49 protein-coding genes, 2 pseudogenes and 1 other annotated feature (2 of these 52 cut by a window edge) are annotated in these 57,671 nt (G+C 34.6%); of the genes and pseudogenes, 12 read left to right on the top strand and 39 right to left on the bottom strand.

What is annotated here, in order from left to right; all coding sequences use genetic code 11:
• The 7 genes and pseudogenes from SO785_RS01520 to SO785_RS01490 all read right to left on the bottom strand — a co-directional run.
• Window positions 1-820 (bottom strand): annotated as a pseudogene (locus tag SO785_RS01520) (ABC transporter permease) (it extends 144 nt beyond the left edge of the window).
• Between the two features lies 1 nt (window position 821).
• Window positions 822-2,299 (bottom strand): annotated as a pseudogene (locus tag SO785_RS01515) (sugar ABC transporter ATP-binding protein).
• Between the two features lie 15 nt (window positions 2,300-2,314).
• Window positions 2,315-2,710 carry a D-ribose pyranase gene (gene rbsD, locus SO785_RS01510; RefSeq protein WP_011254480.1) on the bottom strand — a complete coding sequence of 132 codons (396 nt, stop codon included), beginning with the start codon at window positions 2,708-2,710 and terminating at the stop codon, window positions 2,315-2,317.
• Between the two features lies 1 nt (window position 2,711).
• Window positions 2,712-3,638: a ribokinase gene (rbsK, locus tag SO785_RS01505; protein WP_003548221.1), complete on the bottom strand. Its 927-nt coding sequence runs from the start codon at window positions 3,636-3,638 to the stop codon at window positions 2,712-2,714.
• Window positions 3,639-3,875: 237 nt separating this feature from the next.
• A complete protein-coding gene (locus tag SO785_RS01500; RefSeq protein ID WP_011254481.1) occupies window positions 3,876-5,321 on the bottom strand; it encodes an L-fucose/L-arabinose isomerase family protein in 1,446 nt (481 codons plus the stop codon).
• Between the two features lie 196 nt (window positions 5,322-5,517).
• Window positions 5,518-6,675: an RNA-guided endonuclease InsQ/TnpB family protein gene (locus tag SO785_RS01495; RefSeq protein WP_107789234.1), complete on the bottom strand. Its 1,158-nt coding sequence runs from the start codon at window positions 6,673-6,675 to the stop codon at window positions 5,518-5,520.
• Window positions 6,676-6,946: 271 nt separating this feature from the next.
• A complete protein-coding gene (locus tag SO785_RS01490; protein ID WP_003548226.1) occupies window positions 6,947-7,960 on the bottom strand; it encodes a substrate-binding domain-containing protein in 1,014 nt (337 codons plus the stop codon).
• A 129-nt stretch (window positions 7,961-8,089) separates the two neighbouring features.
• Here SO785_RS01490 and SO785_RS01485 point away from each other — a divergent pair, with 129 nt between their 5' ends.
• From SO785_RS01485 to SO785_RS01470, 4 genes are read left to right on the top strand one after another with little or no spacing between them, the layout of a single operon-like run.
• On the top strand, window positions 8,090-8,923 hold the full coding sequence (locus SO785_RS01485) for a transketolase (RefSeq protein WP_003548228.1): 834 nt from the start codon (window positions 8,090-8,092) through the stop codon (window positions 8,921-8,923).
• Window positions 8,916-9,857: a transketolase family protein gene (locus tag SO785_RS01480; protein ID WP_003548230.1), complete on the top strand. Its 942-nt coding sequence runs from the start codon at window positions 8,916-8,918 to the stop codon at window positions 9,855-9,857. Before SO785_RS01485 ends, SO785_RS01480 begins: the two co-directional genes overlap by 8 nt.
• A 14-nt stretch (window positions 9,858-9,871) precedes the next feature.
• On the top strand, window positions 9,872-11,323 hold the full coding sequence (locus tag SO785_RS01475; RefSeq protein ID WP_003548232.1) for an FGGY-family carbohydrate kinase: 1,452 nt from the start codon (window positions 9,872-9,874) through the stop codon (window positions 11,321-11,323).
• 30 nt (window positions 11,324-11,353) lie between these two features.
• The gene (locus SO785_RS01470; protein ID WP_021874130.1) at window positions 11,354-12,562 is read left to right on the top strand and encodes an acetate/propionate family kinase; all 1,209 of its coding nucleotides are present in this window, start codon (window positions 11,354-11,356) and stop codon (window positions 12,560-12,562) included.
• Between the two features lie 58 nt (window positions 12,563-12,620).
• On the opposite strand, the gene SO785_RS01465 is transcribed toward SO785_RS01470, so the two are convergent.
• Window positions 12,621-14,030 (bottom strand): DHA2 family efflux MFS transporter permease subunit, encoded by a 1,410-nt coding sequence (locus SO785_RS01465; protein WP_003548236.1) that lies wholly within the window; start codon window positions 14,028-14,030, stop codon window positions 12,621-12,623.
• Window positions 14,031-14,317: 287 nt separating this feature from the next.
• Between SO785_RS01465 and SO785_RS01460 the strand changes: the two genes are divergently transcribed.
• Window positions 14,318-15,034, top strand: a complete 717-nt coding sequence (locus SO785_RS01460) for a prolipoprotein diacylglyceryl transferase (RefSeq protein WP_230470417.1) — start codon at window positions 14,318-14,320, stop codon at window positions 15,032-15,034.
• Complete coding sequence (locus tag SO785_RS01455) at window positions 15,022-17,997, top strand: LPXTG cell wall anchor domain-containing protein (RefSeq protein WP_003548239.1); 2,976 nt, start codon at window positions 15,022-15,024, stop codon at window positions 17,995-17,997. The genes SO785_RS01460 and SO785_RS01455 overlap by 13 nt, the downstream gene beginning before the upstream one ends.
• Before the next feature lie 101 nt (window positions 17,998-18,098).
• Here SO785_RS01455 and SO785_RS01450 read toward each other — a convergent pair whose 3' ends face one another.
• The gene (locus SO785_RS01450; protein WP_003548241.1) at window positions 18,099-19,109 is read right to left on the bottom strand and encodes an LptM family lipoprotein; all 1,011 of its coding nucleotides are present in this window, start codon (window positions 19,107-19,109) and stop codon (window positions 18,099-18,101) included.
• A 103-nt stretch (window positions 19,110-19,212) separates the two neighbouring features.
• A complete protein-coding gene (locus SO785_RS01445) occupies window positions 19,213-20,118 on the bottom strand; it encodes an ABC transporter (protein ID WP_003548242.1) in 906 nt (301 codons plus the stop codon).
• Window positions 20,119-20,311: 193 nt separating this feature from the next.
• On the opposite strand from SO785_RS01445, the gene SO785_RS01440 reads away from it, so the two are divergent.
• Both SO785_RS01440 and SO785_RS01435 read left to right on the top strand, forming a co-directional pair.
• Entirely contained in the window at window positions 20,312-20,968 is a 657-nt protein-coding gene (locus SO785_RS01440) for an ABC transporter ATP-binding protein (RefSeq protein WP_003548243.1), read from the top strand.
• A complete protein-coding gene (locus tag SO785_RS01435) occupies window positions 20,949-21,713 on the top strand; it encodes an ABC transporter permease (protein ID WP_011254483.1) in 765 nt (254 codons plus the stop codon). The genes SO785_RS01440 and SO785_RS01435 overlap by 20 nt, the downstream gene beginning before the upstream one ends.
• Window positions 21,714-21,765: 52 nt before the next feature.
• Here the strand turns inward: SO785_RS01435 and glnA are convergent, their stop codons facing one another.
• From glnA to SO785_RS01390, 9 genes are all read right to left on the bottom strand, one after another.
• The gene (gene glnA, locus SO785_RS01430; protein WP_003548245.1) at window positions 21,766-23,103 is read right to left on the bottom strand and encodes a type I glutamate--ammonia ligase; all 1,338 of its coding nucleotides are present in this window, start codon (window positions 23,101-23,103) and stop codon (window positions 21,766-21,768) included.
• A 130-nt stretch (window positions 23,104-23,233) separates the two neighbouring features.
• The gene (locus tag SO785_RS01425; protein ID WP_021874132.1) at window positions 23,234-24,490 is read right to left on the bottom strand and encodes a methionine gamma-lyase family protein; all 1,257 of its coding nucleotides are present in this window, start codon (window positions 24,488-24,490) and stop codon (window positions 23,234-23,236) included.
• Window positions 24,483-25,403, bottom strand: a complete 921-nt coding sequence (gene miaA, locus SO785_RS01420; protein ID WP_003548247.1) for a tRNA (adenosine(37)-N6)-dimethylallyltransferase MiaA — start codon at window positions 25,401-25,403, stop codon at window positions 24,483-24,485. The genes SO785_RS01425 and miaA overlap by 8 nt, the downstream gene beginning before the upstream one ends.
• A gap of 71 nt (window positions 25,404-25,474) precedes the next feature.
• Window positions 25,475-25,876: a rhodanese-like domain-containing protein gene (locus SO785_RS01415; RefSeq protein WP_003548248.1), complete on the bottom strand. Its 402-nt coding sequence runs from the start codon at window positions 25,874-25,876 to the stop codon at window positions 25,475-25,477.
• A 58-nt stretch (window positions 25,877-25,934) separates the two neighbouring features.
• Window positions 25,935-26,153 (bottom strand): YqgQ family protein, encoded by a 219-nt coding sequence (locus SO785_RS01410; RefSeq protein ID WP_003548250.1) that lies wholly within the window; start codon window positions 26,151-26,153, stop codon window positions 25,935-25,937.
• On the bottom strand, window positions 26,153-26,833 hold the full coding sequence (locus SO785_RS01405; RefSeq protein ID WP_011254484.1) for a rhomboid family intramembrane serine protease: 681 nt from the start codon (window positions 26,831-26,833) through the stop codon (window positions 26,153-26,155). Before SO785_RS01405 ends, SO785_RS01410 begins: the two co-directional genes overlap by 1 nt.
• A gap of 34 nt (window positions 26,834-26,867) precedes the next feature.
• Entirely contained in the window at window positions 26,868-27,431 is a 564-nt protein-coding gene (locus SO785_RS01400) for a 5-formyltetrahydrofolate cyclo-ligase (RefSeq protein ID WP_003548253.1), read from the bottom strand.
• Between the two features lie 53 nt (window positions 27,432-27,484).
• Window positions 27,485-27,634 carry a 50S ribosomal protein L33 gene (rpmG, locus tag SO785_RS01395; RefSeq protein WP_003548272.1) on the bottom strand — a complete coding sequence of 50 codons (150 nt, stop codon included), beginning with the start codon at window positions 27,632-27,634 and terminating at the stop codon, window positions 27,485-27,487.
• Between the two features lie 76 nt (window positions 27,635-27,710).
• Window positions 27,711-29,819 (bottom strand): peptidoglycan D,D-transpeptidase FtsI family protein, encoded by a 2,109-nt coding sequence (locus SO785_RS01390; protein ID WP_011254485.1) that lies wholly within the window; start codon window positions 29,817-29,819, stop codon window positions 27,711-27,713.
• A gap of 90 nt (window positions 29,820-29,909) precedes the next feature.
• Here SO785_RS01390 and SO785_RS01385 point away from each other — a divergent pair, with 90 nt between their 5' ends.
• Both SO785_RS01385 and SO785_RS01380 read left to right on the top strand, forming a co-directional pair.
• Complete coding sequence (locus SO785_RS01385; protein WP_003548276.1) at window positions 29,910-32,489, top strand: YfhO family protein; 2,580 nt, start codon at window positions 29,910-29,912, stop codon at window positions 32,487-32,489.
• A 115-nt stretch (window positions 32,490-32,604) separates the two neighbouring features.
• On the top strand, window positions 32,605-33,528 hold the full coding sequence (locus tag SO785_RS01380; RefSeq protein WP_003548278.1) for an N-acetylglucosamine kinase: 924 nt from the start codon (window positions 32,605-32,607) through the stop codon (window positions 33,526-33,528).
• Window positions 33,529-33,607: 79 nt separating this feature from the next.
• Here the strand turns inward: SO785_RS01380 and SO785_RS01375 are convergent, their stop codons facing one another.
• The 10 genes from SO785_RS01375 to SO785_RS01330 form a co-directional block, all read right to left on the bottom strand.
• Window positions 33,608-38,491, bottom strand: a complete 4,884-nt coding sequence (locus SO785_RS01375) for a S8 family serine peptidase (protein ID WP_021874133.1) — start codon at window positions 38,489-38,491, stop codon at window positions 33,608-33,610.
• Between the two features lie 462 nt (window positions 38,492-38,953).
• The gene (locus SO785_RS01370; RefSeq protein ID WP_003548282.1) at window positions 38,954-39,280 is read right to left on the bottom strand and encodes a low temperature requirement protein A; all 327 of its coding nucleotides are present in this window, start codon (window positions 39,278-39,280) and stop codon (window positions 38,954-38,956) included.
• 222 nt (window positions 39,281-39,502) lie between these two features.
• Complete coding sequence (locus tag SO785_RS01365) at window positions 39,503-39,640, bottom strand: low temperature requirement A protein (RefSeq protein WP_011254486.1); 138 nt, start codon at window positions 39,638-39,640, stop codon at window positions 39,503-39,505.
• A 20-nt stretch (window positions 39,641-39,660) separates the two neighbouring features.
• Window positions 39,661-40,944, bottom strand: a complete 1,284-nt coding sequence (gene pepT, locus SO785_RS01360) for a peptidase T (protein ID WP_003548288.1) — start codon at window positions 40,942-40,944, stop codon at window positions 39,661-39,663.
• A 114-nt stretch (window positions 40,945-41,058) separates the two neighbouring features.
• Window positions 41,059-41,973 carry an L-lactate dehydrogenase gene (locus SO785_RS01355; protein ID WP_003548290.1) on the bottom strand — a complete coding sequence of 305 codons (915 nt, stop codon included), beginning with the start codon at window positions 41,971-41,973 and terminating at the stop codon, window positions 41,059-41,061.
• Window positions 41,974-42,033: 60 nt separating this feature from the next.
• On the bottom strand, window positions 42,034-42,510 hold the full coding sequence (gene greA, locus SO785_RS01350; protein WP_003548292.1) for a transcription elongation factor GreA: 477 nt from the start codon (window positions 42,508-42,510) through the stop codon (window positions 42,034-42,036).
• Window positions 42,511-42,585: 75 nt separating this feature from the next.
• Window positions 42,586-45,000, bottom strand: coding sequence for a phenylalanine--tRNA ligase subunit beta (gene pheT / locus SO785_RS01345; RefSeq protein ID WP_003548294.1), 2,415 nt, complete (start codon window positions 44,998-45,000; stop codon window positions 42,586-42,588).
• 3 nt (window positions 45,001-45,003) lie between these two features.
• A complete protein-coding gene (gene pheS / locus SO785_RS01340) occupies window positions 45,004-46,053 on the bottom strand; it encodes a phenylalanine--tRNA ligase subunit alpha (protein WP_003548296.1) in 1,050 nt (349 codons plus the stop codon).
• A gap of 38 nt (window positions 46,054-46,091) precedes the next feature.
• Window positions 46,092-46,298: a binding site (T-box leader), on the bottom strand.
• Between the two features lie 37 nt (window positions 46,299-46,335).
• Window positions 46,336-46,686 (bottom strand): winged helix-turn-helix transcriptional regulator, encoded by a 351-nt coding sequence (locus SO785_RS01335; RefSeq protein ID WP_011254487.1) that lies wholly within the window; start codon window positions 46,684-46,686, stop codon window positions 46,336-46,338.
• A 102-nt stretch (window positions 46,687-46,788) separates the two neighbouring features.
• Entirely contained in the window at window positions 46,789-47,556 is a 768-nt protein-coding gene (locus SO785_RS01330) for a TrmH family RNA methyltransferase (RefSeq protein WP_003548298.1), read from the bottom strand.
• A gap of 125 nt (window positions 47,557-47,681) precedes the next feature.
• Here SO785_RS01330 and SO785_RS01325 point away from each other — a divergent pair, with 125 nt between their 5' ends.
• On the top strand, window positions 47,682-47,954 hold the full coding sequence (locus SO785_RS01325; protein WP_003548299.1) for an acylphosphatase: 273 nt from the start codon (window positions 47,682-47,684) through the stop codon (window positions 47,952-47,954).
• Window positions 47,955-47,995: 41 nt separating this feature from the next.
• Complete coding sequence (gene yidC, locus SO785_RS01320) at window positions 47,996-48,964, top strand: membrane protein insertase YidC (protein ID WP_011254488.1); 969 nt, start codon at window positions 47,996-47,998, stop codon at window positions 48,962-48,964.
• Window positions 48,965-48,999: 35 nt separating this feature from the next.
• Here the strand turns inward: yidC and SO785_RS01315 are convergent, their stop codons facing one another.
• The 10 genes from SO785_RS01315 to SO785_RS01270 form a co-directional block, all read right to left on the bottom strand.
• On the bottom strand, window positions 49,000-50,577 hold the full coding sequence (locus tag SO785_RS01315) for a HAMP domain-containing sensor histidine kinase (RefSeq protein ID WP_011254489.1): 1,578 nt from the start codon (window positions 50,575-50,577) through the stop codon (window positions 49,000-49,002).
• Entirely contained in the window at window positions 50,555-51,271 is a 717-nt protein-coding gene (locus SO785_RS01310; protein ID WP_003548305.1) for a response regulator transcription factor, read from the bottom strand. The genes SO785_RS01315 and SO785_RS01310 overlap by 23 nt, the downstream gene beginning before the upstream one ends.
• Before the next feature lie 163 nt (window positions 51,272-51,434).
• The gene (locus SO785_RS01305) at window positions 51,435-51,983 is read right to left on the bottom strand and encodes a YceD family protein (protein WP_021874135.1); all 549 of its coding nucleotides are present in this window, start codon (window positions 51,981-51,983) and stop codon (window positions 51,435-51,437) included.
• A gap of 1 nt (window position 51,984) precedes the next feature.
• Window positions 51,985-53,136: a nucleotidyltransferase gene (locus tag SO785_RS01300; RefSeq protein ID WP_003548309.1), complete on the bottom strand. Its 1,152-nt coding sequence runs from the start codon at window positions 53,134-53,136 to the stop codon at window positions 51,985-51,987.
• Between the two features lie 6 nt (window positions 53,137-53,142).
• A complete protein-coding gene (rsfS, locus tag SO785_RS01295) occupies window positions 53,143-53,490 on the bottom strand; it encodes a ribosome silencing factor (protein WP_003548311.1) in 348 nt (115 codons plus the stop codon).
• A gap of 14 nt (window positions 53,491-53,504) precedes the next feature.
• The gene (gene yqeK / locus SO785_RS01290; RefSeq protein ID WP_003548313.1) at window positions 53,505-54,104 is read right to left on the bottom strand and encodes a bis(5'-nucleosyl)-tetraphosphatase (symmetrical) YqeK; all 600 of its coding nucleotides are present in this window, start codon (window positions 54,102-54,104) and stop codon (window positions 53,505-53,507) included.
• The gene (locus tag SO785_RS01285) at window positions 54,085-54,741 is read right to left on the bottom strand and encodes a nicotinate-nucleotide adenylyltransferase (RefSeq protein ID WP_003548315.1); all 657 of its coding nucleotides are present in this window, start codon (window positions 54,739-54,741) and stop codon (window positions 54,085-54,087) included. Before SO785_RS01285 ends, yqeK begins: the two co-directional genes overlap by 20 nt.
• Window positions 54,742-54,751: 10 nt before the next feature.
• Entirely contained in the window at window positions 54,752-55,861 is a 1,110-nt protein-coding gene (gene yqeH, locus SO785_RS01280) for a ribosome biogenesis GTPase YqeH (protein WP_003548317.1), read from the bottom strand.
• Window positions 55,854-56,426: a YqeG family HAD IIIA-type phosphatase gene (locus SO785_RS01275; RefSeq protein ID WP_324256102.1), complete on the bottom strand. Its 573-nt coding sequence runs from the start codon at window positions 56,424-56,426 to the stop codon at window positions 55,854-55,856. Before SO785_RS01275 ends, yqeH begins: the two co-directional genes overlap by 8 nt.
• Window positions 56,427-56,569: 143 nt before the next feature.
• Window positions 56,570-57,671, bottom strand: the 3' portion of a protein-coding gene (locus SO785_RS01270; protein WP_021721374.1) for an RNA-guided endonuclease InsQ/TnpB family protein. It continues 56 nt past the right edge of the window; 1,102 of the gene's 1,158 nt are visible here — the last part of the coding sequence; its start codon lies beyond the right edge, outside the window; its stop codon occupies window positions 56,570-56,572.

The following is a 57,671-nucleotide window of genomic DNA, read 5'->3' as shown; positions in this document are numbered from 1 at the left end:
TGTGCCTGACATTCTACCTTTACCACCCATTAGACTAGCACCACCAATAACTGTTGAGGCAATGGCATCCATTTCATATGACATACCCGCATCTGGTTGTGCTGATCCTAATCTTGAAGTTAAAATAAAACCGGCAAGAGCTGCTAATAATCCTGAAATAGTATAAATTATAATTAAAAGTTTTTTAGTTTTTACACCCGCAACAAAAGCAGCTTTCTCATTACCACCAAGAGCAAATATTTTACGACCAAATGCAGTTTTATGAAGTAAAATATAACAAATTATAAAAGCGATTAACGTAATAATGACTGGAAACGGAATTCCAAATAAGTAACCTTGCCCAATAAATTGAAAGAAGAAACTTGTATTCATTTTTCCCCCAGTAACTGGGTTACCACCTGTAAATACATAAGTAGCGCCTCTCCAAATAGTCATCGTAGCTAATGTAGCAATAAATGGCGTTACTCTACCCCAAGTAATAAACAAACCGTTTATGGCACCTAGAACAGCACCAAGCATTAAACCTATAAAACCAGCTAACCATGCAGGAGTACCATTTAAAATCATCATGGCTATAATTGCACCAGTAAAAGCTAGAATTGAGCCTACAGATAAATCGATACCAGCCGTTAAAATTACAAACGTCATACCAAACGCAATTAAAGCATTAACCGAAGCTTGACGTAATAAGTTTAATAAATTATTGGGGGGCAATAAATTGTGGATTTAAAGCTGTAATAATTATTACTAAAACTATTAAAGCTATTAATGCCATGTACTTAGTAAAATCAAATTTTCTCTTTGTTTTCACTTTATTCATTTTACTTTCCTCCCGTAGCTAGTTTCATTACTTGCTCCTGAGTGGCACCTTTTGCATCAACAACTCCCATCTGTTTTCCTTCATATAGAACTTCAATCCTGTCACTCATACTTAACACTTCAGGCAAATCACTTGAAACCATAATAATTGCTACATGTCTGTCAGTTAATTGATTCATCAATTCATAAATTTCTTTTTTAGCACCAACATCTACACCTCGAGTTGGTTCATCCAAAATTAAAACTTTTGATCCGCTTCCTACCCATTTAGCTAAAACAACTTTTTGTTGATTACCTCCTGATAAACTTCTTGCAGAAACATCTGCACTTTGTGCTTTTACAGTTAAACGTTTCATCAGCATCTCAGCAAATTTATCTTCTGCTTTTTGATCAATAATTCCATGTTTTCTAAAACCATCAATACTTGGTAAAGCAATATTATCTTCTAAAGATTGATCTAATACTAATCCCTCATTTTTTCTATCTTCAGTTAAAAAACCAATACCATGTTTAATAGAATCACTAGGACTATTTAGCTTTACCTCTTTTCCTTCAAGATAAATTTTTCCGCTAGTAAGTTTATCTATTCCAAACAAAGCTCTCATTGTTTCTGTACGACCAGCGCCCATCAAGCCAGAAAATCCAAGAATTTCACCCTCATGAACTTCAAAAGAGATATTATGGAATTTTTCCCCTGACAAATTTTCAGCTTTTAAGGCTACAGGGCCTAATTTTGGTTTTCTTTCTGGATAGTAATCACCTATATCTCTACCAACCATATCATGAACAATTTTATCTTCTTTTACGTCTTTTGTATTATACGTATTGATAGATATACCATCTCGCATAACTGTTACTCGATCACATATTTCCCATAATTCTTCCATTCTATGTGAAATATATATAAATCCTACATTTTGTTTTTTTAATTCACGAATAGTTTTAAACAAAATATCTGTTTCATTTTCAGTCAATGCTGCTGTTGGTTCATCCATAATTATTATTTTTGCATTTGTCATTAAAGATTTAGCAATCTCGATCATTTGTTGTTGTCCCACTGTCAAGTTGCCAATCTTCATATCTACATCTATATCCGAACCTAATTTATCTAAATATGCTTTTGCCTTCTTCTTCATTAATTTTTGATTCATCAAGCCGAATTTATTTTTAATTTCTTTATTTAAAAAAATGTTATCTACAACGCTCATTTCTGGGAAATTATTCATTTCTTGATGAATAAAACTGATACCATGATGTTCAGCGTCCAGTGCATTCGCATATGTTGTTTCTTGTCCGTCAACTTTAATTGAACCAGCATCTTTTTTTAATAGACCTGTTAAAATATTCATTAAAGTTGATTTTCCAGCACCATTTTCTCCCATTAAAGCATGAACTTCTCCTGAATTAACTTTAAAATCCACACCTCTTAATACTTTATTAGTACCAAAATTTTTTTAATATCATTCAATTCAATTTTCATTAGTAGATTCACTTCCTAAAATATAACGCCACTCTCAAGAATTACGTTAGAAAAGGGAGTTTCTTCTCCAGTTCTAATAAAAGCTTTTGCTTCGCTTAAATTTTTCTTTAATTGAGTATGAGGAATAAATTTAATTTCAACATCCGGTAAAATTCTCTTTATATTTTCTAATTGTTTAGGATTGCTATCCTTTATCTCATCTGCAACATAAATCTTTTGAACTTGTAACTCTTTTAAAACTTCTTTCAAAACACTTATAAAAGATGGCATTCCTGCACTAACAGCCAAATCAATTTTTTCTGTAGTTTTTGGAACCGGTGTGCCAGCATCACCAATTCCTAACCAATCCATATGCCCCATATCAGCAACAACTCTAGAAATATCTGAATTTAAAATTCCAGTTTTTTTCATTTTAGTCACTCATTCTGTATACCTGTTTTATTTTTTCTTTTGTTGGAATAGACGGTTGAGCTCCTATTCCTTGTACTGTAATTGATGAAGCTTGTTGACCATAATCAATTGCTGCAGAAATATTTAACAAATCAGTAGTTAATACAGAAGTCATGGCGCCAATAAATGTATCACCAGCTCCAGTTGTATCTACTGCATTAACTTTATATGCTGAAATAAACCGATTTTCAGTAGGACTTGAATAGTAAACTCCCCTTGAGCCTAAAGTGATAATAGTTACTTTTACTCCTTTTTCTCTGAAATATCTTGCAGTTCGTTGCATTGATTCTTCATCGGTTACATTTATTCCAGTAATAGCTGCACTTTCTGTTTCATTAGGTACAATAATATTTGTAACTTTCAGCAATTTATTATCTATTGTAGTAGCAGGAGCCGGATTTAGAATTGTTGTAACGCCATGTTTTTTTGCAATTGTAAAAGCTGATATTATTGCTGAAATTGGAGTTTCAAATTGAGCAATAATATAATCGGAATTTGCAATTGTATCTTCTGCTTTATTAATCTGGCTACTATCAATTAGCCCATTAGCACCTGCGTAAACTAAAATACTATTTTGCCCGTTTTCATCTAATAAGACGGTAGCTGTCCCCGTTTGGGCTGTATCTTTTATCTGCACATTTGACAAATTAATTTTTTCTTTCTCTAATTCATTCAACATATATTTACCGGCAGCATCATTACCTACAGCACCAATAAAGCTTACCGTTGCACCACTACGCTTTGCCGCCACTGCTTGATTAGCTCCTTTGCCACCTGCAGCAAATGTCTTTTTATTAACATGAATCGTTTCACCTGGTAATGGAATTTTATCTACATGATAAGTGCTATCCAAATTAATACTTCCCAAAATAGATATCTTTGAACTCATAATTTCCTCCTCTCATAAAAATTATGTTTACCTAAATCAAACACTTTTTTTACTAAACGCTTTACATTTCGTATAATACTCGCGTGTGTAATCGCTTTCAATAGATATTAAGTAAATACTTTTATTTTAGTTAGAATTTAGTTATATTTAAATCAAGTATTAAATACAAAAAAGAATGACAAATTCCATCTTCAAAATGCTGAATTTGTCATTCTTTTATTTATAAATATAAAATTTTTAATCATCTAAAATAGTATTCAAATCACCATACCAGTACGCTGCCACCTTATCTTTAATCGGATCATAATAATCTGGTTTTACATTTATATACTTACCAGCTTCAGCCAAGATTGGTACTACATCAGCACGTACACCTGCCATGTGGTGAATGTATGAACCGTAAACGTACTTAGCTTCAAATCTGTTCAAGTCCTTAAATTGGAACCAAGCATAAGTACCTTGTTCATAAGGGCCTTCACAAGTCTTAGCATTACCAATAAGCATTGAATACTTACCATGATCGCCATCAAATCTTACTAAAGTATAAGTTCCGTCCTTAACCTGGAACGCAGCAGAACCAGGATAATCAAATACAAAGTGAGATGGTGGTAAAACTGGACGATTCTTAGCAGTTTGGAACGCAAATGTGCCCAAGTGTTGCAATAATTCACCATTTTCATTTTCTGGGTGGCGGCAGTTTACGTCTGCAAACAAGGCTCTTTCTTCGCCTAAAGTTGCAGCCTCAGCTAAAACCTCTGAAATTGTACCATTAATATCAGTTTCACAGGTTACTGGCATCCCTTCAGTTTGAAGAAGAGCTTCAGAAGCATAAGGTAAAATACCAATTTCACGTTGCAATTCAGTCCAACATTGGATAGTACCACAATTACAGCCGTATTCTTTCATCTTGTCTTGCATAGCAAGTTTTAAAGCCGCAACCTTGGTGAAGTCCCTATCTTCAATTTGAATATCAGCCCATTTTCTATAAACGTCCTTAGTTTCTTCAATACGTGGATCATCTTTCTTAATCAAGTCATTCATGTATGAAGTTAATTCACCCAATGGAATTGGTGATAATTCTATGCCAAACTTTTCAAGCAATTCACCTTCATTAACAATTACTGACCAGAAATCAAATGGACGTGGCCCAATTTGTAAAATACGAGTATTTTTAAATGTCTTGACTACATTACATACTTTAATAAAGTCAATTACACCACGACTAAATGAAGGATCATCAATATCACTATTTTTAATATAAGTAAATGGAACATTGAAATGGCGTAATACCTTACCAATCGCAAATAAACCACATTGAGTATCACGCCGTCTTGAACCATCAGGAGCAGGCGCTTCATCTCTTGGCCCCCAAAGTAACACAGGAACATCAAATTTAGCTGCTAAGCGAGCAACTTCATATTCAGTACCAAAGTTTTCGTTAGCAATAAACAAGCCATCAATCTTTTCTTCTTTAAACTTCTTAGTAATCTTTTCAAGACCTTCGTCATCATAAAGAAGACCATCATCATTTACGTCCTTAATGTCAACGTAGTTAACACCTAATTCGTCTAACTTTTCACGAGTTTTATCTGCAAATTCAATTGCTGCATTAGCTGAGAAAATGTTTCTTCTAGTTGGTGCAAAACCAATTTTAATTTGTTTTAAGTAGTTTTTATCAGCCATCAAAAATAGCCTGCTATATAAAACATGGAAATATGTAGAAGACGAATTTTCTACATATCAGAAAGATATATTTTTCCTTTCTTTGTTTCATTTACTGTCGTCTTCACTAGTATTCTGATATTCCAAATAGGAGTAATCACATTGACCAGCTCTTACAGTTTAAGGGCTTAGCCAGCCCCGTTGTCTTTATTTCTTTTTATCTTGCTAAAGCTAAAAGATTTAAAACCGCATTTTTATCTCGATCGTTCTTGTAGCCACACTCATAACAGATATATTCATTATGTTTGGTACCATGCTTTTTGTTACCTTGCAAAGTGATCTTTTCCTCGCCTTTTTTGACATAACCGCACGCAGCACATCTTTGAGTTGATGGGTATGTTTTATCAGCTAAGATCAATTCTTTGCCATACCAATTACACTTATAAGTTAATATCTGCCTAAATCTACTAAACAGCGATCTCTGCATTCCTTTGGAAGCTACATGGGTCATCATCATTTGCTTTACTGCTAAGTCTTCAATTACAATTTGGTCGTAATTATCTACAAGCTTAGTAGTGAACTGCTGTAAAAGATCATTTTGGATATTAGCTACCTTGCGATAATCTCTTTGCAATTTGGTTCTCACTGCAAAGTAATTATTTGATTTTGTAGCTAACTTACCGTTAACTTCTCTTTTACGAGCTAACATTCTTTGATAATGCTTGATGCGCTTATAAAGCTTTTGCAATTTAGCAGGCAAAACATTGATTTTGCCATCTGTGTAATTAAAGTGACCGACATTGACATCTACTGCTGTCTTTTGATGATTTTTAGCCTTACTTGAAATCTCTTCTTCATAAGGCAAAGCCGCATAATAAGCTCCTTTTTCTTTGAAGATACTTATTACTTTGACTTCATTCATCTTTAGAGCTTCATAGCTTTTTAAATCAAACCAATCTGCTTTTGAAATGCTTCTTGGACGATCAAGGCGAAGCTTGCCATTAACAATCTTAGCCCTATCAGTTTTAAAGCCTTGTCTGGGAGCTTTCTTTGATTTAAAACTAGGTATTCCCCAATCAGGTTGAGCCTTATCAAAGAAATTCTTCCAAGCATTAGCTAAGTCTTTAATCGCTAATTGTAAACATCTAGCAGACAAATCATATTGCCAGTCAGCTTTATTTGCGACTAGTTCATCGCGGACTCTGCGTTCGTTAGGACTGGGATTATCTTTTTTATTTAATGTATGAGCTTCATACATTAATTGCCAAGTTTCTAAGCCTTTATTCCAGCAGTATCGCCGATAGTCACATAAAGCATCAAGATGCTTTTGTATGGTCTTATTAACTTTTAGCTTTACTACTTGTGTTTTAATCATTGCTTCACCTCCCAGAATGCAAACATAAGTTTATCTAAGAAGACGAAGCAAAACAAGTAAATATTGAATCAAAGCTTATTTTCCATGTTTAACTTTCTAAACAAGCTTAATCTTTTGTTTTCATCTATAAATTTCTACATATTTCTATATTTTTATTAACTGTTAACCAGCTCCTAAATCCATTTAAATTAATTGTATTCGCTTACAATTAAAAATATAAACTAAACCTGGAGACCATTCAATCAGATTTTTACTTAATTAAGCTAAACTACTAAAGTGATTCTCTTTCAATCAATTTAGTTGAAATAAAACATTTTTGAGGTAACCAATCAGTATCTGCTACCTTACACTGTAATTGATTAATTGCCTGATCAACAATTTGTGTAATTGGAACATGTATTGTAGTTAATTCTGGTATGACCATTGTGTCTTCAGAAATGTCATCAAAGCCCATTACAGCAATATCCTGTGGCACTTTTATACCTTGTCTTGTTAATGCATTCAATAAACGTAGGGCCATATAGTCATCTTCACAAAAAATTGCTTCAGGCCAATTATTTTTTTGTCTAAATAAAGCTGGTAAACTTCCTCTTAATTCAGTCGGATTTAAACTAAATACATATTCCGGTGGAATCTGTATATTTGCTTCCCTCATTGCCTTTCTAAAACCAGATCGACGTTGTAAAAAATTAGAAATTGCATGATTTGATGCTACATATCCAATCTTTCTATAACCTTTTTTAACAATGAATTTTCCAGCCCTATAAGCTCCTTGAAAATTGTCGATTGAAACAAAATCGGCTTGAATATACTCAAAATAATTATCAACAAAAATCACATTACGCAATTTTCGATTAATTAACTGAACTTGTTTTTGATTTAAATCAGTTGCTAAAACTATAGACGCTTTTGATTGTTGTAAAGCTTCATTATTCAATCCTTCGTGTAAATGATTGATATCTAAATTAACAATCTGCATCTGCCCGCCAGCTCCACTGACATTCTGTGAAAGTTCAGACACCAAAGTATCAAAAAATGGCAAACTGGCATAGCTTCGATTCATCATCCCTGTTCTATCTTGAATAATAATTAAACTAATACTGGCAATTTTTCTAACGCCGCCTTTTTTGTGTTTGCGTAGCGGCTCATAGCCTTGATCTTTAATTACTTTAAAAATCTTCTTTCTCGTTTCATCACTTACACCGGGCTTACCGTTTAAAGCAAATGATACAGCCGCTTTAGAAACACCAGCCATTTTGGCAATATCACTCATTTTTAAGTCCATATAAACCACCTTATCGAATTTACTAATTTAAACTAAACTAAATATTTAATATGACTAAACTAACTATAAACATGATATTCTCATTTTGTAAGCAATTACAAGTTTTTTTATCACAATGAGGTGTTTTTTATGGATATTCTTGATCTTAAAAAGAAAGCCGTTGAACTTAGAAAAAGAACGTGGGAATTAATTTATAACCACAAAAATGGACATACTGGTTCAGACTTATCTTGTACTGATATTTTAGTTGCACTTTACTACAGTGTAATGAATCAAAACAAAGATAACTTTGGACAAAAAGACGTTGATACATATATCCAAAGTAAAGGTCATGCCGTTGAAATTTGGTACGAAGTTTTAGCCGATAAAGGCTATATTGACCGTAATGACTTAGAAAAGAGATATTCAACTTTCAACAGTCCATATATTGGTCACCCAACTACTGATGTTAAAGGAATGGAATTTCATACCGGCTCATTGGGCCATGGTCTTGGTTTAGGTGTTGGCGTTGCCTTAGCAGCTAAAATGTATAATTCACCAAAGCACACTTATGTATTAATGGGTGATGGCGAACAAGCTGAAGGCTCTATCTGGGAAGCAGCTATGTCTGCTGGTAACTACAATTTGGATAACCTAACTGCTATCGTTGACCATAATGACTTACAGATTTCGGGTACAACCGATTCAGTTATGCGCTCTAACCCACTGGGCGACAAATACCGTGCTTTTGGTTGGGACGTTCAAGAAGTTGATGGTAATGATGTTGGTGCTTTAGTTGACGTTTTAACTAAGCCTAACGACACTAATAAGCCAAGAATGATTATTGCTAACACTATAAAAGGTAAAGGCATCACTGTTGCAGAAAACAGAGCTGATTGGCACCACAAGATTCCAACAGAAATTGAATACAAAGAAGGATTACGCGAATTAGACGCACAAATGGAGGCACTTAACAATGACTAATGATGAAAAATTAACTGCAAATGCTGTCATTGCCGATACTTTAGACAAAGCAACTGCTACTGATTCTGATCTATTAGTAGTAACTTGTGATTCTCGCGGTTCTGCTGGTTTAGTTCCATTTACTAACGCTCACCCTGATCGCACAGTTGAAATGGGTATTGCTGAGCAAAATGCTGTTACAGTTGCCGCTGGTTTAGCTCACGAAGGTAAGCATCCCTTTGTTTTCTCTCCTGCTGCATTTTTGGCAATGCGTTCAATTGAACAAGTAAAAGTTGACGTTGCCTTTAACAAGAATAACGTTAAATTAATTGGTATTTCAGGTGGTAACTCTTATACCTGGTTAGGTAATACTCACCATTCTCTTAATGATGTTGCTATAACTCGTGCTATTCCAGATCTTGAAGTCTACCAACCTTGTGATAAATACCAAGTTAAAGCATTATTTAACTACCTATTAAAATCTAACAAACCAGCATATGTTCGTATTGGTAAGCGTAAGCTAGATAATGTTTACCACGAAGACTTTGGGTTTATTCCTGGTAAGGCTACAATTATTAAACCTGGCAAAGACATTTGCTTAATTTCAACTGGTGAGACTTTATACTTCACATTAAAAGCCGCAGAAAAACTTGCAAGTGATGGCATCGATGTCGAAGTTGTAGACCTTGGCTCAATTAAACCAATTGATACAGAAATGATCGGTAAACTTGCTCAAGAATTTGACCAAATTGTCACTATAGAAGAACACGATGTAATCAATGGTATTGGTGCCGCAGTTGCTAGCGAAGTAGCTAAGTATGGACATGCCAAACTTAATAGCCTTGGTTTTCCAGATAAACCTGCTATCCAAGGTACACAAGACGAAGTCTTCCATTATTATGGTCTTGATGCTGAAGGAATTGAAAAATCTGTTAGAAAAATTCTTGCTAAATAAAAGCAGGTGATCTTATGTCTAAAAAATATATACTAGCAATCGATCAGAGCACTCAAGGTACAAAGGCAATACTAGTAGATCAGAATAATCAAATTTTTTGGAAAGCCGCTCTGCCTCATAAACAAATTATTAATAATCAGGGCTGGGTCAGTCATGATCTAGGCGAAATTAAAGAAAATCTCCAAAAATTATTTAAAAAAGTATTAGAACAAGTTTCTCCTGATCAACTTATCGGCTTAGCAATCACTAACCAACGAGAATCGGCAGCTGCTTGGTCTAAAAAGACTGGTGATTCACTCTGTAAGACAATTGTTTGGCAAGATAATCGAGCTGAAAAATTAATCAAAAAAATTTCTTATCCTGAACTTAAAAATGAAGTTAAAGATAAAACTGGATTAGCACTTTCTCCATATTTTACCGGTGCCAAATGGGGATGGATGCTTTTAAATGAGCCTCGAGTAATTCAAGCTCACGAAAATAATGACTTATGCTTGGGGACAATGGACAGCTGGTTAATATATCAACTTACTGACGGAAAATCATTCAAAACCGAGCCATCTAATGCTTGCAGAACTCAATTAATGAATATTCGAACAGGAAATTGGGACAAGAATTTAAGTGAAATATTTGGAGTAGATTTAGAAAGCCTTCCTCAAATTGTAGATTCTAATGGTCATTTTGGAAATACTAACTTATTTGGTCTACTTCCACATCCTATTCCAATTTTAAGTGTTTTAGGCGATTCACAAGCTGCACTTTTTGCTCATGGTTGTTTTAAAGCTGGTGATTTTAAAGTTACATTTGGAACTGGCTCATCAGTAATGCTTAATATAGGTACTTCATTACCAGCTAATATTAATAATAAACTTAATACCTCAATTGCTTGGTCTTTAAATGGCAAACCTTCATATGTACTTGAAGGAAACATAAATTATGCTGGTGCTTGCATTACCTGGCTCAAAGATAATTTACATTTGATCAACACACCTAATGAAACTGCTGATTTAGCGCTCACTGCCAATCCTGAAGACCATACAATTTTAATTCCTGCTTTTGCTGGATTAGGCGCTCCTTATTGGAAACCAGACATGAAAGCCGCCTTTGTAGGTATGACTTCTACTACTAGTAAAAAAGAATTAGTTAGAGCAACTTTAAATTCATTAGTTTATCAAATTGCTGATATTCTTTCTGAGTTTAAGCAACTTTATCCAAAAGTAAATAATGAAATTCATACCGATGGTGGTATGATTCACAACAAATACTTAATGCAATATTTAAGTAACATTACTCAAAGAATAGTAAAAGTTGCAGATATTTCTGAGTTAAGTGCCGTAGGTAGTGCGATGAATGCTATGAATCATACAACAGGTATTCAATCATCGAAAGCTTACAATACACGAATGAATTCAAATATCGCGCAAAAATACCGACAAGAATGGAGTCATTGGATTAATATTTTATCTTAATCTAACTTACAAGAATAACGAGATGATGTTATGAAAAAGATTTTAGTAATTAATGCCGGTAGTTCATCTTTTAAATTTAAAGTATTTTCCTTCCCTCAAGAAGATGTTATTGCCGAAGGAATGGCAGATCGTGTTGGTTTAGCTGATTCTACATTTGAATTAAAATTGGCTGACAAAACTGCTCATTCTGAGAAAGTTGAGATTCCTGATCAAACTACAGCCGTCAAGATTTTACTGACCAATTTAAAAAAATATCATGTAATTAATGAATCCAATGAAATAATCGGTATTGGTCATCGAATCGTTGCTGGTGGTGAAACGTTTAAAGACTCAACATTAATTAATCAAAAGAATTTACAACAAATTTATGACTTAAAAGAATATGCTCCACTACATAATGTACCTGAAGCTGATGTCATTAAGGCTTTTCTCCAGCTTTTACCTAACGTTCCTGAAGTAGCCGTCTTTGATACTGCTTTTCACCAGACACTTGATCCGGTACATTATTTGTATTCTCTTCCTTATAAATACTATGAAAAATATAAAGCAAGAAAATATGGTGCTCACGGAACCTCAGTTCGTTTCGTAATTCAAAAAGCTGCACAACTATTAGACAAGCCTCTAGATCAATTAAAATTAATCGTTTGTCACCTCGGTTCAGGTGCATCGATTACTGCAGTTAAGGATAGTAAATCATTTGATACTTCAATGGGTTTTAGCCCACTTGCGGGAATAACGATGAGTACCAGATCCGGCGATGTCGACCCTTCCTTATTAGCTTATATTATGGAAAAAGAAAACCTTGATAGAAACCAGATGATTGATATTTTAAACAATAATTCTGGCTTACTCGGCATATCCGGAATTTCACCAGATATGCGTGATTTAAGAGACGACATGGCTCGCTTAAGTGGAGATAAAAAGAAAAGAGCTGATTTAGCAAGAAACATCTTTATTAATCGTATTTGTCGCTATATAGGTGCCTACATTATTGAATTAGGTGGTGTAGATGGTATCATCTTTACCGCTGGCGTTGGTGAACATGATGCTGGTGTCAGAGCTCAAGTCATGAATACACTTAAATTCATGGGTGTAGTAGCAGATCTAGAAAAAAATAAAATTAATCAAGCTGGCCTAATTACCTGTCCCGATTCTAAAATCGCAGTTATGCTCATCCCTACCAATGAAGAACTAATGATAGAACGAGATGTAGTAAGAGTGGCCCACCTCAAAAAATGATCCAATAACAAAAAAGAGAAGGTTTAATAAACCTTCTCTTTTTTGTTATATCTACGATCTATTCTTTTCCATCATCTGTAACAAATAATGAAATTATCATACCAATAATCGCTAAAGCACAAGTGAAATACATGCCATAGTGTACACCATTGGTAAACTTAAAAGCAGCTGATCCATTAACAGCGTTTCTACCTAAAGTTAAGAAACTAGTAGCAAGAGCTGTCGCTAACGCACCAACAATTTGTTGCATCGTATTCAAAATTGCGGAACCATCTGCTGACTCAAGACCTTTAAGTGAATTCAAAGCCGAAGTTTGTGATGGGGACATAGCAAGTGGTGCGCCAATCATTAACACAACGTGAGCTAAGATGACGTACCAACTAGCACTATGAGTAGTCACCAAGCTAAGCATAATCGCACCGATTAACGCAATGGTAAAACCAATTCTAGTTGGCCATTTTGCACCAGAATTATCGTACATTCTACCAGCTAATGCAGAAACAAGTGCATTGATAATGCCACCTGGAAGCATGATAATACCGGTTAGAGCAACCGCAACCAGTAACCCATTCTGCAAGTATTGTGGCAACAAATACATAGCTGACAAAATAATACCAAAATCGATCATTACTAGTACTGCACCTAAAGTAAAGTTTCGATGTTCAAATACTCGCATATTAAGCACAGGTACGGTAAGTTTCAATTGACGTTTTACATAGAAAATCAATGCAATAATACCGCCAATTAAGCAAGCAAGAACTTGAATTGAAAGCCAACCCAATTCACTAGCAAAGCTTGCACCAGCAATTAAACCTGAAAAGGCAATAATTGATAAAATAATTGAAATAAAATCAACTTTTGGCTTAGTAATTTGGCTAACATTTTGCAAAGTAAACAAACCAATTACAAAGGCAATCACTAAAAATACTACAAAAGTAAAGAAGATATCACGCCAGCTGCCAACTGCTAAAATCAAACCAGTAAGAGTTGGCCCGATTGCTGGTGCAAACATAATTACTAAAGCAAGAACACCGTTGACTGTCCCTAATTTGTTAGGTGGAAAAATCAACATTGCAATAGTAAACATTAAAGGCAAGATAATTCCAGTTCCAATCCCCTGAATCATTCTTCCCATTAATACCATTGAAAAATTAATTCCAAAACCTGAAATAAGCGATCCAATAATAAAGGCAGCAAGGCCAAATAAAACTAACTTTTTGGTCGTAAACCACTTAGTAAATAAACTTGAAAGTGGCAGGATTATCCCGATTACGAGCATATAGCCGGTAACCAGCCATTGAATTGAAGACTGACCAACTTGAAGAGCCTTCATCAACTGTGGTAAGGCAATATTAAGTGAAGTTTCACTAAACATTCCTACAAATGATCCTATCATTAATGGCAGAATGGCAAGCCAAGGATGCTTAACATCAATTCTAGCTTTCATTCCCATTTGTGTATTTTCCATTAATTTTCCCCCCTTTTTATTGCAACGTTGATTACTTTACCAGAAAAATTTTTTCTTCGTAAGTAAAAATTTTAAAAAGCAACAGAAAAGCATAGTTATTTAAATATAGTATTTAATTTTTTGTTTCATAAAAGTGACATCGTGTCATATAATATATATTGTAAAACTTTAATACACATTAAATAACCCATTTTTACGGAGGGCTACAAGATGTTTAGAGACAAAAAACACAATTTGCTATTAGAAAACTAACAACAGGTACTGGGATCCTGTTGTTAAGTGTTGGTATGGGGATTAACTTATCCTCAAAAGAAGTATCTGCTTCAGAAATTGATCCAGCTCAAACTACTGAGACTGTTCAAACTGAAGCTGCGACAGAATTAACCGCGGAACAAGAACCAGCTGTTGAATTCTCTGCCCCAGTTCAAGAAACTGAAGGTACCTCTACAGTTGAATCAACACCTAATGTTAAGGAAGAGACTGTTACAGAGATACCAGCAGAAACTGTTACTGGCAACACTAATAATGAAAATAACGGCAGTGTAAACACAGGAACTCAATCCCCTGCTACTCAACCTGAAGCTGAAAAGCCAGGTCAAGACACTACCGCTACTGACAATACTAATAATGAAAATAAAGATGCTGTAAATACAGAAACTCAAAAACCAGAGACTACTACTCCTGCTACCCAGCCTGAAACTGATAAAGCAGAAGAAGGTGAAAAAACTCCAGCTAAAAACGAAACTGACTCTTCATCAGAAAAAGAAGAATCCAAAGCTGATTCAGATAAAAAAGATGAAGTAGAAAAAAATGAAAATGAGTTAAATAAAGGAAACATAAAAGATGACGCCATTAACATTGATGGTTCTATCCTTCCTGACGCAGCTAAGCCTGATAAAGATAATATTAATGAGACTTTATCAATTCAATTCTTTCTGATCCGGATAAACTTGCAGAATTTGAAGGAAAAGCTAATTGGACAGATGCTATATTGCAAGGAATAATTAAGTGGATAGAAGATAATAGACTTTCATGGGATCACATTAGTGATCAAGAAAAATACCCTGGATGGGAAGATGTTTTTGATGAAAGTTTAAAAATCGACAGAGTTGATCCTTTTGATCATAAAAATCCCCAATGGCAAGCAACTGCAAACAAAGAAATTACTATTACCCAAACAGTAAATAACGGTTCACAGCAATCCACACAACAAATCAAAGTTAACTACGATGTAGTCATATATATTGCGATTGATCCTAATATGAGCGGATGGGATGCACTTTTTGGTAATTATAAATTTATAATTAGCGATGTAAAAGTCAGCAACATTAATAAAGTAGACCCTGATACTAATACTCCGAAAGATGATTTTGATGCAGTAAATATTCCTACTGCTCCAGAAGGCTTTGAAAACAGAGTCACAGGCACAATTGAAGGACCCAAATTTGATGATTACAATATAAACAATAATATCAGCCTTGAAGACAAAGTAATTAAAACTAATTTAGATAGTATCTTCAATACCATCCTACAAAAAGGTACAGATGTAACCTTTAAATACGATATTGAACAAATTGCCGTTAAAAAACCAACTTGGGTTGATGTCATTGATGGTGATGACAAAAAGGAGTGGAATGATCTCTTCCAAAATGTTGATTTCACTAAAGACCAAGATAAAGATAATATCTGGACCGGTACAGTAACTTTAAATAAAGATATCATTCAAACCATTAATGGATTAGATCAAGAAAACAAGCAAACAATCCACCTTACAAAAGATGTCACTATTACTATTCAACGTGATGGTAATACTAATAACTTCAAAATTTTGACAGTAAATCAATCTAATTGGACACCAAATGATTCTCTTGAATCTACAGATATCTCTAAGCCAGGCTACAATCACAATGTGTCTGCTTCTATTACTGGTACCAGTAGTGACAACTTTACACATAAAGTTGAAAATGGTCATCTTTCAACGAATCTTGATTTTAGTAAATTAGAAAATAACAATAATCAAATTACTATCAACTACAAAGTGTCTTATTCTCCTAACTTTGGCGATATTGCCTTACCTCCAAACATGGACCTAGATGACTTGAAGCCAGATAAAGATAATGAAAATATTTTTACTGGCACTATTACCACTGATAAAGTAATCAATCAAACTGTTAACGGCAAACCTGCTAATGATATTACTTTCTCACAAACTGTTTCAGTTACAGTTACCTGGGACAAGGAAAATGCTCAATGGGTAGTCTCAGAACCTAAGGTTGAGATTAATGGTTATACTCCAATCGACATTAATAAGCCTGGTTACTCCATCGACAAGGTTGAAGCTGATATTATTGGTGAATCAGACTTTAAGGTTGAGGATGGTAAACTTGTAGTTAATGACAAGGCTTTGGCTAACCTTCAAAACGGCCAAACCATCAACTACACCGTGACTTACTCTCCTGTATTTGGCGATATCATCTTACCTCCAGGCATCGACAAAGATGACTTGGTTGAAAATCCTGATGGTTCTTGGACTGCTAACACCACTATTAATAAAGTCATTACTCAGAATATCGCTAACGCTAATGGCAACATTAACCAGATTACCCTATCACAAGCAGCTACAGTTACACTTACCTTAAAAGACGGGAAATGGACTGTAGACATTAAGGGCTTCGGTGATGTTACTGTTAAGGATGACAATCCTATTAACGTTAATAGACCTGGATACAAGCATGACGTATCTGCTTCTATCGATGGCACTAAGTTTGATGGATTCAAGATCGATGACGATGGTAATATCGTAATTAATGCCAGTGCTTGGGACATTCTTAAAGATGGCGACACTATCAGTTACATCGTTAACTACACTCCTATTAAGCCTCAACCAGATACAGTAACTCCTCCTAACAAGGATGACGACAACATTTGGTCAGATGATGTTACAGATAAGGAAAAAGACGACATCATCGATAAGATCGAAGACGGGGCCCTTACTTGGACAGATAATGGAGATGGCACTTGGTCTGCAACTGTTGACTTTAACAAGCAACTCTCACAATCCATTTCTGGTAATATGATCAATGGTTTACCAAACATCACAGTAGACGTTACTAAGAAAGTTACATTAACTGCTGAACTTAAAGGTGATAAATTCCATATTACTAGCGTTACATCAGGTAAATGGACTAGCGACAGTAACTTAGGACAGAAATTACCTGAATCTGACAACAAATATGACATTTCTGCCACTGTTAATGGTAATGATCATGCTGGATTAAAAGCAGAAGTTGAAAATACAAACACAATTCCAGGTCTTGATTCTGACTTGATTCAAAGTATTATTAACAACCATGAATATGGCTCACTTCTCCAATTAAGCTATGTCATTAACGCTAACCCCGGTTCTGCTGATCCCGACAAGCCAGCTGAACCTGACACTCCTAATGTCGATCCTGACATGGGTGTAGATCCAGAAAATCCATCTAATCCTGATGATAACAATGGCTCAGGTGACTCAAATAACTCAGGCAATAATCCTGGCTCAAGTGATTCAACCGAAAATACTACACCTAAGCCTGAAGAAGGACCAGAAGTTAAACCAGTTACAACTCCAACTGAATTCACCCCTCCGCTTTCTGAAGATATAGAAGATGATGATAAAAAAGCAAATCCAGATTCAGATTCTGCTCAATCTGAAAGTAACAAGGATAATAAAGGCAAAACTGTCACTGGTAGCAAAGCTACAGGCAAGAAGGCAACTATTATTTCACTTTCAGAATCAATAACTGCTTCTCAAAACAGTAGTGCTAACTCACAAAATAGCTTAGCTACAACTGATAACGAGATAGCATTACCACAAACTGGTGAAAATAAGGATAACCTTTCTATGATGGGTATTATTATGGCTGGACTTGCTGGTGCACTCACTACTTTAGGCACAGCTATCAAGAAAAAGAAGAAGAACTAATTTTGATGATAAGCATCTCAATAGCGAGATGCTTATTTTTGTACAAAAAAACTTTCGAAAGTTAATAACTCCGAAAGTTTTTATTATATTCAGTTTTTCAATTAATACTTCAAATCGCTAAATTGTTTATTGGTATTTTGCTTAGCCAAGTCTTTGCTCTTCCAGTAAACTGCATTAGTAGTACCCTTTGAGTTAGCTGAAACGATGACTTCTTGACCATTTTCAGTATGACGAGCTAAGTAAGTGCTACCTTGTCCTGGTTCTTGACCCATATTAGTAAAGCTGTAGAACTTAATACCATTAATAGTAGTTTGCTTCATGTAGCCTGACAATGAATCTGAATCAGCTTTATCAGTATTTTCCTTCTTAACATTCATGCTAAAGCCCGCTTCATCATTGATCTTATCACCTGAAACAGTCAAAGTATCAATATTACCATTGCCTGTATCAGCGGTGTACCACGTACCTTGAAGTTCTGATGGAATTACGCTTTCTGATGATGAAGCTTGATTACTATCTTCGTTGCCTTCAAGTTTAACATCTAATTGCGCATTCTTAGCTAAATCTTGAACAGTTTTAACATCGTTATTATCGTTAATGTATTTAACTATTTCGCTCAAAGTTGTAGTACCTAGGTTACGTTGTTTAATAAAGATTGTAACTTCCTTACCTGCACCGTCACCTTTTAACATATAACGAGCATTACTGCTTTTACCAGTACCACTAACTTCATAGACATAACCATTATTATCAGAAGAAATGCCTGTTGCACTCTTAGTTCTAAATGCTACGCCCAAGTTGTTGCTTTTAGCAGCATTCATAGCAATTTCCCATGAATCACCATACTTTTGTGCAGCATAAACAGTGATTGCACTGGCAGTAGTCTTATAATCCATATTTTCTGCAGAAAGTTTAGTAGAACCATTGTTATTACTATTTTGGTTATTATTTTTTGAACCAGATTCTGAAGAACTCGAAGTATTTGAATTGTTTTTAGAAACTTTACTTGTTTTTGATTGTTGAGGTTGACTATTTCCTTGTGAAGTTTGACTACATCCTGCTAAAGTCAAAGCAGCGGAAATGGCAACCAATACAGTTAATTTACGTTTCAAAAGAATTCCTCTTTCTATTTTAAATCTATCTCTATGCCCTAATAATATTATAAAAAACGATGTTGTCCAAACCTTTACAATATTATTATCTAAAATTTACAACTTACTTTAAACTCTTAAACTTTGCAGTAACATTTTCTTGAGCAATTTTTTTACTCTTCCAATATGAACCTGTATAGCTACCGGTATCAACACTATATGTAGCTATCGCATCATTCTTTCCTTTTTTCTGCATTGAATATAATATACCAAAATCTTGAGCATTTATTTCTTGAACATGATAACAATCAACGCCGTTAATATTTTCTATTCTAGCACGTGACCAATCCTTTGTTTGTACAAAATAATCAGTTACTAAGCCACCACTAGCAATACTATGAATTTCCTTACCAGCAACTGTATGAGCTGTAATAACCAACTTCTTGCCTCTTCTGTTATACCATGTTCCAATTAAATTTTTAGGTACATTGACTAGCCCATTATCACCCTTGATTCCATATTTATCAGAAGTAATTGCAGCTGCATATTTTGTTTTCTTAGCTAAAGACTTTACGTTTTGCACTTTCTTTTCTTTATTCAAAAAAGAAATAATTTCATCTAAGCTGGTACTTCCAACTCTCTTTTGACGCGAATAAAAATACACAGTTTGTTTATTAAAAGTATAGAAAGTAGCATTTTCTTTGCCATTACCACTAACTTCGTAGATGTAGCCTTTTCCTTTGGTAAAATGCTTAAAACCAACTCTACTCTTTAAGCTTACATATAACTTGTTTTTATCCGCCTTTTGATAAACTTCCTGCCAACGACCTTTATATTTAATAGCTGCATAAGTCGTTAATGCGCTCGCTTGTTCAGGATTAGTTAATTCTTTTACTCTTAACTTGGGTGAAGTCTTCTTCTGAGTTTGCTTAACTTGTTTATTATTTTCAGTACCAGAATTATTGCTACATGCTGTTATTCCCACTGTAGCGGTTATTAAACAAATCATTGCGAATATTTTTCTACTCAATTCAAAAACTCCAAATCTCAGTGTAAATACAAAAATATCCCTAAAAGCAATCTTAGGGATACTATTTACCGTTGTTTTTTATCATTATAAAGCATTTTAAGCGATTTTGCAGTGTTTAATTGATTTAAATTTGGTAAAGATTACTAAAAAAGTTTTTATAAAGAAGTATAGTTAAAAAGAATAGAAAGAAGTTATGCCAATGTTATTAGAACTAAAAAATATTAGATTAACTATTGATGACAAAAATATCATCAAGAATTTAACTTTAAAAATTAAAGAAAATGATTATTTGACCATTACAGGTCCATCAGGCAGTGGTAAAAGTACTATTTTAAAACTTATCACTGATTTAATCAGTCCAACTTCAGGAAACATTTATTTTAGGGATAAAAACATCAATGAATATTCTCCAGAAAAATACCGTAAACAAGTATCTTATTGTTTTCAGCAGCCTGTATTATTCGGTAAAACAGTAAAAGATAATTTAGAATTTCCTTTTATTGTTAGAAACAGGCCATTCAATCAAGAAAAAGTAATTGTTGCCTTAAAAAAAGTACTGCTTGATGAAGATTATCTCAAGAAAAATGTCGATCAACTTTCAGGTGGTGAAAAACAGCGTGTGGCCTTAATCCGTAATGTACTATTTAAACCTAAAGTTTTATTACTAGATGAAATTACCACGGGACTTGACGAAAATAGTAAAAATATTGTTCATGATTTTATTAACAATATTTATCAGCAAGGAACTACGATTATCCAAGTTACACATGATAATGAAGAATTACGTTCTGCTCATCATACTATTGTAATTTCTAAAGGAGTTTTTACAGATGAAAAGTTTAGCCGTTAGTAATTGGTCACTTCTGTTAGCCTTCAGTTTAGTGCTAATTTCAGTTGGTATTTCTTGTAAAGAAAAATTAGGATTAACTAAAGACGTTCTCTATAGCGTAGTTCGGGCAATTATTCAATTAGTCATTGTTGGATATGCATTGAAGTATATTTTCCACGTTGATAATGCTATTTTTACTATTGCAATCACCATTTTAATCATTTTTAATGCATCATGGAACGCTAATAAGCGTGATCCTAATCCTGATCGTAAGTTTATGCAATCATTCATTGCTTTACTTGTCGGGACATATGTGACTCTTGGTGTCCTATTGCTCTCTAAAACCATTCAGCTTAAACCAATGCAAATTATTCCAATTACAGGGATGATTGCTGGAAATGAAATGGTCGCAATTGGTTTGTGTTACAAGAGTATTCATGATAGTTTTCAAGATCAACGACAACAAGTATTAGAAAAATTAGCTTTAGGTGCCACACCCAAACTAGCTAGTATGACAATTTTAAGAAGAGGTATTAAAACTGCGATGCAGCCAACGATTGATTCTGCTAAAACTGTTGGTCTAGTTAACCTGCCCGGTATGATGTCTGGCTTAATCTTTGCCGGTGTTGATCCAGTTTATGCAATCAAATATCAGATCATGGTTACTTTCATGCTTTTATCTGCTACAGGCCTGGGTGCTGTTATTGCAGGATATTTGGCCTATAAGAATTATTTCAATGATCGTGCACAGTTAAAGAGATACTAAAAAAGAGCTTGAGAAAATTCTCAAACTCTTTATTTATTATCTATGCTTAGAATTACCAGTTCATGTAACGTTGACGTTCCCAATCTGAAACTGATTGTGAATACTTAGACCATTCCAATTCCTTGGATTCAATAAAGCTGCGAGTTAAGTGATCACCTAATGCACTCTTAATTAAATCATCTTCCTTAAATGCCTTAACTGCGTTGTGAAGAGTAGTTGGTAATGGCTTAATACCCTTCTTTGCTCTTTCTTCTTCAGTCATTTCAAAGATGTTTTCTTCAACTGGCTTCATTGGCATCTTTTGTTCCTTAATACCGTTTAAACCAGCAGTTAAACATGCAGCAAGTAATAAGTATGGGTTAGCAGTTGGATCAGCTGAACGCATTTCCAAACGAGTGTTAATTTCACCAGCACTTGGAATACGAACAAGTGGTGAACGGTTCTTAGCAGCCCAAGCAATGTAACAAGGTGCTTCGTAACCTGGAATTAAACGCTTGTATGAGTTAACAGTTGGGTTACCAATTGCAGTAATTGCACGAGCATGTTCCAAAATACCATTCAAGAAATAAAGAGCAGTATCTGAAAGGTGGAATTCACCATCTTTGTCGTAGAATACGTTCTTCTTACCCTTAAAGAGTGACATGTTGTTGTGCATCCCGTTACCAGCTTGACCTTCAAGAGGCTTAGCCATAAATGTAGCAAACAAACCGTGTTTTCTAGCAATGGTGCGAGCAACCATCTTAAAGGTTTGGCATCTATCAGCAGTTGCTAAAGCATTGTCGAATCTAAAGTCAATTTCTTGTTGACCATCACCTACTTCGTGGTGAGCAGCTTCAACTTCAAAGCCCATATCTTCCAAAGTTTCAACAATTTCACGACGGCAGCGTGCACCTTCATCATCTGAAGTCATATCAAAGTATGAAGCGTGATCTGGAACTTCAGTAGTCCAGTTACCATTATCATCTAACTTGAAGAGGTGGAATTCCATTTCAAAACCAATGTCAAATGCATCAAAGCCTGCATTTTCCATTTCACCAATAACTCGTTTCAAGTTATTTCTTGGATCACCTGCAAAAGCTTTACCATCAGTTGTGTGAACTGAACAAATCAAACGACCGATCTTGCCGCCGTGTTCATCACCCCATGGTAATACTGACCAAGTTGAAAAGTCTGGATATAGAACCATGTCACTTTCTTCAAGACGAACAAATCCATCAATTGATGATCCGTCAAAGCGAATGTCGTTGGTCAATACTTTATCTAATTGACTAGTTGGTACTTCAACTGCCTTTTCAGTACCGTTAATATCAGTGAAGCATAAACGTAAAAATCTAACGTTCTTATCTTCAACTTCTGTTTTAATTTCTTCTGCAGTGTATTGTTTACTCATAGTATTTATCCACCTATAAAAACAAAAAATATAAAATTGGTCTGGTCCTACGATTAATTTTTATCTCCTAGAACTGTCTAATACAATAGCAGACCAATTAGAAAAAGTCAAATTGGTCTGCTGACTTTTATCAAACTTTACTTTTTGTTAAAAATGTATCGCGAACCGAATTAATAATTGCTACCTTATCATGCGCATAAGTTAAACCACCTTGCATATACACTGCATAAGGCGGTCTAATCGGACCATCTGCTGAAAATTCAATCGTTGACCCTGATACAAAATTACCAGCGGCCATAATGATCTTATCCTCATAACCTTCCATGTGAACTGCTTCAGGAGTTACAAATGAATCGATAGGTGAGTTCTTCTGTACTTCTTGAACAAATTTGACCATCTTTTCAGGATCATTAAAGATAATTGTTTCAATAATGTCACTACGTTTTTCATCCCACGCCGGAGTTACATTTAGTCCCATTTTTTCAAATAATGCGGCTGCAAAAATCATTCCTTTTTCAGCCATGCCAGTTACATTTGGCGCTAAGAAAAATCCTTCATATAGATCGTGTAAATGTCCAATTGTAGCCCCTTCATCGGTACAACCAGGAGCGGTTAATTGCAATTTAGCATTTTCAACTAAGTCTTTTTTACCGACAATATATCCACCGGTCTTAGCTAGACCACCTCCAGCATTTTTAATCAAAGACCCTGCCATTAAATCTGCACCATATTCAGTTGGTTCATATTTTTCCGCAAACTCGCCGTAACAATTATCGATAAATATAATGCTATTTGGGCTAACCTTTTTTACAAAACTTATCATTTCTTTGATTTGTTCAACCGTAAAAGTTTTTCTAGTTGAATAACCACGAGACCGTTGAATAGCAACCATCTTAGGCTGATCACGCTTAAGGATCTTTTCAGCTACATCATAATCGATTAAATTTTCATCACTTAATGGAACATATGAGAACTTAACGCCTTTTTCAGCTAAAGTACCTCGCTTATCATCAGTCAGCCCGATCACTTTTTGTAAAGTATCATAAGGCATCCCCGTCAAATAAGTTAAGGTATCACCATATTTCAAATTTCCACTTAAAGCAGTAAAAAGCGTATGCGTCCCTGATACAAATTGCGGACGAACTAGCGCATCTTCTGTATCAAAAACTTGCGCATAAACTTTATCCAGCTTGTCGCGGCCAATATCGTCATCGCCATAACCAGTAGCACCATTTAAGTCAGCTTCTGCTACATTATTATCTTGAAAAGCTTTTAAAACTTTTGCCTGATTATAAACAATTTGATCTTCAATTTCTTCTAACTTAGGAGCGATTTGATGATCAACTTCTTCAACAATGTTTTGTAATTTATCTGGTAAATTATCCATTTTCCCATTCCCTAACTTTATTAATAATCTTTTGTTCACATTCTAAGTCATTCAATGGGTCAAACCATTGAATTGGTAATTGATTTCTAAAATAGGTCAATTGTCTTTTAGCATAACGTCTAGAGGCAGTCTTTAACTGCGTTACACAATCTTCCAAGCTTTTTTCTCCATCAAAATATGGGAAAAATTCCTTATAAGCAATTGCTTGTAAAATTTGATGCTCTTTATCACGGTTATCATAAATAAACTTTGCCTCTTCGAGCATCCCTTTCCCCATCATCTTATCTACACGTAAATTGATCCTACGATAGATCTCTTGGCGATCAGAATTAAGCCCGATAATCAAATAATCATATCTCGGCTTTATCTTTTTTTGTTGTTCTGAGAACTTTTTTCCTGTTCGATCAATTACAGTTAAAGCGCGCATCGTTCTACGTGAATTAGGCACAGGAATTTTAGCCGCAGCCGTAGGATCTTTTTCATTTAAAATCTGCCACAATTTTTCTGCACCATTTTCTTTAAGATAATCTTCCCATTTTTGCGAAGTTCCACGCTCTTCATCATTTCTTTCACCTAATTGCATTTCATTAAGTAAAGCATTCACATAAAAACCGGTGCCACCAACCAAAATTGGTAATTTTCCCTTTTTAGCTACTTCACTAATTGCTTTTTTTGCTTCATCAACAAAGTCCTTAACAGAGTATTCATCAAAAACCGAGCGATTATCAACTAAATAATGCTTAACTTTCGCCTGTTCTTCTTTTGTTGCCTTCGCAGTCCCCACTTCTACTTCTTGATAAACCTGCATAGAATCACCAGAAATGATCTCACCATTTAACTTTTGCGCCAAAGAAATGGCCAAATCAGTTTTTCCAATAGCAGTCGGACCCACAATCGCTAATACTTTTTGCATAAAACCATCTTTTCAATTTTGATACAAAAAAGCACATTTAGGCCAAAAATCCCCAAATGTGTCTTTCTCTATTAATATTTTGACTTCTTAGTTCTACCGTCCCAAGCTTCAAAACCGCCTTTGAGCCAGTGGATAGAAACAAAGCCCTTCTTCTTCAAAAAGCGGGCAGCTCTCAAAGTAATTGTATTTGAGTCTGAATAAAGATATACTGGCAAATCGCTTCTAAGCTCACCATATTGATACTTAAGCATTGTATATGGCAAATTGCGTGCCCCCTCAATATGCTTACGCTTAAAAGGTTCTTTTTCACGCAGATCGATGATTTGTGCCTTACGCATGCCCTTCTTGAATTCTTCATTAGTCAATTCGCCACCCAATGATTTGGCTTGGATCTTATTCCATCCCCAAATACCAATGATGATCAACACAATGATTAATAAAATAATATCTAAGACAATCAAAAAATTCGACATAAACTTTAATCTGCCCTTTCATAAAAACTTACAAATATAATGATACCGCTAAACTAATTTACTTGCTATCCTTTTTCTTCTCTTTTAGTTCTTCAATTCGATGTTCTCTACTTAAGATCAATTTAGCCATCATATAATCATGATGATCAATTAGTCCGGCATGATTAATATTATCAAGTTCAAGGGCCATCAATTCAATATCCCAAATTCTTTTACCGACATGAACTAAAATGCCATATTTTTCTAAAAGCTGTTGTACATCGTATAAAGTTTTCATTAGAAGTTGATAACCATTCCTGTTCTAACAGTCCACACTACATAAACAACCAAAACGGCAGCAGCTAAGACACGCCATTTTGGATTGTAAGTCTTCATGACACGATCTCCTAGAATAATTGCCAGTAAGAATCCAGCAATTAAGCCACCAATATGTCCCCAAATATCAATTCCTGGAACAAAGATATCCAGTGCCAAGTTAATTAAAGCTAAAACCAAAGCTTGTCGACCCAAATAGCTGATCATTGGATTTCGAAAATTACGTAGTCCGATCGCGGTCATTGCACCAAAGAGACCAAACAAAGCGGTAGAAGCACCAGCACTTAAACCTCTATCAGCACTAAAGGCTAAACTCATCAAGTTCCCACCAATTCCGGCTAATAAATATGTCACTAAGAATCTAGTATGTCCCATAATTGGTTCCATATATTGACCCATGTAATAAATAATTACTGCATTAGAAACAAGGTGCATTACCCCAATATGCAGAAATTGTGCTGTAAACAAACGCCACCATTGATGCCCTGCTACTACAGCAAAATTATTCATGGCCCCCATTTTCATCAATACATTGACATTTTCAGATCCGCCAAGAAACATTTCAACTAAAAAGACCACTACTAAAATAATCAAAATCCCTAAAGTCACAAATGATTGTGACAAATTAATTTTTCGATTCATTTACAATCCCCTTAATTTAGTTATTTCAATTATTTTAATAGATTCTATCAGTTGTCACAATCGTTTGAACCGGGACATCTGTTTTTTCTACTAGCCAATCCGAGGTAGCAGTTTGCATTGGAGTATTAACCAAAGAAATCGTTCTAGGATTATATTTTGCTAAAAAACGATCATAGTAGCCGCCACCAAAGCCTATCCTAACATGCGAATCAGTAGCAAAAAGAAGACCGGGAACAATTACTAAATCAAGTTCATTATTCACTTTAGCACTTTTATCAGCAATTTCTTCAACACCAAATTTAGATTTAACTAATTTACTCATATAAGTGTAGTGAAGAAAATCTAAAGTGTGATTTTGATCGGTTCTTGCTTTTGCTAAATAGACTTCTTTTCCTAGATCCCATAAACGAGCGATCAATTCAGAGGTATCTACTTCAAAAGGCATGGAGGCAGTTACACCAATAGTTTGACTATTTTTTATTAGATTAGTCCCCATTAACTTTTCTAATAAAACTGCATCTTCAATTTTCTTTTCTTCAGTAGTAGCAAATTCTTTTAATTTTTTTATTTGTATTTTTCTTATTTCTGATTTTTGCATTTTTCACCTAAAAATAAAAAAGTAGCAGGCACACAACCTGCTACTTCAATTTATTACTTAGTTTCACGGTGAAGTGTTGCGCGTCTTTCAACTGGGCAATACTTCTTCAAAGATAAACGTTCCGGATGCTTACGCTTGTTCTTCTTAGATAAGTAACTTCTATCGCCACATTCGGTGCATTCTAAAATGATGTTATCTGCCATTTTTTTCACCACCTACACTTTTATTCTGACTGTACTAGAATAGCATTTTTCAAGCAATTTGACCAGTATTAATTACTTATTTTGTGGAATGAAGCTTGAAATAATCTTGAACCATTGCTTTAGCAACCTGTAAAGTATATGTACCTTCACCATCAGGATCAAGTCCTGGGAATACAACTGCGATTGCTAATTTTGGATTATTAGATGGAGCATAACCGATGAAAGTTGCATTGATTAATTCAATGTTGTGCTTTCTATTAGGATGTTCTGCATCGTAATAGAAAGTTTGAGCAGTACCGGTCTTACCTGAAATTGAAGGTTTAACATTCTTCAGTGGGTGAGCAGTACCCCAACCGTTAGTACCGTGAACTACACGGTAAAACCCTTGTCTTACAACGTTAAGCTCATCTGGAGTCCATGGAATGGATTGTTGAACATTTGGCTTTTTATTGTAATTAATATAGATCTTTTTACCATCTTTGCTTGTCTTACCTACAGATTGCACAATATATGGCTGCATTCTGTAGCCGCCATTAGCAATAGTTGATACATATTGCGCAAGTTGAATTGGCGTATATGCATCATAGTTACCATAGGCCAAGTCAAGTACAGAACCTGATAAAATATTACCTTTAGAGTTAAATGACTTACCCTGAATACCTGAAACTTCACCTGGTAAGTCAACACCAGTCTTTTGTCCTAACCCAAACATTGCAAAGTTACGACGTAAAATGTCAAATGAATTATTGGGCATATGAATATAAGTCTTAGGCACATACTTAGCACCAACCCAATTCATAGCTAAGTGCATCATGTAAATGTTACTGGAAACTTCCAAAGCGGTTTCTGCATCAAGAGAACTGAAAGTACCTACTGGGTAAACTGATTTCTTAACTGGAGAACCTGGCAAGTAAATTGGCGTATCAGGTAAAGTATTATTTGTTGGTGTAATTACTTTATTAATTAAACCACCCGATACAGTCGCTCCTTTAACAACGGACCCCATAACAAATGATTGGTTAATTACGCCTAACGCATTATCCGTAGTTTTACCAGTATTAGTATTTCTATTAATACCGGCAACAGCGAGAAGCGCACCAGTTTGAGGATTCATTGCTACAGCATACGCACCATTGGAATATCGTGCAGCACCTGCCGCTTCAGCAGAACTATAAACACGCTTTAAAGCAGCTTGAACTTGTTTTTGATACTTGGCATCAATAGTTAACATCAAACTTGCACCAGCTTGACCGTTATAAACAGTCTTGGTTTGTTGAATATTACCATTTGATTTAGTAGTTACCTGACTAGTTGACTTCGTACCTTTTAAAAGCGGTTCATATTCTTCTTCTAGATATGACGTACCAACACGATCATTTCTAGAGTAACCATTTCTTAAATAGTACTGTAAGTTATCGCTAGGCAAACCAGATTTTTCAGTTGAAACTGAACCGATAATACTTTGAATTGATGAACCATTTGGATATGATCTTTGCCAGTCAGTTCCGATACCTACACCTGGAAGTTCTGACAAGTGTTCACCTACTTGAGCAATTTCTCTATCCGTTAAACCTTTATTTTTAATATAAATAGTTGATAAAGTGTAGGCTCCTGAAATCTTATTGAAGATCAAAGCTGCTGTTTTCTGTTTTTCAGTCAGCTTAGGATTCATTTTTTCAACATACGCTAATTCAGCTTGATAAACTTCAGAATTAGTCTTCTTATTGCCGCCAGCATCAACCTTAGCTGATTTAGGCAATAATGATTCTATTTTGGTATTATTCTTTTCATCTGCTAAGTAGTAATCAGCCGTCATTTGCTTTGTCGGCTTTTCATCAGTAATCTTGATATAATTACTCAAAGCGTTCGAAATTTGGTAAATTTGCGCCGTCGTAGTCGATGCACTTTTAGTATAAGTAATCGCATTAGTTGCTTTATTACCTACTAATACTCGTCCCTTGGCGTCATACATTACACCACGAGGCACTTGATTTGATACAACTGTGGAATCAGACTGCTGTACCTCGGCTTTAAAGCGAGAACCATAAACCAGTTGCAAATATGCAAGCTGCCCTATCAGCATCGCAAAAAGTACGAGGATCACACCCAGAATGATTCGCATTCTTATTGGTGTTGAGGACTGTTTATTTGAACCAGTCCCACTGTTTTTTCTAAAATAGTCCACGTAAATCTTCCCTCACTAAAACTGTATGTATTTTAACAAAAACTGAACGTTAATTCTACGATTGAGAATGGAGATTAGAGAAATCTTAAGATGAAGAAATTTTTTATTACGCACAATTTATTAGAGAAAGAAAAAATACTTTATTTAATGAGTTTTATTTTACCGGGATTAATCTTTTTTAGTTACTTTTTTTATACTAAAAATGGTGTTTTAACGGTTGATCTGGGACAACAATATGTTGACTTTCTTGCATTTTTTAGACACAACTTATTTACTCACCCATTTAATTTAATCTACACTTTTTCAAATGGATTAGGTAATTCGATGCTAGCCACAGATGCTTATTATCTACTTAGTCCTTTTAACCTATTATTATTTGTATTTCCGCAACACTTTTTACCAAAAGTAATTTTATTAATCATCACATTAAAAATTGCTACAGCTGGATTGACTAGTTACTATTACTGGAAACAAAAAATTAATGACTTTTACGCTTTAGCTGCCAGCGCAGCCTATGCACTATCAGGTTATGTTGTTTCTAACCACTATAATTTGATGTGGCTTGATTCTGTTTTACTATTACCTTTATTAATTGAAGCAATTGACCGAGTTTTAAACGGTAAGAAAAATCATCTAATCTTGATTACTTTTTTACTATGGTTTACCAATTTTTATACTGCTTTTATGGCACTATTTTTCGGATTGCTATACTTGTTAACTCAGCTTTTCTTCATCAATAAAGATAAACGTGGGGCAATTTTTATAGAATATCTAAAAAGAAGCGTACTTGGTTCATTTTTAGATGCATTCATGTTGCTACCTGTTTTCATTGAAATGCTTCAAGGTAAGGCAACGGCTTCTGCACAATGGTCGCTGAATTTTCAATTTCCACCTTATGAAGAACTAGCTAAGCTTGCTGCAGGTGCCTATAACTTCCATGAAATGCAGGAAGGGATGCCCAGTATTTATATTGCCTTACCATTCGTTTTACTTACTATTCTTTACTTTTTAAGAAAACAAATTACTTGGCAAAGAAAATTAGCTAACGGCCTATTATTAATATTTTTAATCGCATCCCTTTTCTGGACGCCACTAGTTCTACTGTGGCATTTAGGTCAATTCCCCGTCTGGTATCCCGGTCGCTTTAGCTTTGTATTAATTTTCTTTAGTTTAAATTTAGCCATCATCGCTCTAAAACAAACGGAGAAAATTTATCTCTGGCAAATAGGAATCTTAGCTATTTTAGCTATTGGATTAATTATTTTTTGGCTTTTTAATCAAAAAGATTTTGCATTTTTAACTCAAGACGCATTAATCGCTTCAGGTGCATTTCTAGCACTTGCTCTTTTATTTATTTCCTTAATCTATCGTAAGCATAGCTTAGCCGCCCCATTCTTTTACTTAGTTGTAGAACTTGAATTAATCGTCAATTTGGTACTATCACTTGGAAATTTAGCCTATCAAAAAGATGCTGACTATCAAAATTTTGTTCAAAATACGGCCCAAGTTACCCAATATGAAAAACAAATCGACGATAACTTATATCGAACTGAAAAAACTTTTTATCGTTCAGATGATGATCCTTTTAGCTCCAACTACTATGGTATTAGCAATTTCAATTCAATTTCTGATCAAAATGTTTTAAAGTTGCTAGATAACTTCGGCTTTTTAAACAACAGCAATTCTTATACTAACTTTGGTAGTACTCCAATTACTGATGACCTATTTGGAATTAAATATTATATTTTACCTAATGATGATATTACTCCCCTTAAATCTAATAAGCAGATGAAATATGATAATTCTAACCATCGAATCGATGTAGGGGACTACTTAATTCAAAAAAGATTCAATCAACTAATTCTAATGAAAAATCCCGATGCAGCATCACTTTTATTTTTATCGCCAAACAAAACTAAAAAGATTAAATTTGATCCAGCTAACATCACTATTAACCAAAATAAATTTTTTCAAACTGCTACAGGTTCTAAAGCTCAGCTTTTCCATAATGTCATTTGGCCTGATCCTAAAAAAATTAATGTTTCTAGTTGGGACGGCGGTTGGATGCAATATTCTAAAAAGAAACACAACAAAGAAAGTCGCGTCGTCTTCAATTTTAGACCGCAAACCGATGACTCATATTACATTGAATTACCTGGTGAAATTGATGAAAATACGACTAATATGTATGTTAATGGTCAAAGCATCAATCTAGATGTTCGCGACCAAAACACTCGCTTAATTAATCTCGGCAGTAAACAACGGGGACAACGTATTCAAATAGTATTTACTCTAAAAAATAACAATTTAAACCTAACTTCTGCTAGTATTTGGCGTTTGAATGTCCAAAGACTTAATCATGAAATGAATATTTTCAATAAAAAACAGCCAGTTATTAGGCAAACTTCCCCTTTAGTCATTAAATCTAATACTTTCACTATTAATAAAACCATGACGATGAATTCCACTATTCCTAACAACTTCAATTGGTTAGTTCTAGATAATGATAAAATCATAAATAAAAATAAAATTCTATTTATGAATACCTTTTTAAACTTTTCATTGAGTAAAGGAAAGCATAAAATTACCCTTGTTTATATCCCGTGGATATTCTTAGTTGGTATCCTAATTAGCCTCTTAACTATTATAATTTTATTAAGAATTGGATAAAAAGCAGGCATGATAACGCTAACAGCAAAAATAATGCTGGACCAACCACCCAAAAATGTAATAAAATGTATACGTTATCATTCGGATAAATTAATAACAGAAAGAAGATTTGAATATGGCTCTTAAATACCAAATTGGTGTCGATGCAGGTGGTACTCACTCAACTGCAATCGCATATGACGAAAATGGCAAAGAACTTGGTCGTGCCGAAGGCGGTCCAGGTCAAATTAACGCTGACTACGAAGGCGGAATTACTAACATCTCTAATACAATTAATGAATTGTTAGACAAGATTGATGGCGACTGCATGCGCGTACTTGTTGGTATTGCAGGTCTTTCAGTCGTAGGTAACGCTCCAGAAGTTGCAGCAACCATTTCATCACGAATCAACAACTTGCCAACTCGTGCAATTACTGACTCACTTCTTGCACTTTACGCTGGTCTTGAAGGTGACGATGGTGCCTTAGTTATCGCTGGTACTGGTTCTGTTTACAATGGTTTGCAAAATGGTCACTTAATCGCTGTTGGTGGTTACGGTAACATTTTGGGCGACGAAGGTTCAGGTTACGCCATTTCTCGTGCAGCTATGCAATCTGCTCTTCTTAGCTGGGACAAGCGTGAAGAAAATGGTCTTATCGATATGTTCACCAACTTATTCAATGTTGAACACATGGATGAATGTAATGCTAAGTTCTACAAGATGTCTAACCCAGAAGTTGCTGGTATGGCTGTTCACGTTGCTAAACTTGCTGATGCTGGAGATAAGCACGCAGTTGCAGTTATCAAGGAACAAGCTCACTTACTAGCTCGTGACATTATTATTGGTTTGAACCGTTACGAAGATCCAAAGCCAATGAAGATTGCTTTAACTGGTTCTGTTTTAGCTAACAACGAAATGCTTAGAGGTCTTGTAGAAGACGAAGTTAAAGAAGAATATCCTGACGTTATCTTCTCAATCTCAAACGGTGAAAATGCACGTGCAGTAATCTTTGACAAGAGCAAGGATTATCGTTACTTCACTAACCATACAAATTATTAATTCTTTTAATTACAAATATTTTTTCAACGAAAAAGCAATACAAGTTTGGTTAAACTTGTATTGCTTTTTTACTTCTATATTATTTCAAAGCTGTATTAGCTACTTTAATGTATTGATTGATACCAATTTGATAACAATCATATTTGCCTACTTTAGTAATCTTACCACCATGTAAGACATCAACGGCTAATCCCCGCTTAAGTAGAACACGTTTATTATGAACTTTATTTGCTTTTCCGTTTAAATTATAAACATAAGAATTCTTGATCAAAATAAGTCGCTTAAGTTTTTTATTTACTCTCGTTGATGTCACCTTAATGTAGACATTCTTACTTACTTTATAATATTTATGTTTTCTAATATTTACTTCTTTAGGATTGTATAAAACAACGCCCTTCTTCAAAATAATATCTTTACCATGTTTTCTGGCTACTTTACCTTGATAATCAAATGCAAAGATATTTCTTGGCAAAGTAATCGTTAATTCAGTAGATAAAGTTTGCTTATCATTAATGTTAGTTGAATTATCATCCGAAAGAGGTTGAACTTTTCTTGGTACAGTTGGAACAACTTCAATTCCACTGTCACCTGTACCGTTACTTGGGTCTTCAGAGTTAGTGGCATTTGGATCGTAGTTGACCGTTAAAGTTTTGAATACTTTATTACCCACTTGATCAATTAATTCAATATTAAAGATATGTGTAGTTGGCTTTCCATTCTCATCATCAAGATTTACTTCTTGCTCAAAGTCATAGCCTCCATATAAGTTAGGTGTTTTTTGATTTGGGTCACCATACATTCCTGGAATATAATTGAAGCTTGAACCATTAAATTGAGTAAATACATTATCACCATTAATGTATACACTATAGTCATCCAAGTCATCGTTAGCATTACCAGAAATTTTAAATGTTGGATTATTAGTTGTAATTGTTAAGTTGTCAGCACCATTTAATTGATCAACATGCAAAGTTGGCAAAACTGTATCAAGAACAAGAGTAATCGAACCTTTAACCGTATCAATCTTATCTGTTGATGAATCCTTTACCTTATAAATATAAGTAAGTTGTCTTGTAGACGGATCATCCATGTGGAATTTAATTATAAAATTACCATCTTTATCAATTGCAACCCGATTTTCAGGTGCATCTTCATTTGGATTATCTTGTAAAGCAACCAAACTAACTACATCTTTATCTACATGACCTGTAATAGTGAATACTTTAGCAATAGGATCATAATAACCTGCTTTAACTGCTTCTTGTCCAAACGTACTTATATTATTATCATTTACATAATCAAATGAAATATTTGCATTACCATCACTTGGGGCATTGTGGCCTGGATACAGGAATTTACTTGGTCCAAAATCCGACACATCTGCTTGTTCATCAGTAAAATCATCTACGCCTAGCTCATCACGATTACTATAAACATGAGATGAAGCATCTGGTTTGTAATAAACACCAATATAATTTCTATCACTAATGGCAGTCGGATCTGTTACTTGCTTAGCATTATAAGTTGGTCCATCAATTTCAACCCAACCTTGTAAAAGGGCTCGACGATTAATACCCGTTTGAGGATCCGGATTAATTGAAGTATGAATATGGAATGTTGCTACACCATCTTTTACTTCACCAACATATGTTTCACCAGTAAAGTAATCTTTTGCAAAAGCCTTAACATTATTTCCTTTTGGCACTGCTGCTTGAACTATTGCATCATTTGGATCAGCTGCATCAATTGAATAAACTGAAACACCAAATGATCTTTCACTACCATCAATATGCTGCCAAGCAAAATCAGCTTTAGGAGTATAGGTGGTAAATTGTCTTAGCACATTTTGGCCATTTTCATCAGAAGTAAATACTAAATTTTGTTCATCTAAAGAAACCGGTAAAACAAATTCACCATTTGGAGCAACTTGCACTAACTTACCATTAACGTAGAAGTTTTCAGTAGCACTACCACGTAATAAGTAACTATTATTCTTATCACTATAATCTTGAGAATTGGAATTAAATGGTACACCATTAACAGCATTCCAAATAGCAATCTTGTTACCATCACCCACACTTGCTACATCAAGTGTTTTAACAGCAGTATTATCTGCCACATCGCTTAAACAAACACTCACTTTATTATGAGCAGCAGTTAGAGCCTGTTGTTCTAAAGGAGTTAAAGCAAAACTAAAATGTCCTATAGTCTTGTCAGTATTATCAAATGTTGAATTATCATTATCGTTTAATTTAAAACCAAAAACTCGATCATTTATAGTTACAGTAGCATATGAATAATCAGTAAATCCTGCACCTGCATCAGAATATGTTCCAGTAATAGTTTTAGTAGTAACATCATATTCTACATCTTTTAAAATTGGAGCAGTAGTATCAATAATTACTGACGTATCATTGGTTTGAACCTTATGTGGTCCATCATTGTAAAGCGTAGCAACAAAGCGATAAGTATATTGACCATCTGGTGCAACTTCCATTTTACCCGTTTTGTAATTATAAACTTTACCATCCCAATTAAATTTACCAGAATCAACACTAATTAAGGCATCAACGGTACCAGTACCATCTTCGTTATAAGATTTTTGAACACCATGTGCATCTGCTAATACACGAACAACATTTCCTTTAGCATCTAGAATTTCTACCTTTAAATCTTGAAGATTCTGCTTTAAATATACATATGGCATAATTAAGTCGCTCTTATTGTCACCATTAGGAGAAAATGCAACCTTACCGCTTTCATACAGCTTAGCAACTTCTTGCCAATTATAGTTACCTTCAATATTAACTAATTCTTTAAGTGATTCTTCATCAGCAATCCCACGTGGGTAATTGTCTTCATTTGTTAAGCGATTACCTTTAATATCTGGCTTATCTTCGTTAGCTTTCTTGTCAAAGACATCCTCAGATGTCATGTCACCATAGTAGCCTAAATAAGGTACTGACAGAGACAACTTATCCTTAGAATTAGTAAAATTCAAATATCCTTCAACCAATTGATTCTGCTTTAAGCCAGTTAAATTTAAAGTAAATACTATTTTTTTAGTCTCTTTAGGATTTACCGTAATAGTATTGGGACCAGTAACTCGTGCGCCCGCTAATTGAACATCATGGAATAATCCAGTATCAGTATCTCTAACCTCGGTAAAACCACCACCTAAATCATCAAAAGTATAAGTTTCTGTATTATCAGTTAAATTGTGGAAAGTTAGTTCAAAATTAGTCGTTTCTTTAATGTTACGTAAACTAACAGAGCCTGTACCATCATTAGCTAAAATATAAACAGGTGCTTTAGTTGCTGCACCAACATTAATCTGACCAGCACCTTGTCTTCTTGGAGAAACAATAGTTGTGAAGCCTTGTTGAATTTGCGGATCAGCAGTATTCATTAATAGTGCTTTTACAGCTGCTACCAAATCTGCACCTTTTAATTCAGGATTAGTTTGTTGCAATCTTTGTCTAACTAATGCAGCAGCACCGGCAATAAACGGACCTGCCATTGAAGTACCACTCATAGTAGTATAACCGTTGTCATTAGCCAAAGAAATCACATTGCTACCAGGCGCAGAGACATCAGGTTTCAAAGTAAAATCTGGTAATGGTCCCCAAGATGTGAATGTTGCCATATCACTTTTATCACCCAAGCCTGATGTTTCTGCTGCTCCAGTAATGGCACCACGAGCAGCACCGGGATCCGCAACAGTACTAGAGCTGAAAGGTTCATAGTTACCCACATGTGTACCAGCTTCATAATTATCTAAGTCAGTAACATTGCTTGGATTTTGAATTGAAGCAGCATTACCGTTATTAGAAGCTGAGATAGAAACAATTACACCATGATCAATAGCATATTGAACCGCTCTTTGATCTGCAACATTGAGATCAGCAGCTGCAACCCCTCCACCTAAAGACATTTGAATTACGTCTGCTCCTAAATTAGTTGCATCATAGATTTCCTGTGCTAAGTCTAATGAAGTAGCATTGTCGCCAAAGACTTTAAAATGCATTAATTGTGCTTCTGGAGCAACTCCAACCACATATTCTTGATCACCATTTGGTTGACCATCAGCAGCTATAATTCCTGAAACATGTTGACCGTGAGGCTCACCATCAGGCCCTTTCATACTTTGGTTTTCATGATCTACTGCATTGTACACAAAAGGAAACTTAGAATTTATATAAGTACCGTAACCTAATTTTGCGATCAACGCTTCTATTTCAGCTTGAGAAAGCTTAGGATTTTCAGGCATCGTTTGAAAGTCTTTATGACTTGTATCAACACCTGAATCAATAACTGCAACTACAGTATGTTGTCCCTTATAGCCTTGATCCCAAGCATCCTGAACATTTCCCTTAATATGGTCTTGGTTATTAGCTGGAAGCTCAACACCATTAGTATCTTTTTGTCCAGCTTGATCATCGCTTGATTCTTTATATACTGTCGAACTGGCTACTGTAGACGGTACAGTATTATTTGATTGCTGTTCAGTTTGATTAGAATAACCAGTGGTAGAAATTTTTGTAGTTTCAGCTTGAGAACTATTATTTTGTTGATCTGATTGATAATTATCAGGCCATTGATCTGTTAACTTGTTACCAGTCCCTGGTCTTCTTATAGCTTGCTGGCTGCTTGCCCTATTCTCATTTACATTTTGTTGTGTATCAGATGATTGTTGATCTTTATTATTTTGTACAATCGTAGTATTTACTTGTTTATCATTTTGAACAGTAATATCATCAACTTCATCTGCCTTTACAGAATGAGCTGAAAACAACATTGTAGTGCCAGATGCTAATGCAATAATAGCAGCTGTAGCAAAATTTTTTCGCCAAATTTTTAATTTACTATCATTTTCTTTACCAGTTACTAAATTTAAATGGTTCCTAGATTGATTAAGGTAACTGTAGTCTGTAGTTACACTCCCCACTTTTTTATTTCTCATATTATTAACTCCTATTTTCCTTTTTTGATAGTTTTTATGAAATTTATGTTAATATTAATACTACCAGATTAAATTGTCTATATTTTTTAATAATTTTCCTCTTATTTTATAATTATTAATATATAAAAAATACTTCATAACCTTAAAGGTTACAAAGTACTTTCAAACATTAATACGAATATTTTTCAGAAAAAATTGTAAAAATTAAACTCGACTTTTTGCTACGATGAACAAAGTATACGCTGTATTCCACACAAGTAGGATTATCATCATTGCAACACGACTATTACAAAACAATAAAACCAATATAGTTCCTACAATGAATATCAAAATCAATAAAGCAATGTTTCTATTACTAAATTGACACAAATTTTTGCTATAAACTCCATTTATAAATAAAGCCCTTAGTGACTTGATGATGATTGATAATTTTATCAGAAAAAATCACATAACTTGTAAACATCATACAAAATGAAGCAAACAATAATATAGCATAAATAAAGGTGTCTTATTATTAAAATAGTTAGCTAAATTAACGATAGCTTCCCCAAATGCAATAATTATAATCAAGCTAACTCGTTCAACTAAATGTGGAAAATTAACTTTTTTAGCATTAAATTTTTTATATAAAAATATTGGCAATAAGAAACCAAAAATATATCCAGCAATTACGCCGTATATACCATTTGGATAACCAATAATTAACCCAATTAGAGCTAATACCAACTCAATTGTTAGTATTAGAACAAATACTTGCTTATCATTTTTCTCATCTTTTGACGTACCCAACCAATATTACATGATCAAATCAATAAGCATTGCTACCATGGCTAAATTAAAATATCGAAACGTTATACTCCAGTCGGTATTAATATTGTTTGCTAGATAAACTGCCACAAACATATTAAATAGCAAGCCAACTATATCAAAAAAACGATTTTGACTATAGCGATTGAAGTATAAACTCTGATACAGCCATACTTGCATTACTACAATAACTACCAACAAAAATTATAATAAAGTAACTACCGGAATAATTCCATTTACAGGATGATGAATCATTGCTGTAATTTTAGAAATCGTATAAACAAAAACCAAATCGTAAAAAAGTTCAAACATCCCTACCGGTTTAGTAATCATCTTTTTCATTTTTCTTCCTTCTGCTAGTTTTACCAATATTTGATCAATGGTGAATTATTACGTCCATGACGCGTTTGATATAAATGTTCTTTGACAATTTCAGTTAATACTTCCGCTAACTTATCTATTTGCTCAACAGTTGCATATTCATAGCGACCATGATAATTCCCACCACCATTGAATAAATTAGGAGTTGGGATACCTTTTTGCGTGATAAAGTTACCATCTGTTCCACCTCTAAATGTTTGAATGTGAGGCTTAATCCCCAACTTTTTATACGCATCAAGAGCTAGATTAACCACATAAGGCTTGTCTTTAATCACATTATAGATATTTTCATATTGCCGACGCATCTTTAATGAAAAACGTTCGCCATATTTCTGATTAAGTTTTGCAACAATTTCCTCAATTAGTTGCTCTTTAGCGGTAAATTTATCCCAGTCAAAATCCCTAATAATTAAACTAATATCTGCATGATCTACTGAACCTGCGGCATTTAATACCAAAATAAAGCCATCATGATTTTTAGATTTTTCCGGAACTTCATCTTTTGGCAATTGATTCAAAAATTCGTTCATTAGGCTGGTCGCATTCACCATTAAGCCATACGCCTCACCTGGATGAACGACCGTACCGCGAATGTGAATTTGTGCTTCAGTTGCATTAAAAGTCTCATATTCAAAGTCACCTGGTCGTCCATTTTCTAAAGTATAGGCTAATTCGACACCAGGAAAATCTTGGGGATCAAATCTTTGACCACCATATCCAATTTCTTCATCTGGACCAAAGCCAATATAAATATCACCATGCTCAATCTCAGGATGTTCGCTCAAATACTTAAGCATCCCTAAAATCCCAACAATCCCTGCTTTATCATCTGTTCCAAGCAAAGTGTGACCATCAGAAGTAATCAAAGTTTCGCCTTTACAACTAGCCAAGGCAGGGAATTCTTTGGGATCAAGATAAATATTATTCTCTTTATCTAAAGCAATCCTCTTACCATCATAATTGCGATGAATTTGAGGCTTAATATTTTCGGCATTGAAATCAGCCGTATCAATATGTGAGAAAAAGCCAATCGGTGTTACATCGTCTTCAACATTTTTCTTTAAATACCCAATGGCAAAACCATTTTTTTCATTATAATATGCAACAAGACCTATTTCTTTTAGAGCTTTCGCAAGTTCTTTTCCCATCTTAACTTGATTAGGTGATGAGGGAACCTGATCATGATTTTCTTCATAAGATCTAGTATTTTGCTTAACATAATGAATAAAAGTGTCTTCTAAATATTTCAAATCATAAAAAGCCATATAACGGCACCTGCCTTCAAACTTAATTTTATTTTCATTCTACTCTTAGTAAAGAAAAAATGAAAATAAAAAAAGGCAATCCTCAGATCGCCTTTAATTCTTAAGCATCAAGTTTTACTTGTTCTTCAGTTGTTCCAAGTGTTCCTTGATCTTATCAGCTGCTGCTTGAAGCTTTTCACGTTCATTTGAAGTAAGTTTCAATTCAATCACTTGTTCAATTCCATCACGACCAATAATTGCAGGATAGCCAATATAAGTCTTGTATTCTGGATTGTATACTGATACAGGAGCATATAAATGAGCATCAGAAAAGATTGCTTGAATAAGCCTTACAGCACATGTAGCAATTGCGTAACTAGTGTAGCCTTTTCCATTTGCAACCACAAATGAATTCTTGTTTGGTACCTTATTTAACTTTCTTTGTTCATTTTCGCTAAATAATTGAATAGCAATCTTGTTGTTAACACGAACAGTGGACCAAGCGATAAATTGTGATGAACCATGTTCACCCAAAACCCAACCTTCAACATTTTTTGGATCTTGACCTAGCTTTTCACCAATAATTCTTTGCATTCTTGCAGTATCCAAGAAAGTACCAGTACCTAAAACTTGGTTCTTACTTAATCCAGTAGTTTCTTGCAAGATTTGTGCAACAGCATCACATGGATTAGAGATATTAAGAAGTACACCCTTAAAACCAGTGTTCTTAATCTTTTCACCGACTTCTTTTGCATTCTTAGCGTTAAGTTCAAATTCACCAAAACGATCGCCAGTCTTGACACTAGCCGCAATATCACCAAAAGCAGTTACAATAATATCCGCATCTTTTAATTCATGCCAATCTTGCATAGTTACACGAACGTAGTAATTATTTCTTGATAAAGAATCACGTAAGTCATTATATTCAGCAGCAACTTTATCTTCATTTTTATCAATTAAAACTAATTCGTCAGCAATTCCATGAGTAAACAAAGTATATGCTACAGTAGCACCTACATGACCCATTCCGATTATACCTACTTTTCTCATTTTAAAAATCCTTTCTAATAACACAAAAGAGGAGTATCACCCACTCCTCTTTTTTATTTATTAAGCTTCAACCTTGTTAATTACAACGTCAAATTGGCCACCAGGAGTGGTAATTGATACAGTTTCACCCTTCTTCTTACCAAGCAAAGCTTGAGCAATTGGTGAATCATTTGAAATCTTGCCATTCAATGGGTCTGATTCATCACTACCTACAATAGTGTAAGTTTCTGGATCATCTGTGCCAACTTCAGTATAAGTAATGGTCTTACCAACTGAAACTTCATTTGGATCAACGCTTTCAGCGTCAACAACTTGAGCATACTTAAGCATTTCTTCTACTTGAGCAATTCTGTCTTCCAAATGACTTTGTTCATCTTTAGCTGCATCATATTCAGAGTTTTCTGATAAGTCACCGAATGAGCGCGCAACCTTAATACGTTCAATTACTTCTGGACGTTTAACTAATTTTAAATTCTTTAATTCTGCTTCAAGTTTTTCTTTACCTTCAGCAGTCATTGGATAAGATTTTTCAGGCATAATTTTTAACTCCTCAGAAATTAAATTTTCTTTGCACTGATCAATAATATTGGTTTACACCAGTAAAGTCAACCTTTAACGTACTTTAATATCAAGATCATTTTCTAAGCCAGCAATGATCTTGTCCATTGCATTATTAACAACTTTATCAGTTAAAGTATCTTTTCTATTTAAGAAAGTCAAGTTATATGCGAAACTCTTCTTTCCAATAGCAATATGGCTACCTTCGTAAACATCAATTACTTTAAGATCAACTAAATATTTACCTGCGTTAGATTTAATTACATTTTCAACTTCTTGGTTAGTGATTTCTTTATCTACTAAAAGTGAAAGATCACGCTCAATTGCTGGGAACTTAGGAGCTGGAACAGCAGTCATTCCCTTAGTAAGCATTGGAATAATTGTATCAAGATTGATTTCATAACCGTAAAGTTCTGCACCACGAAGTGCCTTATCAGCTAAAGTTACAGCGTGAGCAATCATACCAATCATACCTACATATTGCTTATCAATATAGATAGCAGCAGTTCTAGTTGGGTGCATGCCTAATATTGGAGCGGCTTCATAAGTTACCTTTTCAGGATCAATACCAATTGCAGTAAATAAATTAGTTAATTGACCTTTAACAAAGTAGAAATCAACCTTTTGAGTCAAATGTTGCCAATTTTCAGCAAAAGTATTACCTGAATATAATGCAGCAAGATGTTCATGTTCATTAAATGTACCACCTTCGTGATCATAAACACGACCTTGCTCAAACAATGCTAATTGAGTTTGCTTTCTAGCAAAGTTATAGCTAGCTGCATCAACCAAACCAGTCATCAAGTTTTGACGCATTACTGAACGACTTGAATTCAAAGGCATTTGTACCTTAACAATGTCCTTAGGATCCTTTGTGTATCGAACAGCTTTTTCAGGTGAAGTCAATGAGTAAGAAATAGCTTCCATTAAGCCCTGACCTTCCACAATTGCCTTCATACGGCGCATCATTTCTTCTTTTTCTGAGTAACCGCCATGAGTTTCAGCCAAAAGTGGTTGGGTTGACTTCAAATTATCATAGCCGTAAATACGACCAACTTCTTCAACCAAGTCAGCAGGAATTGAAATATCCCATCTTCTGTTTGGAACATGAACAGCAATATTGTCACCATCTTGGTCAACTACAAAGCCTAAACGATCAAAAATTTTGATCATTTCTTCAGCACTAATTTCTGATCCTAAAACATCATTAATGTGTGAAACGGTAGTTTTAACTACAACTGGTTCACGCTTAGTATCAGTTGCTTTAATAATTCCTTCGTCAATAGTAGCTTGTGCATCATTTCTGAGTAAAAGTGCAGCCATGTTAATAGCCTTTTCGGTGGCATCCCAATTAACACCCTTTTCATAGCGACTTGAAGCTTCAGTACGGTTAGCATGACGAAGAGCAGACTTTCTAACCAAAGTTGGATCAAAAATTGCTGATTCAAGAATTACATCAGTAGTTTCCGAAGTAATTTCTGAATTTAAGCCACCCATAACACCTGCCATCATTACAGGTTTTTCACCATCGGTAATAATGATGTCACGAGGATCAAGTTCAACTTCTTTTTCATTAAGTAAAGTCAACTTTTCACCCTTGTTAGCCAATCTAACTTCGAGCTTACCCGTTTCAAAAGTTTTTGCATCATATGCATGCATTGGTTGACCAGTTAAAAGCATTACATAATTAGTCACGTCAACAACATTGTTAATTGGACGAATGCCTGCATTCCAAAGACGTCTTTGCATCCAAAGTGGTGATGGTTGAATCTTAACACCAGTCAATTTACGCAAGTAGAATTTCGGAGCTAACTTTTCATCAACATTTGCTTCAAGAGAACTAGTCCAGTCTGGACCATCTTCTTTTAAGACTACATCTCCAATCTTGGGCTTTTGATCTACAATAGCACCAACTTCGTAAGCTGCACCTTCCATACCTAAAGTATCTGCACGGTTTGGTGTAATATCAAAGTCTAAAATATAGTCGTCCATACCTAACGCTTCATAAACATCTTGACCAGGTTTAACGTCAGCATCTTCTGGGAAAACATAAATTCCATCAGCAAATTCTTCAGGTACAACACTATCACTAAAACCGATTTCTTGTAAGCCACAGATCATACCATAACTTTCGATACCACGAATCTTACCCTTCTTAATCTTTTCATTACCGGCAATTCTTGCGCCATGAAGAGCAACAATTACTAATTCACCTGCAGCAACATTAGGTGCACCACAAACGATTTGTAATGGTTCATCTTCACCAACATCAACATGAGTTAAGTGAAGGTGAGTACCTTCAACTCCTTCACAGTCAATAACTTTACCTACAACTAACTTCTTAAGGCCCTCTTCTGGATGCTTAACATCGGCAATTTCAACACCAGTACGAGTAATCTTTTCAGCTAAAGCATGAGGTTCTTGATCTAAATTAAGAAAATCTTGTAACCAATTATATGAAACTAACATCTATTACTTTTCCTCCTTGCGGAATTGTTCTAAGAAACGAACATCGTTTGTGTAGAAGTCACGAATATCATCAATGCCGTATTTCAAAATTGCGAAACGATCAAGTCCTACACCGAAGGCAAAACCACCGTAAACGTTTGAATCAACACCAGCATTTTCTAAAACATTAGGGTGAACCATACCAGCACCTAATACTTCAATCCAACCAGTGTATTTACAAATTGGACAACCTTTACCATCACAATTAAAACAAGATACATCCATTTCTACAGATGGTTCAGTGAAGGGGAAATAACTTGGACGTAAACGGGTTGCTCTATCTTGCCCAAATACGTGCTTAGCGATCATTTCCAAAGTACCCTTTAAATCGCTCATAGTAACGTGCTTGTCAATAACTAACCCTTCCATTTGCATAAATTGGTGAGAGTGAGTCGCATCATCGTCATCACGACGGTATACCTTACCAGGACCAACCATCTTAAGAGGACCCTTTGAGAAGTCATGCTTTTCAAGCACACGAGCTTGGTCACCTGAAGTTTGAGATCTAAGCAAGTTTTCATCATTAATGTAGAAAGTAGCTTGCATATCACGAGCTGGGTGATCCTTTGGTAAGTTCATCATTTCAAAGACATAGTGATCTGTTTCAATTTCTGGACCTTGTACAACTTTGTAACCCATACCAATGAAATAACTTTCAAGATCATCCAAGATGATATTAATTGGGTGCTTGGAGCCCAAATGCCCTTCACGACCTGGCAAAGTAACATCAATTTTTTCTTCTTCAAGTCGTTTAGCTAAAACTGCTTTAACAATGTTTTCCTTTGCTTCGTCTAATTGGGCATTAAACAAATCACGCAATTCATTAACTTTTTGACCCACTTCACGTCTATTTTCTGGTGCAACATCACGCATTGAGTGCAAAATCTTAGTTAATTCACCCTTACGACCAACAAGTTCGACTCTTACTTCATTCAAAGTCTTTTCATCAGTAGCTTTACTGATTTGCTTAAGTCCTTCTTCATGAAGCTCTTTTAACTTATCAAATAAGTCCATTAAATCTTTCCTTTCAAAACAAAAAAGCCCCGTCCCTAAATAGGGACGAAGCGTCGCGGTACCACCCTAGTTTGAACATAAATATGCCCACACTCAAGTTTTCGATAACGGTGAAATACCGGAATTGATTAGATTCTACTCCCAAGATGAAATTCACGATTATCATTCTATCTTCTCTTTCAGCTTTTTAAAGAAGATTCTCTGTCTAGAAATTAACCGTTACTAGTCTTGATCTTAGTAATTAATTAATATGATATTTCTTTTTTGGAATTCTTGCAAGCCCTAAGCCCATTTATCAGCCCAATTATGAACTTGATCAAATACTGGCTTAAGATCTGCCCCTTTTTCAGTGAGGCCATAAGAAATGATACCAGTATTTTTATCTACGCTTCTCTTAACGATTTCTTCTCTTTCTAATTCTTTTAGTCTTTCAACTAAAACACGATCAGAGCAAGCTTCGATACAACGAGCTAAATCTTTAAAACGCATATCTTCTGTGTCACACAATGAACTAATAATTAATCCATTCCATTTTTTACCAATTATTTGAAAAGCATTGATAAAATGACAACATAATTCATAATTTTCTGGTTTACAAGGAATAGTCTCCTTTTTTTCCTTAACTTCTTGCATAAAAATCCCCCATAATCTTATAGATTGCAAATAAAAATCTATATACATTTTTATTGTATTACTATAAGTTATTATAGAAAATTCACTTACTAATTACAAGCGTTAAGCAAAATGGTAAATCATAATTCCTGCAGCTACTGCAGCATTTAAGGACTCAGCCTTACCCTTAATCGGAATATATAACTTTTCATCACTTAAACTAGCAATTGTACTACTTACTCCATGTGCTTCATTACCAATAATTAAGGCTAATTGTGGTACTTTTTCAAAATCTTGCAGTTGCTTAGCACTCTTATCAAGCATACTTGCATATACTGGAATAGCAGCATCTTGAAAATCTGTAATTGCATCTGCCAAATCTCGCTTAATTAATTCAATGTGAAATTGACTTCCTTGCATGGCACGTTGCGTCTTTGGATTATATAAGTCTGCGCTTTCTGAAGATAATACGACACCATCAAAACCGGCTGCATCCGCAGTTCTGATAATAGTACCCACATTGCCAGGATCAGCTAAATTATCAAGTAAAACCCATTTACCATAATTAAATGGAAATTCTCTTGGTTGATCAATTTTAAGAACCATAAAGATCTCTTGAGAATTTTTAGTACTACTCAAATGACGTGCAATTGCTTTATTAATTAAAATTACATTTTTACCATCTAATTCAAGATTATAATCTTCATTTACCTTATCGAGTGCCTCTTCAGTACCTAATATATATTGATATTTTTTGCCAGCTTTAATTGCTTCTTCAAATAAGTGAAAGCCTTCAATAAGATAACTACCTTCATCATCACGATACTTTTTTTGATTTAATTTAGCTAACTTTTTTATTGTCGCGTTATTAACGGAACTAATTTGTTGCATATTTGATCTCCTTTTATTATGTTCATTCAATTAAATAAAATATACCATAATTTCAATTAATGCTAATGGAATAATTGAACATGGTAAAATTAGAGATAGAATTATTTTTTTAAGAGGTTTAATCTATGGAAACTAGAAAATTAATCGTTTCAGGAATAGTACAAGGTGTTGGTTTTCGCTGGAGCACACAAGCTTTAGCTAATAAAATGAATATCCCAGGTACCGTAAAAAATAATCCAGATGGCACCGTCACAATCTATTTACAAGGTGAGTCTAGCGATATCGATCATTTCATCGAAAAATTACCTTCTGCTTCTGGCTTTGCACATATTGAAAATATTGAACAAGAATCAGTTCCAAGTGTAGAAAAAATGCACGACTTTCATGTATTATATTAAGTATGTATTTTTAGATAGAAATTAAGTGGTGATTTATTTAAATGAGAAAAATCAAAAAATATATGGGAGTTGTAGCTCTTGTTTTAGTAGCTACACTTGTGTTGAGTGCCTGCGGGGCAACTAATAATCCAAATGTAACGCCACATAGTGGTATTTACGGCTGGGTTTACCAATGGTTAGGTCGTCCTTTACAAAATATCATGATCCAAACAGCACACATGATCGGTGGTGAAAATGGTGCTGGTTGGGGTATCGTGATCATTACATTTGTAGTTCGACTCATTTTGATGCCTCTTATGTTGGTTCAACAAAATAAGAGTGTTCGTCAACAAGAAAAAATGGCTCGCTTACAGCCTCAAATGAAGCTGATCCAAAATGCAATGAAGCATAAGGGCATTACACCTGATCAACAAATGACTCTGTCAGGGTGGCAAAGAGAGCTGTATTCAAAGAACCAGGTTTCCTTAACCGGTGGTATTGGATGTCTTCCTTTACTTATCCAATTACCAATTATGTGGGGAATTTATCAAGCAGTATTCTACTCACAAGAATTAGCTCATTCAACTTTCTTTGGTATTTCACTTAGCCAAAAGTCAGTTGTCTTAGCAATTATCGCTACTGTCTTCACTGTTATCCAAGGCTACATCTCTACAATCGGTATTCCTGAAGAACAAAAGAAGACCATGCAATCCATGATGCTATTTAACCCAATCATGACATTGTTCTTCAGTTTATCATTCTCAGGTGCCTTAGCACTTTATTGGGCAGCAGGTAACTTTGTAATGATTATCCAACAATTGATTGTTACCTTTATTCTTACTCCCAAGGTTAAGCAACACGTTGCAGACGAATTAAAGGAAAAGCCTGTTGAAGTAGTTGTTACTAAGGAAAAAGTCGCTTCATTGTTTGATACTGATTCAACAAGCGGCAGTAAGAATAACGAAGCTAAAAAAGAATTACACCAAGATTTACGTAATCGTAATAAAGGTAAGCAACAAAGACGTAAGTAAACAAAAATTCCAGTTCAAATTGAACTGGAATTTTTTTATTCTAAATTACTTTTTGGCTTTTTAGCATTTTCACTTAATTTTCTAAGTTTAGCTGCCTGTTTCTTGGTTAACCGTGGGAAGCGTAGCTTAAACTGACTACCTTGTCCTTCAACGGACTCAACACTGATTTCACCATCATAGCTATCAACTAACTTTTGAGCTATTGATAATCCTAAACCGTTACCACCTTTTTCACGAGTTCTTGCTTTATCAACACGGTAGAAACGATTAAAGATCTTCTCTTGATCTTCTTGAGAAATACCTTCACCGAAGTCCTGAACAATGATATTAACTTCTTTTTTAGTCACACCAGCTGAAACATTAATTTGTTTTATATCAGTAGAATACTTAATACCATTATCTATTAAAATTACTAACAGCTGCTCCAAGTGACCATGATAAATTTGAATTTCTGTATCTGGTGGTAAATCATCTTCATCAAGTTGAATCTTAAAGTCTGAATGAACCATTGCCAAATCAGAAACAACTCGTTTTACTGTTTCGTTAACATTTGTTACTTCATAAGGATATTGAACATCAATTTGTTCAGCTCTAGTTAAATCAAGCATTTCCTGAATCAAATGTTTCATTCGATCAGCTTCTTGAAGAGACGCCTTAATTGATTCATCCAAAATTTGTGGATCATCTTTACCCCAGCGCTCTAGCATATTCAAATGCCCCTCAATTACGGCCACTGGAGTTCTCAATTCATGAGATACATCCCCAACAAATTGCTTTTGTTGCTCAATATAACTTTGCATTCGATCAAGCATTTTATTAATTGACGTTGCCAATTCTTCTAATTCATCATCCCGGTTAAGCTCTTTAATTCTTGCCACACTATTAGGATCAGCATTAACTTCCTTAGCCACTTTAGACATATTCTTAATCGGTTTAACAACACTAACAACCAATATATAAGAAATACCTATAAATGCCACAATAGCAATCAGAGAAAGTACTAGCATTAAGCGCAGCAAGTTGTTCATCAAATTATTGTAATATCTCATACTATTCGAGACGACAATATAACCCGTTAATTTATTATTAACTGATGAATAAACTTTTTGATAAGTTATTAATAGCAAACGCCGATTTTGTTTGATCTTCACCACATTTGAATCACCTTTAAAAGGCTTAAATTTAGGCGTTGTATCACCGTTAGCAAAAACAACTTCATTATGCTTATTATAAACAGCAACACTAATATCTGGATTAGAAATTGATGAAATCAAATTGTCACTAAAAGCATTATTATTAGCATCTTTACTACTAATAGCTGGACCACCTTTTAATACACGTCTAGTAGACGGAGAAAGCGACGGAATCACATTAGAAATTTCTAATTCATTTGGAATCGAACTCAAAGTTCTATCCAATGTTACTGCCACATTGGCCGAAGTTTCTTCTTGTTGATTAAGTGACTGTTGACTAACAATTTGATAAACGACAACTGAAAATATGACAAAAGAGACCGTAATCGTCAATGCAACGATACTTACCCATCGAATGATTAGCGATGAATGCTTGGTCTCTTCCTGCGCTTCTTTATTATTCTTGATCATCATCTTCATCTCTTACCATATAACCGGTACCACGAACCGTCTTAATGTAAGATGGTTGACCTGGAGCATCGATCTTATTACGTAAGTAACGAACATAAACTTCAACAACATTAGTTTCAATATTTGATTCTGGACCCCAAATTTTGTTCAGCAATTGATCACGACTGACTACGTTGTTCTTGTTTTCAATTAAGGTCATTAACAAGTTATATTCACGTTTAGTCAAGTCAATTGCTTTACCATCTCCGCGGTGAACAATTCTGTTAGCAGTTTCAATAGTTAAATCTTTAAACTTAACTATCTTTTGTTTTGCAACTGTAACTTTAGAAGCATCTTTTTCAATCTTTACTCGGCGTAAGACGGCACGTAAACGTGCAAGAAGTTCTTCAATAGCAAAAGGCTTAACAATGTAATCATCTGCACCATGGTCTAAGCCAGATACACGATCAATTACAGAATCACGCGCAGTCATCATAATAATTGGTGTAGTCTTTACTTGACGAACTCGACGAGCAATTTCCAGACCATTCAAATCTGGCAACATCAAGTCAAGTAATATTGCATCAAAATCTTGGGCAAGAGCGTCATCTAACCCTTTACGACCATTATTTTCTACTACAGTCTCATAATTTTCGTGTTGTAATTCTAGCTCAACAAATCGAGCCAAATTCTTTTCATCTTCAATAATTAGAATTTTTGCCATGTTAATTCAATTCCTCGTAGATCAATTTGGTTTTCTAATACATAATAAATTAATTAAAAAATGTTTTTATAATTAAAGGATACTTTAAAAATGACCCTAAAACAAGATGAAAAAACAATCAAAGCTAAATTTCTTTGATTGTTTATCATATTATTTGCTAAAACTACTTATCTTCTTTTTTATCATCAAATAAATTCTTCAACTTAGTAAATGCTGGGTTAATTTGATTCTTCTTACCTTCATCAAATGTAGCTTGAGATACAACTTCCCAACCATTACCTTCAGGATAAACATCCTTCTCTTTTTCTTCTGGAGTCAAAATGGTAACTGGAATATGAAGTAAAATGTTATCTTCAACCGCAGTTTGTAAATCAACCATATCATTTTCAACTTGAACAATTGTATCATTATCTTCTAATTCTACTTTAGTTGGTTTACGATCAATATAATTCTCAGTAAAGGTAAAATCTTCATGATAATCAGCAGGTTTCAAGCTTCTGCTTGATGGAACTACCAAGTCAGCAGTTACGTGAAAGCTCCCTGTTACAAATGGTTCTTCATAAAATAAGTCACCAGATAAATGGACGTTTTTTGCATCAATTAATAGATCTTTACTTCTCTTAAAGAATTCTGGCCTCATCTCAACATCACGTTCAATGTGAGTTAAAGGTTCAGAAGAATTTTTAATTTTAGAAAAACTAATTTCTAGCATATTACACCTCGATTGGTCGTTGACCAAAGTTTTGATCAACACCCATTACTTGTTCAAATAAGCGATCCGTTCTAACTTGCAAAGCAAGCGAACCACTTTTTGCACTTCTTTTATCAACTTTAGAAATAATTTCTGTTTGAATATTTTTACGGTTTTGCTTTAAATATTGACGCCCTTTTTTACTAAAACCCAATAACATCAAAGATTCATGATTAAAGCTATCAAGCATATCATCATAGGTTACATTCAATAAAGTATACAAACTCAACCTACGTAGACGAGCATAAGTATACCGCTTAGATTTAATTCTACGCAAAAATTCAGTAAAATCACGGGCAAGATGAATTTCTTGCTTCATCTTATATTCTAAGCCTTCACTCATTTGGTAAATTCGCCGCAGATCTTCAATAGATGAAGATTCAATACGGTACTTTAAAAATGGATAAAGTAAATTCCAATTAGGATAAACTTTTTGTTTAGCTAAAATATTCGCTTCATTTTTAGGCATCCAATACTTTAAATTGCTGGTGTCTTCACCATGCAAGAGCAAATTTCTAATTGCACTTGCACTTTGAACTACCCCACTACGTTGTAAAATATCATCATGTCCTGCACCAATTCGATTTACCGGGTGAAGTTTTAAAGGCGAACCTAAATTATGATTTGCGACAGCATACGCTAACCCTAAAATTGCATTCGGCTGATTAATCTCATGTCCCACTTCATGTGCAACCATTTGATTATATTGAGTAGAATAAGTTTGACTATAATCCTTAAAATCCATATGATTCTGTGGGATTTCAGCAATTCTACTGCCAAGATATGCAAAATTCAAATTAGCATCTTCAACACCAAACACTAAATCTGTTACACCTAATTTGGCTAACTGATCAATATTACCTAATGAAAATAAATCTGCCGGTTCTACAGCAGTAGAAAACGGAGTTTCGAAGACTAAATCGGCTCCTGATTGAAGAGCTGCTTTTGCTCTATCCCACTTACTCATAATCGCCATTTCACCACGTTGAACGTAGTTACCGGACATTAATACAACAATTGGATCCTTTTTAGCGATAAGTCGTGCCTGATTTAATAAAAATTCATGCCCACTATGTAAAGGATTAAATTCCGCAATAATCCCAACCGCACTCATATTTTATTAGTCTTCCTTTAATTCAATTTGTTTACCATTAGCCCATAATTTTTCAAGATTATAAAACTCACGAGCTTCTTTAGTAAATACGTTTACCACAACATCACCTAAATCAAGCAAAAGCCAATTAGAATCTCTTGTACCTTCAATACGATAATCAGTGTAATTATTTTCATGAGCCGCATCAACGATTGAATTAACAATAGCATGTAATTGACGGTTAGAACCTGCGCTAGTAATTACGTAGTAATCAGCTAAAATGCTAACACCACGCATGTCATAAGCTTCAGTATCTTCACCATGACGATCACTAATTGCTTTGGTTGTAAAATCTAAAATTTCTTGACTAGTCAAATTTTTTTCTCCTTCTAATAATTAGTAGTACTCCAAACATTGTAGGCATCAAGCGTACGTGGATATACTTTATTTCTTTTTTCAACTAAAAATGCTAAAGTGTGTGCTAATTGATAGCCAACACCCTCATCAAGATTAGCATAGGTAATTTCACGTGCCTTGTCTACTCCTGGAAAATTACGACCTGGTTCAATAAAATCTGCCATAAAAACAATTTTATCTAATGTGGTCATTTCAGTATCTCCAGTTGTATGACGACGCACTGCAGTTAAAATTTCGGGGTCCCTAATCTTTAAATCATGTTCAATAAAATAAGTTCCAACAATACCATGCCAGATTGCACGATTCCAATTAAGCAAGTCTTTATCAAAATCTTGCTCTTTAATTACTTTACGATATTCTTCAATTGGAACTTGTTTTGCATAATCATGTACAAATCCAGCAAGTGCCGCTTTATCTTCATCATAGCCATTTAATTTGGCCAATTTACGTGAAGTTTCGCTAACACGTACGCAGTGTTGAAATCTCTTATCATCCATATTTGCCTTTTCTTTAGCAATAATTTCATCACTAGATAATGGCGAATATGTTTTTTTAAAAATTAGTTTCGTCAAGGTAAAGCCCCTTTTCTTCAATATACTTTCTAACAGCTTCTGGTACTAAGTAACGAATTGAAGTGCCGGTTGCAACTGAACGACGAATAGCAGTTGAACTTAAACGAATATCTGGTGCATCAACCCAAATCATTGGATATTGTGGATCTTGCGGATAACCTGGACGACGAATACCCACCAAAGTCACCATTTTTGCTAAAGTTGGTGCTTCCTTCCATGTATGGAAACTATTTACCTGATCACTACCCATAATTAGGTAATAATTATTTTGTGGTGCTTTTTCTTTTAAATAGCGCATTGTATCAACTGTATATGAAATACCGCCACGGAATAATTCAAGTAACTTAACTCTAAATTTAGGATTATCTCGAGTAGCTAAATCAAGCATTGTTGCTCGATCCTTAGCTGAAGTAAGTGGAGCATTCTTATGTGGTGGAATATTATCAGGAATAAACCATACTTCATCTAAACGCAATTTAGTCATTGCTTGCTCTGCAGCAACTAAGTGAGCAATATGAACTGGATTAAAAGTTCCACCCATAATGCCAATTTGTCTACCCTTACCATTTTCTCGTTCTAACTTAGATTCAACTTTGGCAACAGGTGCTTCTTTCTCAATACATTTTGGATTAACCATATGAAAACCTCTAAATTAATGCACGACGAATTCCTAAACCAATACCATCAGGAGTATAAGTTTTAACAACGCATCCCTTAGGCACAGTCACAAAACCGATTCCGCCAAACAAAAGATCACTCTTATAATCAGTTCTAAACTCTTTACCTTTAAGCGGAGCCATCTGATCATCTGCAGAAGGGGGAGTCAATAATTCTCCTTTATGCTTTTCATAAAAAGCATCGGCATTGGCAGTCTTAGTTCTATGAACATACATATCACGTGCCACATATACTGTAAAACTAGTTGATTCACCTTTCAAAAAATCAATTCTGCCAAGTCCCGCCAAAAATAATGTGTTACCTGGCAAAAGTTGATAAGTAGCTGGCTTAAGTGGCTTTTTAGGTGATACTAATTCCAAATCTTTAGCATTTAAATGTGTAGCAAGTTGGTTATCCGTCATAATCCCTGGTGTATCAATCAAAAAGTGACCATTTTCTAATGGAATTTCAATTTGATCTAAAGTGGTGCCAGGGAAGCGCGAAGTAGTAATTAAATCCTGAATATCACCCATCATATCAATGATTGCATTGATTAATGTCGATTTACCAACATTGGTAGTTCCTACAAAATAAACATCTTTATCTTGAGAATGATCATTGATATAAGAAATTAAACTCTCTAAATTTACTTTCTTTTTAGCTGATACCAAAAAGATATCCTTGGGATATAATCCCATTCGGTTAGCTTCTTGTCTCATCCAGTCCTTAATTTTGCTTTGTTTAGAATTCTTAGGGAAAAGATCAAACTTATTTCCTACTAAGATGAAATCATTGTTTCCTACAAAGCGCTTCAATGATGACAAAAGCGAATTAGAAAAGTCAAATAAATCAACAACATTAACTACTAATGCTTTCTTTTCAGACAATGAATTAAGTAAAGCCAAGAAGTCATCGTTATTCAAATCAACAGGCATGATTTCATTATAGTGCCGCAATCTAAAGCAGCGTTGACAATAAACATCTGTGTTTTCTTCACGCTTTGCCTTATCTAGTGCACTCTTAGGTAAATAACCTGCTTTTTTAGGATCATCGGATTGAAGAATAGCCCCACATCCAACGCAAATAATATCCTCATCCATTTTGTAAATTCTCCTTAAATGTTACTCGATGTGATAAACCAAGAAAGAAAAAGATAATCTTCTCAAAGAAACGATTAATTCGGGTATTCCACTTATCAGTCTCAACTAATGGTTTAACCAAAACAGTCTCAACGCCAGCTAAATTACCTGCTTGCATATCTGTAATTAGTTGATCTCCCACCATCATTACTTGATTTTTATTCAATCCCATCTCTTCTCGCTTACGCGTAATGGCAAACGGCAAAGGCTTACGTGCCTTCGCTACAAAATCAATGTGGTATGGGTTAAGTACTTTACCGACACGTTCGGCATTATTGTTAGAGATGACAACTAACTTAATATTTGCCTTAGCAAGTTTTTTATTTAGCTTATCCATTTCTTTTGCAGTTTCAAATTTATTCCAAGCAAGTAGAGTATTATCTAAATCTGAAAAAACTGCTTTTATTCCCATTTCATTTAATTTGCGAGGGTCCAAATTGTAAATAGTATCTATTGTATATTTTGGTCTAAATAACATATAAAATCTGCCATATAAAACATGGAAGTATGTAGAAAGATATGAGATTTCTACATACCAGAAAGATATATTTTTCCTTTCTTTGTTTTCTTTACTGTCGTCTTCACCAGTATTCCGATATTCCAATTTAGGAGTAATCGCATTGACTAGCTCGTACAGCTTAAGGGTCTAGCCAACCCCATTAATTTTCTTTATTTTGCTAAAGCTAAAAGATTTAGCACTGCATTTTCATCTCGATCATTAGTGTAGCCACACCGATAACAGATATACTCATTATGTTTAGTACCATGTTTTTGATTACCTTGTAGAGTAATCTTTTCATCACCTTTTTTGACATATCCACACTTTGCACATCTTTGTGTTGATGGATACATTTTAGAAGCAAGAATTAATTCTTTATTGTACCAATCACACTTATAAGTTAAGATCTGTCTGAATTTACCAAAAAGCGATCTCTGCATGCCCTTTGAAGCCACATGCGTCATCATCATTTCTTTGACTGCCAAATCTTCAATTACGATTTGATCGTAATCATTCACTAACCTAGTAGTGAATTTTTGTAAAAGGTCATTTTGGATATTGACTACTTTACGGTAATCTCTTTGCAATTTGGCTCTCACTGCTAAGTAATTATTCGTCTTGGTAGCCAGCTTACCATTAATTTCTCTTTTACGAGCTAACATTCTTTGATAATGTTTAATTCGCTTGTAGAGCTTTTGCAGCCTAACAGGTAAAACATTGATTAGACCATCTGTGTAGTTGAAATGTCCAACATTAACATCAATTGCAGTTTTCTTATGAGTTTTAGCCTTAGCCGGAATGTTTTCTTCATAGGTTAAAGCCGCATAGTATAATCCTTTTTCTTTAAAGATACTTGCTATTTTAACTTTGCGCATCTTCAAAGCCTCATAGCTTGCTAGATCGAACCAATTATCTTTTGCGATACTCCAAGGCTTATCAAGTCTAAGCTTGCCATTAACAATTTCAGCCCGATCTGTTTTAAAGCCTTGCCTAGGAGCTTTCTTAGATTTAAATCTTGGCTTCCCCCAGTCAGGCTGAGCTTTATCTAAAAAATTCTTCCACGCATTAGCTAAATCTTTAATAGCTAGCTGTAAACATCTAGCTGATAAATCATATTGCCAGTCGGCTTTACCAGCTACTAATTCATCACGAACTCTGCGTTCATTAGGACTAGGGTTATCTTTAGTAGTTAATGTATGGGCCTCATACATCAACTGCCAGGTCTCCAATCCTTTATTCCAACAATATCTACGATAGTCGCACAAAGCATCA

It is taken from the genome of Lactobacillus acidophilus, assembly GCF_034298135.1.
GTDB classification, from domain to species: Bacteria; Bacillota; Bacilli; order Lactobacillales; family Lactobacillaceae; genus Lactobacillus; species Lactobacillus acidophilus.
Note: the sequence above shows the minus strand (reverse complement) of the source record. Positions and strands in the feature narration are given on the sequence as shown.

Bases quoted from the DNA above. Each gene is read 5' to 3' on its own strand.
- SO785_RS01435 (WP_011254483.1), top strand. From the start codon at position 20,949: ATGAAAAGTTTAGCCGTTAGTAATTGGTCACTTCTGTTAGCCTTCAGT.
- SO785_RS01400 (WP_003548253.1), bottom strand. From the start codon at position 27,431: ATGCAAAAATCAGAAATAAGAAAAATACAAATAAAAAAATTAAAAGAA.
- SO785_RS01410 (WP_003548250.1), bottom strand. From the start codon at position 26,153: ATGAAAACTTTATACGATGTACAACAGCTTTTAGAAAAATATGGCATT.
- SO785_RS01330 (WP_003548298.1), bottom strand. From the start codon at position 47,556: ATGCAACAAATTAGTTCCGTTAATAACGCGACAATAAAAAAGTTAGCT.
- SO785_RS01465 (WP_003548236.1), bottom strand. From the start codon at position 14,030: ATGGAAAATACACAAATGGGAATGAAAGCTAGAATTGATGTTAAGCAT.
- SO785_RS01470 (WP_021874130.1), top strand. From the start codon at position 11,354: ATGAAAAAGATTTTAGTAATTAATGCCGGTAGTTCATCTTTTAAATTT.
- SO785_RS01310 (WP_003548305.1), bottom strand. From the start codon at position 51,271: ATGGCAAAAATTCTAATTATTGAAGATGAAAAGAATTTGGCTCGATTT.
- SO785_RS01475 (WP_003548232.1), top strand. From the start codon at position 9,872: ATGTCTAAAAAATATATACTAGCAATCGATCAGAGCACTCAAGGTACA.
- SO785_RS01300 (WP_003548309.1), bottom strand. From the start codon at position 53,136: ATGAGTGCGGTTGGGATTATTGCGGAATTTAATCCTTTACATAGTGGG.
- SO785_RS01460 (WP_230470417.1), top strand. From the start codon at position 14,318: ATGGGGATTAACTTATCCTCAAAAGAAGTATCTGCTTCAGAAATTGAT.
- SO785_RS01315 (WP_011254489.1), bottom strand. From the start codon at position 50,577: ATGAAGATGATGATCAAGAATAATAAAGAAGCGCAGGAAGAGACCAAG.
- rbsK (WP_003548221.1), bottom strand. From the start codon at position 3,638: ATGAGTTCAAAGATATCTATTTTGGGAAGTATTAATTTGGATAGCACT.
- SO785_RS01405 (WP_011254484.1), bottom strand. From the start codon at position 26,833: ATGAATCGAAAAATTAATTTGTCACAATCATTTGTGACTTTAGGGATT.
- pheT (WP_003548294.1), bottom strand. From the start codon at position 45,000: ATGTTAGTTTCATATAATTGGTTACAAGATTTTCTTAATTTAGATCAA.
- SO785_RS01440 (WP_003548243.1), top strand. From the start codon at position 20,312: ATGCCAATGTTATTAGAACTAAAAAATATTAGATTAACTATTGATGAC.
- SO785_RS01375 (WP_021874133.1), bottom strand. From the start codon at position 38,491: ATGAGAAATAAAAAAGTGGGGAGTGTAACTACAGACTACAGTTACCTT.
- SO785_RS01285 (WP_003548315.1), bottom strand. From the start codon at position 54,741: ATGGTTAATCCAAAATGTATTGAGAAAGAAGCACCTGTTGCCAAAGTT.
- pheS (WP_003548296.1), bottom strand. From the start codon at position 46,053: ATGGACTTATTTGATAAGTTAAAAGAGCTTCATGAAGAAGGACTTAAG.
- SO785_RS01415 (WP_003548248.1), bottom strand. From the start codon at position 25,876: ATGTCGAATTTTTTGATTGTCTTAGATATTATTTTATTAATCATTGTG.
- SO785_RS01365 (WP_011254486.1), bottom strand. From the start codon at position 39,640: ATGAAAAAGATGATTACTAAACCGGTAGGGATGTTTGAACTTTTTTAC.
- SO785_RS01425 (WP_021874132.1), bottom strand. From the start codon at position 24,490: ATGGATAATTTACCAGATAAATTACAAAACATTGTTGAAGAAGTTGAT.
- SO785_RS01305 (WP_021874135.1), bottom strand. From the start codon at position 51,983: ATGCTAGAAATTAGTTTTTCTAAAATTAAAAATTCTTCTGAACCTTTA.
- yidC (WP_011254488.1), top strand. From the start codon at position 47,996: ATGAGAAAAATCAAAAAATATATGGGAGTTGTAGCTCTTGTTTTAGTA.
- SO785_RS01500 (WP_011254481.1), bottom strand. From the start codon at position 5,321: ATGGCTGATAAAAACTACTTAAAACAAATTAAAATTGGTTTTGCACCA.
- SO785_RS01335 (WP_011254487.1), bottom strand. From the start codon at position 46,686: ATGCAAGAAGTTAAGGAAAAAAAGGAGACTATTCCTTGTAAACCAGAA.
- SO785_RS01325 (WP_003548299.1), top strand. From the start codon at position 47,682: ATGGAAACTAGAAAATTAATCGTTTCAGGAATAGTACAAGGTGTTGGT.
- rbsD (WP_011254480.1), bottom strand. From the start codon at position 2,710: ATGAAAAAAACTGGAATTTTAAATTCAGATATTTCTAGAGTTGTTGCT.
- SO785_RS01355 (WP_003548290.1), bottom strand. From the start codon at position 41,973: ATGAGAAAAGTAGGTATAATCGGAATGGGTCATGTAGGTGCTACTGTA.
- yqeH (WP_003548317.1), bottom strand. From the start codon at position 55,861: ATGGATGAGGATATTATTTGCGTTGGATGTGGGGCTATTCTTCAATCC.
- SO785_RS01385 (WP_003548276.1), top strand. From the start codon at position 29,910: ATGAAGAAATTTTTTATTACGCACAATTTATTAGAGAAAGAAAAAATA.
- greA (WP_003548292.1), bottom strand. From the start codon at position 42,510: ATGCCTGAAAAATCTTATCCAATGACTGCTGAAGGTAAAGAAAAACTT.
- SO785_RS01490 (WP_003548226.1), bottom strand. From the start codon at position 7,960: ATGGACTTAAAAATGAGTGATATTGCCAAAATGGCTGGTGTTTCTAAA.
- SO785_RS01380 (WP_003548278.1), top strand. From the start codon at position 32,605: ATGGCTCTTAAATACCAAATTGGTGTCGATGCAGGTGGTACTCACTCA.
- miaA (WP_003548247.1), bottom strand. From the start codon at position 25,403: ATGCAAAAAGTATTAGCGATTGTGGGTCCGACTGCTATTGGAAAAACT.
- pepT (WP_003548288.1), bottom strand. From the start codon at position 40,944: ATGGCTTTTTATGATTTGAAATATTTAGAAGACACTTTTATTCATTAT.
- SO785_RS01485 (WP_003548228.1), top strand. From the start codon at position 8,090: ATGGATATTCTTGATCTTAAAAAGAAAGCCGTTGAACTTAGAAAAAGA.
- SO785_RS01495 (WP_107789234.1), bottom strand. From the start codon at position 6,675: ATGATTAAAACACAAGTAGTAAAGCTAAAAGTTAATAAGACCATACAA.
- rpmG (WP_003548272.1), bottom strand. From the start codon at position 27,634: ATGGCAGATAACATCATTTTAGAATGCACCGAATGTGGCGATAGAAGT.
- SO785_RS01480 (WP_003548230.1), top strand. From the start codon at position 8,916: ATGACTAATGATGAAAAATTAACTGCAAATGCTGTCATTGCCGATACT.
- glnA (WP_003548245.1), bottom strand. From the start codon at position 23,103: ATGAGTAAACAATACACTGCAGAAGAAATTAAAACAGAAGTTGAAGAT.